This window comes from Prevotella marseillensis (assembly GCF_900625065.1).
Classification (GTDB): Bacteria; Bacteroidota; Bacteroidia; order Bacteroidales; family Bacteroidaceae; genus Prevotella; species Prevotella rara.
Map to the genome: position 1 here is coordinate 173,015 of NZ_UYXY01000001.1, position 57,671 is coordinate 230,685.

Consider the following 57,671-nt stretch of genomic DNA (forward strand, 5'->3'; position numbering starts at 1 on the left):
CGCGGCAGTGCAACGCTTTTCAAGAAATTTACCGACAGCCATACGGCTTTCTTCCGCGCCTGGTTTGGCTCCACGTCCAATCAGGTAAGCTATTTCGGCACATCTCCTTATGACAATGATTTTTCTGATACCTATTCAGGTGCTGCCATCGGCTATAAGTTTCTGAATAAGGTGTGGAATATAAGTGCTGACGCAGCCTTTCAGTGGGAAAGGAATAAAATAAACGACCTTTCGGTTGCTGAAATTTATCCGTTAATCAATCTGTCAGTAGGATTCTCTCCCTCGCGTAAACACTCGTTCCGCACATATTTTCATTTCGGTGCAAACTATCCGGGCGCAAGTGAAAAGACACCTAATGTGCTTCAGCAAAACGAGCTGATGTATTATACTGGAAATCCCAATCTCGGACTTTCTAGGCAGGTTACATTCAATCTGTCGTACAACTGGATGCCGGTCAATGCTTTTTCGGCTTCGGCGTTTGTGCAGTATTTCGGCGAGTTCAATCTTTATGTACCTGTTTATAAGCCATATAATGGCGGCACGGCCCTGCTGAGAACCTTTGAGACAGATTGCAACTATAACCGTACACAGATAGGCATGTCGTTTAATTATAAACTGCTTAACGGCAACCTTCAGTTGGCTGCCTCTCCTTCTGTGTCGTTATATCGCATGTCAGGACTATTCGACATCAGGCGTTCGCCGTTTTATTGCAGTGCCTCTGCAACATATTATCTTGGCAACTTCTATTTTCAGGCATCTTATCAGACAAAGAACCTCACTGTGCAGGGAAACCGGGGCGTGATATACGAAGACCGTGATTTTTATCAAATGCTTGCCGGATGGAGCCGTTCGGGTTGGAATATACGCGTCAGTGCGATGAATATGTTTCGCAACGACTGGCTGTGCTCAACCAGCAAACTGGCGACTCCTCTTTATTCAGAGACGCAGTTCGTTAATGGCAACAATTTTCACCGGCGTCTAAACCTGTCTGTTACATATACGTTTGGATATGGCAAGAAGGTAAACCGTGGAAATGAGGTGGGCGAGCAATATGGAGCAGCATCTGCTATCATGAAATAATGTGCATACATTGTGAAGATGGAGCTATCCGTAGGTAAATCTGCTCGCATATATGTTACAAGCACAAATTTTACGTGAAATTATAGCCGTGTGATGAGTTTAAACCGCAACTCATCACGCCTTAATATGTTGTCTTTCAGGAAGTTAAGACCTGATGTGACGAGTGATGAGTTTCTGATAAAATTATTTTTAGTTTGATCTTTCGCAATATCCTTTTGCAAAAGGTATCCTTTTATGCTGCAAAAGGACACATATTGCATTGTAAAAGATGCCCTTTTGCACCGCAATATGTGGCATATTATATTTAGGTATAAGTTACTTGCCCTTACGCTTCATTTTCAGTGCAATCTCCCTTGCCATGTGCTTTATGGCGTCTGCCGGATAATATAAGAGCATGCGCGGACCGGCATAGCGCATCACTTGGCGTATATGCTCGCGCTTTTCGGGCTTGTAGCAGTGCACCTTGCACAGGCGGCATGTCGGCTTGTTGTCCTGAAACGGACAACGGGCAAGGCGCGACGAGGCATATTCAAGCAGTTCGCGGCATTGAGGACACAGCTCCCTGTTGCCCTCCTTATGGCGGCAATACAGGCGTATCATCAGTTCCACGGTGTGCAGCTCGTGGGCTGTTCGAGGGGTGAGTGGCATTGTTGGGGGATGGGGATTATGGGAGTAGTGGGAGTGATTGTAGTAATGGGACAAATGGAATAATTATGGCGGCGGCACAACTGTGAGCCGCCGCCATGATGCTTCTATGTATATTTCTTTTTTGGTGTTATCTTATCTTTATCTCGCAGTTGTCAAGGCTGTCAATTATTGCCAGCGACTCAACTCTCACGCCGGCGTTGCGCAGATATTCGCCGCCGTGCTGAAAGGCTTTTTCTATGATGAAACCCATGCCTGCAAGCGTGGCTCCGGCTTGGTTTACGAGGTCTATTATGCCTTTGGCAGCATTGCCGTTGGCCAGAAAGTCGTCAATGAACAATACGTGGTCGCCTTTGCGCAGAAAGTCCTTGCTCACGCAGATGTCATAGTTGCGGTTCTTGGTGAACGAGTAGACCGTCGTGGTGAGCATGTTTTCCATCGTTACCGGCTTTTTCTTCTTGGCAAACACCACCGGCAGCTCAAGCAGATAGCCCGTCATTATGGCCGGAGCTATGCCGCTGGCTTCAATGGTTATAATCTTGTTGATGTCGGTAGAGGCAAACCTTCTGACAAACTCCACTGCTATAGACTTCATCAGGATAGGGTCCATCTGATGGTTGATAAAGCTGTCAACCTTCAGGATGCCGCCCTCAAAACATTTTCCGTCGCGCATTATGCGCTCTTTCAGTTGCTTCATGTCCCCTTGCTGTAGTTATTTGTCAGGCTGTTGCCTCGTTAAACTTCTGCATCAGCCATGCCTTCTGTTCGGCTATGGTCATGTTGCTGTTGTCCAGCTCTATGGCGTCGTCGGCCTTGCGCAGCGGCGACACCTCGCGGTGAGAGTCGATATAGTCGCGCTCCTTGACGTTCTTCAGTATGTCGTCAAAGTTGGCCGGCATGCCTTTGGCCTTCAGTTCGTCGTAGCGTCTCTGCGCCCTCACTTCGGCCGATGCCGTTACGAATATCTTGAGTTCGGCGTCGGGGAATACCACGGTGCCTATGTCTCTTCCGTCCATTATTATGCCTTTCTCCTTGCCCATGGCCTGCTGCCGGGCAACGAGGGCCTCTCTTACAAACGGCAGTGCGGCTATAGGGCTTACGCGGGCAGATACCTCCATTGTGCGTATGTCTTTCTCAACAAGTTCGCCGTTGAGGTAAGTGTCCGGCCGGCCGGTCTCGCTGTTCAGCCTGAACGAAATGTTTATCTCGCCCATCTTCTGTTCGAGTTCGCCGGTGTTGATGCTCCCGTCGGCGTTAAACAGGCCGTTGCGCATGGCATAGAGCGTGACAGAGCGGTACATCGCGCCCGTGTCGACATAGATATATCCCACCTCACGTGCCAGGTCTTTGGCCATAGTGCTTTTGCCGCATGACGAATAACCGTCGATGGCTATTGTTATTTTCTTCATGTCTTGTTTATTTTGTTCTTGATATTTTTTCTTTTATTGATGTCTGCCGCATGCAGCCTCTGTGCGGCCCTTTACAGCGAATAGCTGACGTTTACGAGCAGCGAGTTTGACGACACGTGATATTTGCCGTAGCCCAGCTGCAGCTTGAAGCGCTCGAGCTGCAGGCCCGCTCCGAACGACCATCCCGCTCCGTGGCTGCTCTCGTCGTCGGTGCCGCTGCCTATCGTCATCTCGTCGGCACGCCTGAAGTTATATCCGGCAGCCAGGTATATCTGCTGCGACAGGATGATGTCGGCGCCAATCACGAGGTGATTTATCAGTCCATAGTCCCAGTCGGTAAGTCCAACCAGCGTTGCCGACAGCCTGAACGGCAGCGACGCAAACCTTTTGCTAACTCCTGCCTGCAGGTCGAACGGCATTTTCTCGTACTCCTCGTCATAGGCCTTTATCTGTCCGCCCAGGTTCTTTGCCACGAGCGACACCGACCATTCGCGGTCTGGGTCATAATAGTTGAGTCCGAGGTCTATGCCCACGGCCAGCGAACTGTAGTCGCCGATGTAAGAATTTATGAACTTAGCCGTTATGCCGCCCACCAGTTTGTCGGTCAGTATATAGCTGAACACTCCGCTTATGGCAATGTCCTTGGCCGAAAACTCGCCTTTTATGACGTTGTTCTCGTCAGTCTCCTTCATCTTTCCGTAGTCCATATACTGAGCCATGACGGCCACGGAGGCCTTGTCCTTTATGATGCGGTTGAACGATGCACTGGCTGTGGTTGCACCCGCCATGTAGGTCATGAAGTTGAGGTTAATGCTTTTGTCGCTCACCGATGCAAGCAGTGCAGGGTTGCTGAACATCAGCGAAGGGTCGTCTTCTATTATGGTGATGTTTTCGCCGCCGAGAGCTGCAGCGTGGGCACTTACCGGAATACGCAGAAAGTTGTATCCGGTCTGGCTGTCCTGCGCGCCGGCAGTAACGGCAAAAAGCGTCAGCAAAAACAAAAAAACGGTTTTTTTCATCGATTTCTGTTATTTTTACGGCAAAGATACACCTTTTTTCAAATATCTACGTTACTTTTGTAGAGTGAAAATAAGGTGTCATGCACATTTGTTCTTGATAATAACGCCAAAAAAGTCAGATTAGTATGTGCAGGCCCTAAGGTATTAATCATCATTGGTCAGGTGGAACTTAAGAAATCATATAAGGCCGACTTGGAACATCAGCGCGCATCAGGCTTCTTGTTAGGTCTGATAGTAGTGCTGTCGCTGTTTCTGGTTTGTCTTGAATTTACCACGTCAAGCCCGTCGACTGACGTAGCTGACGATATTCTTGACGATGTTTCGCAAGACATTGAGATGATGCCTGTGCTGCAGCAGAAGAACATGATTGCCGCCCCTCAGGTTGCTCCCAAGGCTGCCGTGCCAGAGAAAATGAAGGTAGTGGACGAGCAGGTTGCCGACGTGGTGGAACAGCATGACGGCACAGACACCGATAATGACGCGCAGGCCGGAGCTGCCGGAAGCAGCGAGGCTGCAGAGAGCCAGACAGCGGCACTGTCGCCTGTGGCTGTTGACGAAGACGACAATCCTCTCAACTTTCAGGTTATAGAGCGCCTGCCGGAGTTTCCCGGTGGCATGGTGGAGTTTATGAAGTGGCTCACCAAGAATCTCTCATATCCTGTCATTGCACAGCAACAGAAGATACAGGGCAAGGTCCTTGTGTCGTTCATAATAAATAAAGACGGAACGATAAGCAGTCCGAAGGTGGTTAAATCGGTCAGCCCCGAGCTCGACCGCGAGGCATTGCGCGTGATACGCATAATGCCGAAATGGAAACCGGGCGAGGACCACGGTAAGCCATGCCGCACGTACTTCTGCATTCCCGTCGTGTTTAAGTTGTAATAATTATTCTGCAATCTTAAAAACCTTTATCACTATGTTAACGGCAAACGAAATACTACAAAAGATTAACTCGTATCTTGACAACATGCCTTACGAACGTAAGCCGCAGAGCCTTTATGACCCCATTAAGTATGTGCTGTCGATGGGCGGCAAGCGCATACGCCCGTCGCTGGTACTGATGGCCTACAATTTATATAAGGATGACCCAGAGAGCATATTGTCTCAGGCCTGCGGCCTTGAGATTTATCATAACTACACGCTGCTGCACGACGACCTTATGGACAACGCTGCCATGAGGCGCGGCCACCAGACCGTACACGTTAAATGGAACGCCAATACGGCCGTGCTCTCAGGCGACAGCATGTATGTGCTGGCGTTCAAGCGCATGGCGCAGAGCGCACCCGACAAGGTGAAGCCCGTGCTCGACACTTTTATCGAGACGGCTCTGCAGGTAGGCGAGGGACAGCAGTATGACATGGATTTCGAGAAACGCACCGATGTTACTGAGGAAGAGTATATAGAGATGATACGCCTCAAGACGAGCGTGCTGTTGGCATGCGCCCTGAAGATAGGTGCCGTGCTGGCCGGAGCTTCAGAGAGCGATGCCGACAATCTGTATAAGTTTGGCGAGCAGATAGGTCTGGCCTTCCAGCTGCAGGACGACTATCTCGATGTCTATGGCGACCCGAAGGTTTTCGGCAAGGCCATTGGTGGCGATATCCTGTGCAACAAAAAGACATATATGCTCATCAATGCATATAACAGAGCCGACGAGGCGCGCCGCAATGAACTCGTTAAATGGATTACGGCCACTGACTTTAATCCTGAGGAGAAGATAAAGGCCGTTACTTCGATATATAACGAACTGGGTATCGACCGCCTGGCTGAAGACAGAATAAAATACTATTTTGAGCAAAGCCGCAAATATCTCGATCTCGTCAGTGTTGACGATGAGCGCAAGAGCGTGCTCCGTGCATACACCGATGCCATGATGGGCCGCAAGGCTTAGGCGGCAGTCTGCTTTAGTTCCTTTCCCCGCCATGTCTTTGTGCGGGATGATTATGCGGATGCCGGCCGGGCCTGCAAGAGGCTTTGCCGGCGTGAGATTTATTTAATAATATTTTTATGTGATATAAAAGAAATGCCATACAGACGACTACCGAAGACAGACGCAGCCCGTTTGAGGGCACTGAAGACATTGCTCGACAACAACGATATCTACACCGTGCGCAACCGCTTCATAGACTGGAAAACCCTTAACCGTGCGCAGCCGGCATACGACAGGCTGCTCACAGCCTCTGAGCAGTATAAGGTGAGCTATGCAGCCCAGCTGAGAGGAGCCGGAAAGGGCGACAAGCTGCAGCGCAATGCCACGATGTATGTAAGCCATTTTGTGCAGGTGCTTTTGATGTCGGTAGAGCGCGGAGAGATTAAGAAGTCGAACCTCAAGCTGTATGGACTTGATGAGAGTACAACGTCGCTGCCAAACATTAAGACCATATCAGGTCTGATAAAGTGGGGCACGCAGGTTGTTGAAGGCGAGAAAGCCCGGATAAAGAAAGGCGGACGGCCGATATTTAACCCTACGATAGGCATGGTCAGCACTCATCTTGACATATTCAAGGAGAACAACGATCAGCAAAAGCGTCTGCAAGACCGCACCGCTCAGGCTCTTGAGGCTTTGAAGACAATACGTCCGGAGGTAGACAGTGTGCTGTTGGAACTGTGGAATCAGATAGAGGAAAACTTCAAGAATGAGCCGCCTGAGGTGAGATTTGCCGAATGCCGCAAATACGGCATAATATATTATTACCGCAGAAAAGAAGAGCATTTATATTGATTTGAAGCTTTGGTGCTATTCTGCTGAATGTTCTTTCATTGCCGTTTGCCGGCTTGCTGATGCCTGCTGTTCTTTGCACTACAGCCGTAACGGACAATGATGTCTTAATTGAAAAAATGTTTGGAGAATGAATTTTATAGACACACATACACATCTCGACGGCGAAGAGTTTGATGCCGACCGTGATGAGACAATACAGAGAGCAAAGGATGCCGGTGTGAGCAAGGTGTTTATACCGGCTATCGACATGCCGTCGGTAAGCAGGGTGCTTGCCGTGTGCGACCGTTATCCCGGCTATGCTTATCCGATGATAGGGCTGCATCCTGAAGAAGTAAGAGCCGACTGGCAGGATGTATTGAAAGAAATGAAGCCTGTGCTTGATGCCAACCGCGACAAGGTTATTGCTGTAGGCGAGGTGGGACTCGACTATTATTGGAGCCGTGAGTTTGAGCAGGAGCAGCTGTTGGCGTTTGAGGAGCAGGTCAGATGGTCGATAGAGTATCGGCTGCCGCTGATGATACATTGCCGGAAGGGACAGAACGAAATGGTGCGTCTGTTGCGCCGTTATGAGAAGGAACTGCCGGGAGGTGTTTTCCACTGCTTTACAGGCAACGAGAAGGAGGCTGCCGAACTGCTGTCGTTCGACAGGTTTGTACTCGGCATCGGTGGAGTGCTGACTTTCAAGAAGTCTCATTTGCCGGAGGTGTTGCCCACGGTTCCGCTCGACAGAATTGTGCTTGAAACCGACTCGCCGTACATGGCTCCGGTTCCGATGCGCGGAAAACGTAATGAGAGTGCCTATGTGGCTTATGTGCTGAAGCGTATGGCAGAATGTTACGGAGTGAGCGAGGAACAGGTGGCTGAGGCTACAAATGCCAACGTAAAGCGCGTGTTTTCAGTGTGATAGATGCTGTTGACATAAATGCGAATGACGCTTGGTGCGTTCTTTCTTTCCGCTTATTCTCATTGGGCGTCTGAATATGTCATGCGTGGCAGTATTACATGTGGAAGCCGGTAAAAACTAAAAATATCAAAAATGCCGGCGTAAAGCTAAAAAAGATGTGATTTTATGATGAAAATAGATGGAAAAAAGATAATTTTGCATCCCGTAAACTAAATGAAGTTCAGGTAAGGAAAGGTGCTCGAGTGGCTGAAGAGGCACGCCTGGAAAGCGTGTAAACGTTAAAAGCGTTTCGGGGGTTCGAATCCCCCTCTTTCCGCGTAATGTTTTTCTAATTCATAACAGATATGAGTAATCTGATTGCAAAGATTGCAATAACAACGATCCTCGCATTTTCTATCGGCCATTCGGCGTTTGCTCAGAATGGTGAAATAACCGGGCAGATGAAGTCGAAAGCCGTGTCTACTCTTGCAGCCGATCAGCCCAAGTCGCACAAAACACAAACTCCTGCAGGGAAAGCTGTGGAAGATAACACTGCAAAAGAACAGCAAGACACTGCTGCGCAGTCAGCACCTGCCGACTCGCTAGACCTTGACATGGCTGAAGTGCCTGACTCTACGATGATGCCGGTGGAGAGTGAAGGTTTTCATAAAACACTGAAGGTAAAGTATATTGAAGGCAACGCCGGATTCATGTCGTTTGTGGCACTGGTGCTGGTGCTTGGTCTTGCGTTCTGCATTGAGCGCATAATTTATCTTACATTATCCGAGATAAACGCCAAAAAGCTTATGATCGACCTGGAGTCTCTCATTATGAAAGGCGACATTGAAGGGGCAAAGACCATCTGCCGCAACACACGCGGCCCGGTGGCTTCAATCTGTTATCAGGGTCTTATGCGCATAGACGAGTCGATGGATGACGTTGAGCGCAGCATAACTTCTTATGGTTCGGTACAGGCTGCTAACCTTGAGAAGGGATGTTCGTGGATAACGCTGTTCATAGCCATGGCTCCGTCGCTCGGATTTCTCGGTACGGTTATCGGTATGGTCATGTCGTTTGAGCAGATACAGATGGCAGGCGACATCAGTCCAACTATCGTTGCTGCCGGTATGAAGGTGGCGCTGATAACCACAATATTCGGACTTATTGCCGCCCTGATCATGCAGGTGTTCTACAATTACATACTTTCAAAGATAGAGCACATAACGAGTCAGATGGAAGAGTCGGCTATAACGCTGCTCGACATCATAATGAAATATAAACTTACACGATGATGCGCATCTCATTAAAAAGCATTAGACAACTTTCGGCAGAGCAGATATCCACACGTGTGCTGTATGTTCTGCTTGCCGTCATTGTGCTTCTGTTCGGCGCGTTCTTTCTGATAGGATACGACATTCCGTATGATGAAGATCCGACGTTTAATGCTCCTATGTTTACTGATGCCGTGCTTGTGTTTATTTATATGCTTGTTCTGGCTACGGTGGGCATTACGGCTTATGCCGTGTACAGAAGCATCAAGGGACGCGACAAGACATCTGACACAATCAACAATATTCCGGCGGCTAAGATTGTCTGGCTTACAACAGGACTTACGGCAGCAAGTCTGTTGCTTACATTCCTGCTTGGTTCGTCAGAGCCAGTCATGGTCAACGGAGTGAAATATGCTGATGTGTTCTGGCTTAAAGCTACCGACATGTTCATCAATACGGCGTTGATATTGCTGTTTGTTGCCGTCTGCGGCGTAGTGTTCGGACTTTCGGGATACAACAGAAAAGTAAATCTGAATAAATAAAGTGCACAGTCGTACTGAATATCGCCTTATCAGACATATACGTTAAGACAAACGGCATGACATCAAATGTGTGCGATATGGCGTACATGCACTTGCATAAAGAAGAATATAACATCGGTCAAAGAAAATGATTCTGAGGCATAACAAACGTGAAGTACCTTTGCTGAACACCACGTCAACGGCTGACATATCTTTCATCCTGTTGGTGTTTTTCCTTATCATGACGTCTATGGATGTGGATAAGGGACTGCAACGCCAGTTGCCTCCGCCTGACCGTGACAAGACAGAAGAGGTGGCTGACATAAGCAAAGGCAACATGCTCGACCTGCAACTTACGTCGTCCAACAAGCTTATTGCTGACGGCAAGCCGCTTGATGTTGCGCAGCTGCGTTCGCGTGTGATGACGTTTGTCGGCAAGACGGCCGACCGCCAGCGTCACATTATATCGGTAACGGTAGACCGCAAGACCAGTTATGACCTTTATTTCAACGTACAGAATGAGATAATGGCGGCGTATAAAACACTCAGAAACAGATATGCACTGAAGACATACGGGCGGGAGTACGAACGCTGTACGGCCGCGCAGCGTGAAAAAGTAAGAGAATATTATCCTCAGCGTATAGCTGAGACAACGGTGGCTGAAGCCGAAGGAGGTGAGATATGACAATGTTCAGACGCAGCAGGCGTACCGTGCCGATGCTAAACACGGCTGCATTGCCCGACCTTATATTTACGGTGCTGTTCTTTTTTATCACCGTTACACACATGCGCCAGGTAACTCTGAAGGTGAAATACAGAGTGCCGGAGGGAACAGAACTTACTAAACTTACAAAGAAATCTGCCATTACACATATTTATATCGGCAAGCCTACAAAAGAGATGAGGCCGCAGGCTGGAAACAATACGCGCATACAGATTAACGACAAGTATGCAGACATTCCTGCCGTAGTGGACTTTGTTACTGAAGAACGCCGCCGCATGTCGCCTGAAGACGCAAAAATAATGAGCGTGTCGGTCAAGGCTGACCGCGAGACAGAGATGGGAGTTATGAGCGATTTGCGTCAGGCTCTGCGTGAGGCTGGTGCCCTGCGCGTGAATTATTCAGCCGTTGAAAAAAGCAAAAAGTAATTTTTGTTATTGTAAAGATGTTATAATCTGTTATCAAGAAGTAAAATTTTGCTTTAAATCTATTGCAGAAATGATAAATTTATCATATCTTTGCACAAATTAATCGGTCAGTTGGATTTTGATAACAGCATGTTCTTGCGTCACAGATGCCGGCGTTTGCCGTGGCGGACGTATGGCATAAAAACAAAAGCACTCTTTATCCATGGCTGTATTTATGTTTGTTTTAATCTAAAACTTAGAAAATGGCGCATCACAATTTAGATTCATTAGACAAGAAAATCCTTAGGCTTATTGCTGAGGACGCTCGTATTCCTTTCCTTGAGGTGGCTCGTTCGTGCAACGTAAGCGGCGCTGCCATTCATCAGCGTATACAGAAACTCAATAGTCTCGGAGTGTTGAAAGGTTCACAATTTATAATCGACCCTGAGAAAATTGGTTACGAAACATGTGCTTATATAGGTCTGAACCTCAGGAATCCTGAAGATTTTGACAAGGCTGTTGAGGCTTTGAGAAACATACCTGAAGTCGTTGAATGTCATTATACAACGGGCGACTACGATATGTTTATTAAGATTTACGCATTCAACAATCACCATTTGCTCAACATCATTCACGACCGTCTGCAGCCGCTGGGATTGTCACGAAGCGAGACTATCATATCATTCAATTCGGCATTCGACCGACAGTTGCCTATTGTGGACATACCGGTTGACGATGAGGACGAAGATGATGTAATCGAATAAAAATTTAAACCAAGGCGTAATTGCCTTGGTTAATTTGTTATTATGAGGAAACAAGTCTTATTTATTTTATCTTTATTCTTGGCCATTAACCTTCATGCCGAGAATAAGTTTGTTATTGAAGGAAGAGTAGCCAATGTGCCCGACGGCCTTATCGTTGAACTTCTGCGTAATGAAGACAATGTAGGAATGCTTGTGGCTTCTGACACCTTGCGGAACGGCAAGTTCCGTTTTGAGGAAGAAACTTCAGGCAACGGCACCGACTGGATGTTCCTGACGGCAAGAACGGAAAACTATTACAGCATGATTTTGTATCTTTGGGTACGGCCGGGAAGTTCGATAAGAATCTCTGCCGACAATCTTCTTGTGTATACATGGAACGTTGAAAGCGATGTGCCAGAGCAGCAGACAAGGAGCAAGATACTTGCAAGTTCGCGCGATCTCTGGAACGAATATCAGATTTTAGATGGAGATTATGACTCTCTGCGCAGCAGGATAAAATCGGGCAAGTATTCCGGTGAGGAAAAGAAAAGGCAGAAAGCGAGACTCGACAGCATGAAGCAGGCGAAAAGCATGCTGCAGGACCGCATCTCAGCCGTAGAACTTGAGGCTATGGCGAAGCTTGATGTCGACCAGGCCTGGATGCTGAATTATGTTAACACGGCATACATGGTGAATATCTCCAAGAACAAGGATAATCTGGAAAAGGCTAAGGCTCTCTATGCCTATATACCTGATGTGTGGCGTGATTCCTACTCTGGCCGTGAAGCCAAGAATGTTCTTTTCCCCCAACATGTCGTTGAGGTAGGAGAGGAGGCTGCTGATGCCGACCTCTATGATATTGACGGAAAATTGTGGCATTTGTCTGACTTCAGGGGCAGATACGTGCTTATCGACTTCTGGAGCCGTGGCTGCGGTCCGTGCAAGATGGCCATTCCTGAGATAAAGGAAGCAGCCGACAAGTATAAGGACAGACTTGTGGCGGTGAGCATTTCGGTAGACAATGAGAAGGTGTGGAAGGAGCATTCGGCCACTGAAGGCATTACATGGATGAACCTCAGCGACAAAAATCTCAATACGGGCATTGCCGCTAAATATGGCGTTCGCGGAATACCTTCCTTCGTACTTTTGTCGCCAGACGGGAAAGTTGTCAAGAAGTGGTCGGGCTACAGTAAGGGAGTGATAGAGAAATATATATCCGAACATATCGCCACGGCTGACGTGCCTTCAGGCAAATAGTGTTAGGACGGATTTAACCCAATTCGGTAATTAAACCGCATATTACTTTATCAGTTTTGTGCATTGATGCTTTCAGCCTGTCTTTTTGTTTCTATTGGCGTCTTTTTGTCAGATTTTTCTTGACATAGCCCGCTATGCCTGCGAAAAATCTAACGAAAATCCGCTCAATATAAAGCAAAAATACCGACCGAATCATAATGACAGATTGGGCTTAAATGACTATTGGGGCTTATCTTAAAATTGTCGCCAAAGAGAACCAACCGGTTGTCTTTGGCGACAAATTTTATTATCTCACATAGTCTACAAAAGCGTATCTGTAGGCATGTTTCTCGTCTATGTCGTGGTCTTCACGCTTTTCTTCTCTCCATCCGTCAAACTCAGGAAAGAATGTGTCGGCATCTTCCGGCGTGTCATCTATCTCCGTAAGACACAGCCTGTCGGCACGTTTTATGGCCTGTTCGTAGATGCTTGCCCCACCTATTATATATATGTCCTCGTCGGCAGAGCAGTTGGCCAGGGCTTCGTCGAGCGATGTGTAGCAGTCGCATCCGGCGAAGTCGCGCTTGCTGCGGCTCAGAACGATGTTGCGTCTGTTGGGCAGTGCCCCTTTCGGCAGCGACTCAAAGGTCTTTCGTCCCATTATTATTGTGTGTCCTGTGGTAAGGGCCTTAAACCGTTTAAGGTCGTTAGGCAGCCAGTAAATCAGTTTGTTGTCTTTTCCTATCGCCCGGTTTTGTGCCACGGCGGCAATGATGGTTATTTGCATGATATGTCAGTAGTTAAAGAAGTTATAGTAGTTAAAGTAGTTAAAGCCATTACCTTTGTTGCTGCATTCTGCTGTTGTTATTGTCAATATTCTTGTTGTCGGATGTTTTTCCGGTAAGACTAATGACTTTAACTACTTGGCGAACAACGTGAGCAGTAACTTCTTTAACTACTTTAACTACAGAAATTTATACACTCACCTTTCCTGCAATATGCGGCCAGGGATTATAGTTCTCGAGAGTGAAGTCTTCGTATTTGAAGTCGAAGAGGTCTTTTACGTCGGGGTTGAGCTTCATTACAGGCAGAGGGCGCGGGGTGCGCGTGAGCTGCAGGTCAACCTGCTCAAGATGGTTAAGATATATGTGTGTGTCGCCGGTGGTGTGGATAAACTCGCTCGGCTTTAGTCCCGTCACCTGTGCAACCATCATCAGAAGCAGTGCGTAGGATGCAATGTTGAACGGCACGCCGAGGAATGTGTCGGCGCTGCGCTGATAAAGCTGAAGACTTAGGCGGCCTTCTGCCACGTAAAACTGGAACAGACAGTGGCACGGCGGCAGGTGCATCTGCTCAATGTCGGCCACGTTCCATGCGCTTACTATTATGCGCCTTGAGTCAGGAGTGTTCTTTATCTGGTTGATGATGTTCTTTATCTGGTCTATGTGTCCGCCGTTGTGGTCGGGCCATGAGCGCCACTGATGGCCGTAGACCGGACCGAGTTCGCCGTTCTCGTCGGCCCATTCGTTCCATATCCTTACGCCGTGTTCCTGAAGATATTTAACGTTGGTGTCGCCCTTAAGGAACCACAGAAGCTCGTAGATGATAGACTTCAGATGCAGTTTCTTGGTCGTAAGAAGCGGAAAACCGTCGTCAAGATTAAAGCGCATCTGATTGCCGAAGATGCTTATGGTGCCCGTCCCCGTGCGGTCGTGCTTCATAACGCCTTCGGTTTTGATGCGTCTTAGCAGGTCGAGATATTGTTTCATCGTTGTTTATTTTGTTCTGATTATTTCATTGTATTCGTCAGGCACATGACTGCTCTTTACCTTCCATTCTGCCGGGTAAAGGTTGTTTGCCCTGTTGCCTATGTTCTTTTCGAATCCGAGCGGCACGCCGTTGAACTCTACCAGCACATAGCCGCGCGGCGTATCGGCCGGTAAGGTTACAGCCTCTTTGCGCAGAAAGCTCATTGCCTGTGCGTAGTTGAGTTCTGCCTGCGCAAAAGTTTCTTTGTTGAGTGCCCTCGACAGGGCGAGCGCCTGTGCCGGAATGATGTCCTTGCCCTTGCTTTCGCCGATGGTTATTCCCGCCGACAAAATCTTAAGCGACTTTGCAGCAGCGTCATACACGTCGCGCCACGCCTTAGGTATGGCTGCCGTGATGTTGTCAGAGGTTACAAAGTCGAATCTGTCAGGGTCCTTAATCCAGTCGCGGTTGCAGCTTGCCGTCTCTTTCTTGCTGTTGCGCTGCTTGTCTTTTTTAGCCTTCTTGTCCTTACGTGGCGTGTCGTTGGCGTCTCGTTCGCCGTTCTTGCGCATTACGGCCATGAATATTCCTTCGCCGCGAGTAAGTCCGGGCAGGAAACGGTACACAGGCTTGTCGAATCCGCTTAGCAGCGAGCCGGTTATCTTCCAGCTTTCGTCAATGTCAACGGGCAGCAGCTCTGCGCCCAGCTCTTCGGTTATATATCTTATGTTTTCTTCGTCTTCTTTGGTGTTGAACGTGCATGTTGAGTAAATCAGCAGGCCGCCAGGCTTCAGGCACTGCCACACGTCGCTCACAATCTCGCGCTGTAGCCGCCAGCATTTCTCCACGTTCTGCACGCTCCATTCGCTTATCGCCGTGTCGTCTTTTCTGAACATTCCCTCGCCCGAACATGGCACGTCGGTGAGAATTACGTCGAACATAAGACGGCTTTTGCCGAAGTCGCGCGGATAGTTGTTGGTAACAATCACGTCCTCATGACCGAATTTCTGCATGTTCTCAGCCAGAATCTGCGCGCGCGTCCTCATCGGTTCGTTGCTTATCAGCAGGCTGCCTTCGGGCAGGGCTGCCCTCGCCACGGTCGACTTTCCGCCCGGGGCGGCACATAGGTCGAGCATGGTCAGCGGTCCGTCGGACGCATACTGCCTCATGACACGGTCGAGAAACATCGACGATGCTTCCTGAACATAATACAGTCCGGCATGGAGCAGGGGGTCGAACGTGAAGTTTGGCCGTGAGTTAAGATAATATCCGCTGTCGCACCAGCCAACCTTTCCGTCAGAAAGACTTTCGGCAGGTGAGCCGCAGGCACACTTAAACGGATTGAGCCTTATGCTCACGGGCGGCTCGTCGGCCAGTCCGCGGCTTATGATGCTCCACAACTCGTTGCCTGTAAGCGCTTTAGTGTAATTTATAAAATCTTCCGGCAGTGTCATTTAAATATGCAGTGTGATTAGTGCTGGCAAAGTTACAAATAATTTTAATGTGCGCAACCAAAAAGGTGTCTTGATTTTTTTGTGCCGGCCCTTATATGCATGCCTTCGTGCGTATGTGCCGTGCCGCAACGCATTTTTGTGTCATGGCGCGACTCTCTTGCGGCGCTTTGAAATGTCAGAGTTTTGCGCTGCGTAACACATTGATATTCAGCGTGTTTGCAAAAGGTATGCTTTTGCCTTCTAAAAGGTGCCCTTTTAGCGTGCAATTTGTGGCCTTTTGGAAGGTAAAAGCATACCTTTTGCAAAACCGCCGTTCACGGGCTGTTTTATTGAAGGCGTTTGGTGGCGTTATTCTTGCATGACGGAAGAAATGAGATAAAAATGCATTTTTTTGAAAATTTCTTGTTTTCCGTGCAACCTTTTCACCCTTTCATACGTCTAACGGATAGAACAAAAAATAAAATTAAGATATGAAAAAGTTATTTATCATTTTAGCCATGGCAGCCACGCTGGCCGCTCCTGTTCAGGCTCAGAAGTCGCTCTACAGGCACAATCCGCAGGTGGTGAACAGCCAGGCGGCTGCCGACACGGGCGAGGTGGTGGCCTATTCAGACACAACGGGCGCAGCCCGCGACACAAGTGCGGCTCAGACAACAGCCTCAGACGAAGACGAGGCAGTAAGCGTAAAGCAGTTTGACGACGTGTCCGACCCGTTTACGCTCATTGCATATCTGGCCGATTTGGGCGGCCCGGGCAGCGTATTGGTGGCCATTGCCTTTGTGCTGCTGTGCATCCTGGTGGTGCTTTCGCCGTTCCTTTTTGTCGCACTCATCATCTATCTGGTGCTGAAAAACCGCAACCAGCGCTACCGTCTGGCGGAGAAGGCTATGGAGAGCGGGCGCCCTATACCCGATAATCTGCTGAAGAAAGACGACTTCAGCAATGAGGCTCTATGGAAGAAAGGCGTAAAGAACGGCTGCCTCGGCATCGGTCTTGTGGTCTGCTTCTACATCATCGGCGCCAATCCGCTCACCGGCATAGGCTGGCTCGTGTTCTTCTATGGTCTCGGTCAGTGTATCATAGCCCGCACCACAGGCCGCAGAAAGCGCAATGACGAAAGCGATTTCTTCATGGACGACATAAAAGACGAGCCGGACGGCGATAAGGAAAAGTAATATTACGGGGTTGAAGGTGAAACAGCTTAATGACATATCGTTGGTTACGAGGGTGGCCGTTTTTCACGACAAGAAGGCGTTCGACGCGCTTGTCGTGAAATATCAGGCGGCCGTCAGGAGGTTCTTCCTCAGCCAGACGCTGGGCGATGCGCAGCTCAGCGACGACCTGGCGCAGGACACCTTCATCAAGGCCTACACCAACATAGGGCGTTTCAGGGGGCTGTCAGGTTTTTCCACGTGGCTTTATCGCATAGCCTACAATGTGCTTTATGACTACAGGCGGTCGCATAAGGTGACAGACGACGTAAGCTCTGTGCCGGCAGACCGCAGTGTGGCGCAGGCTGACAAGGGCCTGAGCATCGACATCTACTCGGCACTGAAACTGCTGAAAGACGACGAGAGGCTCTGTCTGACGCTGCAGATAATCGACGGACTGTCCGTCGACAAGATATCAGAGATAACCTCACTGCCGCTGGGTACGGTGAAGTCGCATCTCTCAAGGAGTAAACACAAACTTGCAAATTATTTAAAGGATAATGGATATGACAGATAACAATGACGATGTTCTGGTAAAAAAGTTCTTCAGCGAAAACCGCATTGACGTGCCCGACGATGGATTTTCAAGGCGTGTCATGCGCCGTCTGCCCGACCGCACACGGCGCATCAGCCGTCTGTGGACAGCGGTGTGTGTCGTTATTGGACTGCTGATTTTCTTCAGAAACAAGGGCTTCTCGGTTCTTGTGTCGTGCTTCGACGGCATATTCTCAGATGTCCTTGCCCGCCATGAGCAGCTCAACAATCCTCATCTGCTGTTGCCTGTGGCAATGGTGCTGATACTTTTGTGGGGCGTAGGCTTTGCCGTCCGCGAGCGGTGAGCGGCGTGCCTGGCGTTTATCTGCGGCTTCATGATATGATGTTGCGCCTTGCCGGCATGGCGGATTATGTGTCCGTGCCTGCCGCCAAGGCGCATATAGCTTTATCAGATACAATAATCCCCGGAACTGCACATGCCGTTCCAGGGATTATCGTGTTACATATCTATCACGAAGCCGTCGTCTTCAGAGCCTCCGTTATCCTGTTCCTTAGCCTTTGGAGGGTTCTTCAGGTTGCCGTTTTCGTCAAACATTCCGTATGTTATCCTCAGCACTATGAACTCGGTGCGGCGGTTCAGCTGGTTGCATATCTCCTGTTTGTCCTTGTCAAGTTTCTTTATAAACTCTTCTGTCAGCACGTCGCCTTCCTTCAGCCACGGATATTTCTCCGTCAGCTTCTTGCGTATTGTCTTCGGCTTCTCCTTGCCGTAGCCCACCGGCGACAGGCGGTCTTTGGCTATTCCGTGCTCTATCAGATAGTTTACCACGGCCTCGGCTCTCTTCTGCGACAGCGTCTTGTTATATTCCGCACTGCCCTTATAGTCGCAGTGTGCGCTCAACTCTATGGTAACGTTGGGGTTTTCGTTCAGCAGCTTGATAAGTTCGTCGAGCGCCTTGGTCGACTCCGGGCGCAGCGAATACTTGTCAAAGTCGTAGAAGATGTTGTCTATCAGCACCGGCACGCGTATCGAGGCGAGCGGAAACTGCAGCACATATTCTTCTGATTCTGTCACCGGTTTCACCCTCAGTTCTTCCTTATGGTTGAGGAAGCCCTTGCATGTGGCAAGCATCATGTAGTCAACATTCGGGTTTATCACCTGTGTGAAAGAGCCGTCGCCCTTCACGTTCAGCTTCAGGTTGGTGCCGTCGCTGCCTATCATATACACCAGGGCATCGGGCAGTTCGTAGCCGTCCATCTCGTATACCCAGCCCTTCACGGTCTGTATTACCTCAGGTTTCTCAAAGCTGTATATGTGGTCCCAGCCTCTGCCGTCGCCTCTGTTCGACGAGAAGTAGCCGCGGTTATGCGGACCTTCGAAGGTCATTCCAAAGTCGTCTCCATACGAGTTGAGCGGATATCCCGGGTGTTCAAGCACAAATTTCTTTGTCTTTTTGTCCACCTTGGCTATGTATATGTCGAGTCCGCCGAGACCTTTGTGGCCGTCAGACGAGAAGTAAAGGTCGCCGTTCGGCCTGAATGTAGGGAACATCTCGTTGCCCGGCGTGTTGACAGGTTCGCCCAGATTTTCCACGCCTCCAAGCCCGTTGCTCGTAAGTCTCACTCTCCATATGTCGTATCCGCCTTTTCCTCCCGGCATGTCCGATGTGAAGTAGAGCCATTGTCCGTCGGGCGATACGGCAGGATGGGCATAGCTCGACAGCGTGTCGCGTGTTATCTCGAGGGCCGAAGCCTTGCCCCATGCTGCGTCAGAGCGGTTAGATGTTACAATGGTTGCATATCTCGGATAGTTCGGGTCGGTGGTGCATTGTGTGAGATACATCTGACTCTGGTCCGGCGTAAAGCAGCATGCGCCCTCGTCAAACTCAGTGTTGAGGCCCGAAACAATGGCTTCCGGCTTGCCCCATTTGCCCTTGTCGTCCTTCTGCGACACAAATATGTCGCCGGCTTTGGTGCCCGTTATGCCGCTAAGTTCGTCGCCTTCGGCCTCGTTTCTCGTTGATGTGAAGTACAGTTGGTCGTATTCGTCACCGAAGAGCATGGGCGAATAGTCGGCCCGGCGCGAGTTGAACACGTCCATCTTCTTTACTATATATCTCGAGCCGGCTTCCTTTTCGGCCTGTGCTGTCTGTGCCGACAGCAGTCCTGTCTTGGCTAGTTCGTTGTCGGGAAGTGAGTCGAGCACGAGCTGAAACTCCTTTGCAGCCTCCTTGTAGCTGCCGTTTTTCATCAGCACACGTGCAAAGGAAAGGTGCGTTTCTATGTCGGCCTTGTTGTATCTTATCGTGTTCCGGTATGCCGCAATAGCCTTTTGTGTTGAGTTTATGCGGTCGTAGCATCCGGCAAGTTTCTTTGCCCGTTCGCCTCTTTTGTCCTTGTCTTTAGGCGAAGTCTTGTTGTATGCCGTCTTAAATTCGGCCGCAGCGTCGTAATATTCACCCAAGGCGAGATATTTCTCGCCTTTTTTCATGTAGTGATCGGCGCCGCACGACGCTGTAAGCAGCATCGTAAAGCATATTATTATGAGTGTGTAAAGCTTTTCTTTCATCACGAAACCTTAGTTGTTATATATAAAACCAATGTACAAGAGCTGTAAAGCCCTTCGTTATTATATAATAACACAAAAAGGCCTGATTTATTGTTTAAAAGGCAGTCTGAATGTGCATCCTTCTTTCCAGCGGCTGCATCCGTAGGCCGTTTTGCCTTTTATGATATGTCCCTGGCCGCATATTGGGCATGCAGAGCCTACTATCGAGTCGTCGGCCTGCATCGTCTGCTGTGCCGGTTCGGGCTTGGCTGTCTGTGCCGCATCGGCATTCTGCGTTGCGTCAGGCTGTTTTTCGGCAGTCTTTACGGTCTTGCTTTCCGGCTTCTTTCTTGGTTTCGACGCCTTCTTCTGCGTCTTTTTCTTCATGTCTTCGTCACTCATTATTGTTACGTGACGGTTGCTGTTGTCGGCCAGAACGTCGTTGACTATCGTGGTGATCTGCTCTTTCAGTTCGTTGATAAACTGTCCGGCGTCATATTTCTTGTGCTCAATGTCGCGCAGTTTCTTCTCCCATATACCCGTGAGTTCGCAGCTCTTGAGCAGTTCTTCCTTAATGGTGTCAATGAGTTCTATGCCCGTAGGAGTGGCAACTATGTTTTTTCTTTCGCGCTTGATGTAGCGTCTCTTGAACAGAGTCTCGATAATGTTGGCTCTCGAAGACGGTCTTCCGATGCCGTTCTCCTTCAAGGCGGCACGCAACTCCTCGTCGTCGACAAACTTTCCAGCCGTTTCCATCGCCCTGAGCAGTGTTGCCTCGGTGTAATATTTGGGCGGAGTGGTCCATTTCTCGGTGAGTGTCGGCGTATGGGGGCCGCTCTCTCCCTTTGTGAATGCCGGCAATGTGCGCTCCTCGTCGGAGTTGTTTGCAGCATCGTTGTCTGCGTTTTGCGCTTCCTTGTCATACAGAACGCGCCATCCCGGGTCGTTTATCTGCTTGCCGCTGACCTTAAAGTCAACGTCCTCAACCTTGCCCATGACGGTGGTTGTGGAGAACTTGCAGTCGGGGTAGAACACGCTGATGAAGCGGCGGGCTATCAGGTCGTAGACGTTACGCTCGAGGTCGGTGAGGTTAGAAGCCGGAACGCCGGTGGGGATGATGGCGTGGTGGTCGGTTACCTTAGACGAGTCGAACACCTTCTTGCTCTTTGGCAGCTTGGCGTTTGCAAGCGGAAGCGTGAAGGCTTCATAGCCCCTGAGTCCCTTGAGGGTGGCGGGACACTTGGGATAGATGTCGTCGCTGAGATACTGAGTGTCCACACGGGGATATGTGGTGAGCTTCTTCTCGTAGAGCGACTGTATGGTGTTGAGCGTCAGTTCGGCGCTCATGGAGAACTTCTTGTTGCAGTCTACCTGCAGCGACGTAAGGTCGTAGAGATGCGGGGGAGCCTCTTTGCCGGCTTTCTTCTGCACGTCGGTTACGACAAAGGGCTTGCCTGCTATCTTGTCGAACGACTGCTCGCCTTCTTCCTTGCTGGTAAACTTGCCCGAAGTGGCCGTGAACAGCGTGTCGCGGTATATCGTTGACAACACCCAGTAAGGCTCCGGCTTGAAGTTGTCTATCTCCTTCTGCCGGTTCACTATCAGTGCGAGGGTGGGCGTTTGCACGCGTCCGATGGACAACACCTGCCTGTATTGTCCGTATTTTAGCGTGTAAAGCCTTGTGGCATTCATGCCGAGAATCCAGTCGCCTATGGCGCGGCTCAGTCCGGCGAGATACAGAGGCTGATATTCGTTCTGGTCTTTCAGCGACTGAAATCCCTCGCGTATGGCCTCGTCGGTCATCGACGATATCCACAGACGCTTGACGGGGCATTTGGCCTGAGCCTTCTGCATGACCCATCGCTGTATCAGTTCACCCTCCTGTCCGGCGTCGCCGCAGTTTATTATGCTGTCTGCTGCCTGCATGAGCTTCTCTATCACCGAGAACTGCTTGCGGATGCCGGCATCGTCTATCAGCTTTATGCCAAACCGCTGAGGCAGCATCGGCAGTGCGCTCAGGCTCCACCTCTTCCATAGGGGCGTATAGTCGTCGGGCTCTTTCAGGGTGCATAGATGACCGAAGGTCCATGTAACCTGATAGCCGTTGCCCTCCATGAATCCGTCGCACGGCTTTGTTGCGCCCAGGATTCGTGCTATGTCTTTTGCTACACTTGGTTTCTCTGCAATGCAGACAATCATATATTATGCTTTTATAAGATGTATTTTTTGTTTTATGTGAGATGATGCTGTCGCACAGGTTGGGCAGTATGGCCGTTGCCTGCGGCGGCAGAAGTGCATCAGTAGCCCAGGTCTTCGCCGACGAGAACCACGGTGTGGCGTCCTGCCGGATGAGAGTTGCGTGTGAAGTGGATATAGTTGCAGATGCTCTCGGGCGAGTTGCAGTTATGGCATACGCCGTCTGTCAGACACGGAGTCTTGATGTCGAAGCGTGCCGCATTAATCGGACTTGCCGTAGAGCGTGCCCTTGCCAGTGCGCTCTGGACATCCTGTGCCACCTTGTTGAGTCCCACGACGAATATCACGTGCTTGGGTCCGAAGGTTATCGCTGCCACGCGGTTGCCGTTGCCGTCGATGTTCACTATCACTCCGTCTTCGCTTATGGCGTTGACGCTCGACAGATAGTAGTCGCACGAAAAAGCCTCTCGGTAAATCTGCTGCGCCTCGTCGCGCGTCTTGGCCTCGTCGCGGTCGAGCACCTTCAGGCCTCTTTCGTGCAGGGCCTTTGTCAGTCCCATGTCCCTTATGGTCATCGAGCCGCCCCACGTAACGCTGCTTCCGTCGGGAATCATGGCCGACACAGCCTTTACGGCCTCGGCCGCCGTGGCGCAGTAACAAGCCTCAAAATTGCGGCGTTTCAGGTTCTTAATCATCTTTGCAGCGAGCTTCTCGTTGCGTATCTCTTTAGGTGTCATAATGTTTCTGTAATTATATGTTTGGTGTGAAACAGGAGTGCAAAATTAATAAAATTGCTTCATACATCGTTGACTTTTAAGCATTGTTTATAAAAAAACTTTCCACCTATTATATATAAAGCCGCCGTCGGCGCGACGTCAGGACAGCTGAAACACTCCTGCCGTACGCATGTTACGGGCAGGTTCACGCCGGTCGGAAACGGATAAAATATGCCTTTGTAAGTGATTGATAATCAGATGGTTTCTAAAAGGTGCCGTTTTACGTTGCAAAAGGGCACCTTTTGCAGCGTAAAACATGGCCTTTTGCAGTCTGAAAGGCCACCTTTTGCAAACCGTCCGTCCGGCGTGCCATATCTGCCCGGTGCCGTCATGCCTGCGAGGGCGTGGTCTGCAGTGAAGGCTCTGGATGCGTCGTGTCGGTGCTAGTCTGCAATGTCGGTTTTGCAGTCTGGAGCATTGTGCTGCCAAAGTGATTTTCTTTGCGCAAGAGAGGCTCAGTTTGTCGTCCCGTTGTGCTTGTCGTTCGCTTTAAAATTATTACCTTTGCGGTGGGCATGCAGCCTCCGCACAATGACTGAAATGTTTTTTGCCGGCGGTTAAGATGGTTGCGCCCGAATGCGTGGCAGGCTCTTGGCATGTAGTTTTGCAGTCGCCGCGTGCGGACAAGAAAAATACAAAAGATATGAAAACAGGACTTTTTATTCCCTGCTATGTCGATGCGCTGTATCCTGAGGTGGCGGTGGCTTGCTACAAGCTGCTGAAGCATCTTCAGGTAGACGTAACGTATCCGCTAAAGCAGACATGCTGCGGCCAGCCTATGGCAAACGCCGGCTTTGAGAGCAAGGCTGTGCCCTTGGCCGAGCATTTTGAGGACATCTTCAAGGGTTTCGATTATGTGGTGGCCCCTTCGGCCAGTTGTGCGGCTTTTGTAAAGCTCAACTATCCCAGACTGCTTCAGGGCAAGCATTTCTGCGAGACGTCAGACAAGATAATGGACATCTGCGAGTTTCTGCACGACGTACTGAAGGTAAAGTCGCTGCCCGGCAAGTTTTATCATAAGGTAAGTCTGCACAACTCTTGCCACGGAGTGCGCGAGCTTGGCCTTTCGTCGCCCAGCGAGCGCAATATCCCTAAATATTCAAAGCTCAAGGACCTGCTGTCTCTCGTGGAAGGCGTAACCGTCTGCGAGCCGGAGCGCGTTGACGAGTGCTGCGGATTCGGCGGCATGTTCTCGGTTGAGGAGCCTGAGGTGTCTACACAGATGGGCATCGACAAGCTGGAACGCCACATGGCCACGGGCGCTGAGTATATAACAGGCCCCGACAGCTCGTGCCTGATGCATCTGCAGGGCGTGGCAAAGCGGCAGCAGAAGGACATAAAGTTTATTCACATCGTACAAATTTTAGCGGCAGGACTATGAGCACACTACACAGAAAAGCAGCACAGACGTTCCTGAAGAACGGAGAGAACGCCAAGTGGCACGACGCCACGTTCTGGGCACTGCGCGACAAGCGCGACAACATGGCCATGGGACTAGACGAGTGGGAACGCCTGCGCGACACGGCCAGCGCCATAAAGCGCCACACCGTAACGCATCTTGACAAATATCTTGAGCAGTTTGCTACAAATGCCGAGAAGAACGGAGTGAAGGTTCACTGGGCAAAAGACGCAGAAGAGTTTAACAACATTGTGCTTGAAATACTCACGTCCCACAACGTGAAGAAGCTCGTGAAGAGCAAGTCGATGCTGACGGAGGAGTGCGAGATGAACCCCTTTCTCGAGCAGCACGGCATAGACGTCGTTGAGACAGACCTCGGCGAGCGCATCCTTCAGCTTATGAAGCAGAAGCCGAGCCACATCGTAGTGCCGGCCATACATATCACGCAGGAAGAGGTGGGACATCTCTTTGAGCGCGTGCTCGGAAGCGAGAAGGGCAACTATGACCCCACATATCTTACATACCAGGCACGCATAAGCCTGCGCAACGAGTTTATGACGGCCGACGCAGGCATGACGGGCGCCAACTTCGGCGTTGCCGCCACGGGCGACATCGTGGTGTGCACCAACGAGGGAAATGCCGACATGTCTACCTCTGTGCCTAAGCTGCATATAGCTGCAATGGGCCTCGAGAAGGTGATACCCGACTACCGTTCGCTGGCAGTGTTCCAGCGTCTGCTCTGCCGCGCGGCTACAGGTCAGCCTACAACAGCCTTCACATCACACTTCCGCAAGGCGCGTCCGGACGGCGAGATGCACATAATATTGGTGGACAACGGACGCAGCGACATCATAGCGAACACGGAACACTGGGAGACGCTGAAGTGCATACGCTGCGGCTCTTGCATGAACACGTGCCCCGTCTACCGCCGCAGCGGAGGCTATTCATACACATACTTCATTCCGGGACCTATCGGAATAAACCTCGGAATGCTGAAAAGCCCGGTTAAATATTCCGACAACGTGAGCGCATGCTCGCTCTGCTGTTCGTGCGACAATGTGTGCCCCGTTAAGGTGAACCTGTCGGAACAGATATACAGATGGCGTCAGAACCTCGACTCGCTAGGCAAGGCAGACCCGATGAAGAAAGCCATGTCGGCAGGCATGGAGTATCTCTTCGGTCATCCGGGCCTCTACAGCACGTCGCTCAGATTTGCGCCGCTGGCCAACCATCTGCCGCGACTGCTGATGTATAACAAACTTAACGGGTGGGGCATAGGGCATGAGATGCCTGAGTTCCCGCGCGAATCGTTCCAGACAATGTGGAAGAAAGGAGAAGTGAAATGAGCACGAAGGAAGAAATACTTTCAAGATACCGCCGCAACATGAAGGTTACGGGGCAGTATGACATGCCCGACTTCGGCACTCTGAAGGGTGTTGAGTACGACAATCCTCTGGCGCAGTTTGTAGCCATGAGCGAGAATGTGGGCAGCCATGTGGTAGACCTGTCCGCCGGCGACGACATAAATAGTGTTATCAAGGGCCTGTATCCCGAGGCAAAGGTGTTTGCGAGCAGTCTGCCCGAAATAACCATTGCCGACCGCAATCCCGACACCGTTGATAGGGCGCAGGACCTCAACGGAACCGACGTTGGCATTGTAAGGGGCGAAATAGGAGTGGCAGAGAACGGCTGTGTGTGGATTCCGCAGACCATGAAAGAGAAGGCCGTATGCTTTATCTCTGAATATCTTGTCATACTGCTCAGCCGCAAGAGCATCGTGAGCAACATGCATCAGGCATACGAGCGCATACAGTTTACCGACTATGGCTACGGCTCGTTCATATCAGGACCGTCCAAGACGGCCGACATCGCGCAGGCTCTTGTCATGGGAGCGCAGGCTGCGCGAGGCGTAACCGTGATACTTACAGACTGAAATTTTGTAGTCTACAATACATAAATTAGGCCCAAACCGGTTGTTATATTACATCTTTCAGAAAGAGTAATAACCGGTTTGGGCTTTACTTTTTTGCTTGTTATGATTATCGTAGGCGTCAGAGTTCGAAGAAGAGCTTCTGCGTTACAGAGCATCCTATGGCCTCCTTAAAGTCGCAGAGACCGTTGTTGGGCACCCCGTCTTCGGTCGACGGGCCGATGTCGAGAATCCTGAAGCCTTTTTGATAGTAGTATTCGAAGACCTTGTATGCAAGAAAATTCATCGTCCTTAGGTTGGCGTATTGCCTCAAGTCGCCCCAGTAAATCACCTGTGCCACGTCGTCCGTTACCTTAAACACTTGTGCGGCAGCCACGTCGGTGCCGTTGTGCGACACCACAAAGAAGTCGGCATCAATTATTTTCACCGTGTCGGCAACATTCTGCAGGCTCATTCTTAGCGGATAGCCGTGTTCCTTCCGGTTGATGCTTATCACGCCGTATGCCCTCGATATGTCGTCGGCATTACTGCTGTCGAGATGAGATATTACGAAATCTTCGGCCATGGCTTTGTGCAGGTTCTTGCGTGCGCTGCGGTCTATGAAGTCTTCATAATGCGGAAATCTCGACAGGTCGAAGTGATAGTTGAGGTCAATGTTGGTCAGCCGGCCGTTTCTGAACATCACGTTTGCCCATTTCGATAGTTGCGTATTGTCGTAGACCGACGGCTGCAGCGTTATCTTTATCTTCTTGTCATGGCTTCTGCCCCAGTCTTTCAGCAGGGCGGCGGCCTCGTCCATGTAGGCAATGCGCTGCGGCGTCTTCATGTTGAAACCGCCGTATGGGGCAGAGAACGGACTGCACATGCTGTCGCCTTTCTCGCCGAGAACAATCGAGAATCTGGTCTTGTTGTCCTTAATCAGAATGTAGTGAAGGCCGCTGGTCTTGGCCTTGTTAAGCTCTGAAAACTCCGGCGTGTTGTAGACATGGGCATAAAATCCTGCCTGAGCATATTCTTCGGCTGTAACTTCGTATAGTTGCATACGGCTTTTCTGCTTAAAAGTTGTTGAGAAGTTCTATCACGTAGTCCTGTTCCTTCTCGTCGAGTGCAGGGCTCATGGGCAGGCTCAGTTCCTGTCTGTGTATCTGTTCTGTTACCGGCAGCTGCATCCCGGCCCAGCTTTCGTAGCATTTCTGCCTGTGAGGTGCTATGGGGTAGTGCACTTCTGTCTGCACTCCGTGCCCGCTCAGATAGGCTTTCAGTTCGTCGCGCTTTTCACAAAGAATGGGGAAAATATGGAAAACACTGTTCTCCCAATATCCTTCTGACGGCACTTTTATGCTCTTGTTGTCGATGCCATTTATGTAGCGCAGCGCCTTTATTCTTCTCATTTCGTTGTCTTCGTCAAGATATTTCAGCTTGACGTCAAGCACGGCAGCCTGCAGTTCGTCTATGCGGCTGTTGCGTCCTATGTGGTCGAATACATATTTTCTGGCTGAACCATAGTTGCCAAGCGAGCGCACCATGTCGGCAAGTTTGCTGTCGTTTGTGGTCACGGCGCCTGCGTCTCCCAGTGCGCCGAGGTTCTTTGTCGGGTAGAAGCTGTGTCCTGCGGCATCTCCCAGTGCGCCGGTGCGTATGCCGTTGTGCATGCATCCGTGTGCCTGTGCGTTGTCTTCAATGAGTTTCAGGTTATATTTTCTGCACAGTTCGCCTATCTTCTCGGTGTATGCGCAGCGTCCGTAAAGATGCACAATCATTATGGCTTTGGTGCGTTCGGTTATGGCCTGCTCTATGAGTCTGTCGTCTATTTGCAGTGTCTCGATGTCCGGTTCAACCAGTACAGGCACCAGTTTGTTTTCCGTAACGGCCAGTATCGATGCTATATAGGTGTTTGCCGGAACGATAACCTCGTCGCCTTCCGTCATTACGCCCATCTCTATGTAGGCTCTCAGAATGAGCGTGAGCGCGTCGAGTCCGTTGCCGCAGCCCACGCAGTGAGCCGTGCCTATGTATGACGCAAAGTCGTGTTCAAAGCGTTCTGTTTCCTTGCCGCGCAGATACCATCCGCTGTTTACCACCCTCTTGACGGCTTCTTCAATTTCAGATGAGTATCTTTCGGTGTTTTTTGTCAGGTCAGAATATTTTATAATCTTGTTCATCTTTACATTTTTTGCTTGCATGTTATAGCTCTTGCGACTTGTCCTTGACGTATTCCAGATAGTCGTTATAGTCGCGTATGTAGTCTTCTTCCTCAAATCTTTCAGAAGCAAGCACAAGGCATACAGCTCCGGATGAGAAGTCGTCGAGCGTTCGCCAGATGTTCACGTCGATGAAAAGTCCCTGATATGGGTGGTTAAGAAGAAATGTCTTCTTCTCCTTTCCGTTGTCAAGCGTAACGCTGAAGCTTCCGCTTATGGCTACAAGAAACTCTTTGCATTCCTTGTGTGCATGCCCTCCGCGGCTTTCTCCTGCCGGTACGTCATACACCCAGTAAGTGCGTTTAATGGCAAATGGTATATGGTTTTCGCCCTCAGTAACGGTGAGGTTGCCTCTCGGGTCGATTATTTTCGGAAGGTCAATTATTTTGTTCATGGCTTAAATATTTTTCTTTTCAGGTAATTGCTCGTATGTCTTACAAAATATTTTTCTGTCAGATAAGCTGTAGCAACCGTTACGCCTATGCATAAAAGGCAGGTTGCTGTATAGCCGGGATCTGCGCCAATTTTTATCAGGATGTATTTAATTACGTCTATGACAATCTTGTGCGTCATGAAAATCTCCATTGTCAGTCGGCTCAGCCATAATGCTGTTCTGCTTTTAAGAATGTCTGCCACGAATCCGCCTGTTGCGTTTGCAGTTGCCATTATGTAAATAAATACAGGCATGGTCAGCCAGAACAGACTTGCGCAGCGCCATCTTTCTTCGGTCGTCTGATATACGGCATAGGTGGCAATCATCATTATTATAGCCGCACATTCAATTAGCCCGGCTTGCAGCTTGCCGCCTGCTTTTATTCTTCTGACAGCAGATTTCGTGAAATCTGACGTGTAGAGCCGGTATAGAATAATGCCGATTGCAAAGTCGATGATTCTCAGTGCAGGCGAGACATACAGCAGACTGTTTGTCTTTTCCTCTGGTACGGCGGTCTGAACACATATGTATGCAGCTGCAACAGCTGCGATTCTGAATGTAAGATGACGTTTCTTAGCCTTCATCGTGCATCTTACGAGCGACGGAAACATAAGGTAGAAGAACATGATGTCTGACAGAAACCACGACACACTGTTGAAACCGAAATGTATGTCGGGGTCTGGTATCCAGCTCTGAAGCAACGTTACATTTAGTGCAAGATTGCCTATGCCGGGATATATGCCGGCCTTTATTCCTATTAATATTGTAGCCAGCAGTGTGGCAATGTGCAGCGGATATATCTTGGATAATTGTCTGAGGATAAACCTTTTATGGCCAAATCTGCTGTCTGTTACCTCTTTCCCGTGTGCATGGCACAGCACAAAGCCGCTTAACATAAAGAAGAAAGAGACTCCACAATCGCCTCCAAAACAAAATTCTTCTGAGTTCATCCATGTAAAATGTGACATGAATATCAGAAACATGAATATTATTCTGCAGCCTTGTAATGTCTCTATCATTCTTTTTGTTGTGTCTCCGTTATCTTATTACGGTTTCTGCCAGTCGCTTGGCCTTGTCTCTCAGTGCTGTTGTGTCAGCATCAGCATCGCCGTAACAGAGCACTACGCCCATGCGTCTGTTCACGTGCTGTTCCTGCTTTCCGAAGATGCGCAGGCGTGTATAGTCCTCTTTCAGCACGTCGAGCATGTTGTATTCTGGTTCGTGGTTTGCCTCCTCCTTTGCCAGAACGACGGCGCTTGCGCCTGCATGCTCAAGATGTATGGCCGGAATAGGCAGTCCCATTACGGCACGGAAGTGCAGTTCAAACTCGTTGAGGTTGAGTGTGTGTCCGAGCGTTACCATGCCTGTGTCGTGCGGACGGGGTGAAAGTTCTGAGAATACAACGCCCTTGTCGCGGCTAAGGAAAAATTCCACGCCCCATATTCCGGCTCCTGTCAGCGCCTTTGTAACGGCTTCTGCCATGTGCTGCGCTTCCTTAAGGTCGGCTTCGCTCAGTGCAAACGGCTGCCAGCTTTCGCGGTAGTCGCCGCTCTTCTGTACGTGTCCTATCGGTGGACAAAAGAGAGTAGGGCCGTCTTTCTGTGTAACTGTAAGGAGCGTAAATTCGCTGTCGAAGTGTATAAACTCTTCGATTATTATTTCCTTGACGTCTCCGCGGCTGCCTTCCATGGCTGCATTGAAGGCTGTCTCGAGTTCATCTGCCGACTTTACGATGCTCTGACCGTGGCCTGATGACGACATGAGCGGCTTGATTACGCACGGGAAACCAATCTCTTTTGAGTGCTCCTTCAGTTCGTCGAGCGTCTTTGCATAAAAATATTTGGCAGTTTTCAGTCCGAGTTCCTTTGCTGCCAGGTCGCGTATAGCTTTGCGGTTCATGGTGAAGTTCACGGCACGTGCGCTCGGAACTACCTGTATTCCTTCTTTCTCAAAGTCGAAAAGGCGCTCTGTGCGTATGGCTTCTATTTCCGGAACGATGATGTCAGGCTGGTGTTTTTTCACCACTTTGTCGAGCGCATCGCCGTCGAGCATGCTGAACACCTCGCTTTCGTCTGCCACCTGCATGGCCGGAGCGTTGGCATAGCGGTCGCATGCTATAACATATTGTCCGGCACGTTTTGCCGCAATTACAAACTCCTTGCCCAGTTCTCCCGAGCCTAAAAGCAATATTTTCTTCATTGTTTATTCTTTAATTAGTTGTTTTACCATTTGCCATTCAGGCGACACGGCCATTCTTCTTACATTTGCCTCTATGATTTTTCTCATTGTTTCGGGGCTTACGCCATGTTCCTTTGCTATGTCTTCGAGCGGTTTGACGTCGTTGCCGAACAGTCCGTAATACTGCTGAAGCACGGCTTCGTCGTCGGCGTAGATAAGGTGCATGATGTGCTTAATGTAGTGTTCCACCTTCTCACTCACGCAGTGAGGCTCTTTACCGAGCCTTATCAGAAAATCCTGAAGCTCTTGTGACAGTGCGTCCATCTTGATAAATGAAAAGTTGTTGTTATTATGTTTGATTTGTAAGATGTCAGGAAACGCAGTTCGTTTTCACGTTTTCTGACATCGTTTTTGGGTTATCTGTTTGAATACATCTGTTCGTAATACTTCTGATAGTCGCCGCTCGTAACCTCCTTCACCCATTCCTGGTTGTCAAGGTTCCATTTAATCGTCTTCACAATTCCTTCGGCAAACATCGTCTCAGGATACCATCCCAGGTCGTTCTTTATCTTTGTCGGGTCGATGGCATAGCGCTGGTCGTGGCCCAGGCGGTCTTTGACGAATGTGATAAGGCTGTCGTTAATCCAGTCGATGGCTATCTCGCCGTCAGCGTCTTTCACCTGTTTCTTCAGTATCTTGCGCAGCTCCTTGTCTTCGGCCATCATGTCGTGTATGGTCTTTATGGTCAGTTTAACGATGTCGATGTTTGTCATCTCGTTGTGGCCTCCGACATTATACACTTCGCCTTCCTTGCCTTCGCGCACCACGAGGTCGATTGCTTTGCAGTGGTCTTCAACGTAGAGCCAGTCTCTTACGTTATCTCCCTTGCCGTATACGGGCAGCTGCTTGCCTTCGAGTATGTTGTTGATTATCAGCGGAATAAGCTTCTCTGGGAAGTGGTAAGGGCCATAGTTGTTAGAGCATCTTGTGATAGACACGGGCATGTGGTATGTGTCATGATAGGCCATCACGATCATGTCGGCACTTGTCTTTGACGCACTGTAAGGGCTGTGGGGGCAGAGCGGCGTGTTCTCTGTGAAGAAACCGTCCTTGCCCAGCGAGCCGTACACTTCGTCGGTGCTGACCTGATGGAATCGCTTGCCGGCTTTCCATACAGGATATCCTGTTTCGTCCTTGCCCGTAACCCATGCCCTTCTTGCAGCGTCGAGCAGGTTCTGCGTGCCGAGTATGTTGGTCTCGAGGAACAGCTGCGGATTCTCTATGCTGCGGTCAACGTGGCTTTCAGCAGCAAAGTTTACGACATAGTCGATGTCATTTTCTGAAAACAGCTTGTCTGCCAGTTCTCTGTCGCGGATGTCTCCGTGCACAAACACGCATCTCTTTCCGTCGATGTCGTCTTTTATCGTGCCATAGTTGCCGGCATATGTCAGCAGGTCGAGCACTATAATCTTAATCTCCTCTTTCTTATATTTTTTGTAAAGAAGATATTTAATAAAGTTTGAGCCGATGAATCCGGCAGCTCCGGTAACAAGATAAGTTTTCATATTATTGATTTTAATTGTTAGTATTCTTATTTAAGATAACTCAGTTTTCGCCTAAAAATTGTGTACGTCTGCTTTTCTTGGGTCAGACAGTGTTACCACTTCAAGGTCTTTAAACGTGCTTCCGTCTATGGTGAGCCTTATCAGTGTGCGGTCTTTATGCCATCCCTGCAGGCCTGCTGCACCGGGATTGATGTGCAGCAGATTGAGCGTCTTGTCGAATTTAACTTTAAGTATGTGCGAGTGTCCGCTGATGAAGAGTTGTGGCGGCATGGCATATATCGAGCCTCTTATGCTTGCGTCATAGTTGCCCGGGTAGCCTCCGATGTGCTTCATGAGCACTTCGGTGTCCTCACATTTCCATCGCAGAGTCTCCCTGAACATGCGTCGCAGGTCGCCCCCGTCGCAGTTGCCGTAGACGGCTCTGAGAGTGCGGAATTCTGCCAGCTTCTGTGCCACCTCAAGCGACCCGATGTCGCCTGCGTGCCATATCTCGTCGCACGGCTCGAAGTATTTCAGGTATTTGTCGTCCCAGTAGGCGTGTGTGTCGCTTATTATTCCTATGCGTTTCATTCTTTGTCTGTGACTTGTTTGTGCAGTGTGCAGCCGGCACATTCTGCTGTGGTCATGCCGTGCTGCATAAGTTTTATTTCAGGTCGAGGCTTTTTGTGATAAACTCTTTAATGAATCCGGCCGTGCCTTCGATGCCGAGCAGACTTGAGTTTATGCACAGGTCGTATGATGTGCTGTGCCCCCATTTCTTGCCCGTGTAATAGTTGTAGTAAGACGAGCGGCTGTCTTCCTTGTTCTCTATAATCTTCTTGGCCTCTTCCCTGTTGCAGTTGTGTCTCTTGCATATGCGCTCTATGCGTTCGTCGATGTCGGCTGTGATGAACACGCTTACCATGTTGTCGAAGTCGCGCAGCACATAGTCGGCACACCTGCCCACGAACACGCACGAGTTGGCTTCTGCGGCCTTGCGTATGGCGTCGCTCTGAAACTGGAACAGACTTTCCTGCGACAGTTTGTTGTTATAAAAGCAGTTGTCTGAAATATAAGGTACGTGCATGTGGAAAAGCGACTTGAAAAATCCTTTTTTCTCATCGTTCTGCTCGAAAAACTTCTCGCTGAATCCACTTTCCTTTGCGGCTAGATTCAGCAGCTCGCGGTCGTAAAACTTACATCCGAATTCGTCTGCGAGCATCTTGGCGATAATCATTCCGCCGCTTCCGAGCTGTCTTCCTACGTTAATTATTATTTTCTTCTTGGTTTCCATAAGCTATGGCGTTATGTTGTTTTTTGAATTTTCTCATATATTTTGTCATCATCACGGCAGCCATGAGCGAGGCTATTGTGTCGGCTGTTGGCAGCGACATCCACACGCCGTCGAGCTTGAAGAACTGCGGAAGGATGATAAGCAGCGGCAGCAGGAACAGCATCTGTCGTGACAGCGACAGGAATATGCTTATCTTGGCTTTGCCGATGCTTTGGAAGAAGTTGGTTACAACCATTTGATATCCCACGAACGGGAATGCTGCCATGTTGATCTTTATGGCCCTCATGGCCTTGTCTATCAGTTCGGCGTCTGTCGTAAACAGGCGTGCGCATTCGTAAGGGAAGATGTGCACAATGAGGAATCCCGTTGTTGTAATGACGGTTCCTGCTATTATTGCGCATTTAAGCACCTTCATAAGTCTGTCAAAGCGCTGTGCTCCGTAGTTGTAGCCTGCTATGGGGAGCATGCCCTGGTTGAGGCCCATCGTGACCATTATGAACACGAAGGCCACCTTGTTGGCTATGCCGTAGGCGCCTACTGCCATGTCGCCGCCGTATTTATACAGGCTGGTGTTGATGAATATCACCACGATGCATGCGCATACGTTCATGGCGAAGGGCGACATACCTATGCCTATGATGTTTTTCAGGATGTTGCTCCTTAGCTTGTAGATGCCTTTCTTGAAGTGTACTATCTCGCCTGACTTGCTGAACAGCCATAGCTGCCATGCAAGTGCCGTTACCTGAGATATCACGGTGGCAAGTGCGGCGCCCTGTATGCCCATCTTCAGCGGCCAGATGAATATAGGCGCAAGGACGGTGTTGAGCACTACGGACGACATCGTGGCAAACATGGCATGGCGCGGTTTGCCCACGGCGCGCAGTATGGCGTTCATGCCGAAGAATGTTTGCGAAAACACGTTTCCTGCCAGCACCACCAGCATATATTCGCGTGCGTAGGGTATTGTGTTCTCGCTCGCGCCGAAGAAATAGAGTATCGGGTCGAGAAACATCAGCGATATTATGCCGAATGCCACTCCGACGATGATGTTCAGCACGATGCTGTTGCCGAATATAAGCTCAGCCTTGCGGTAGTCTTTCTGGCCAAGCTTGACGGAGATACATGTAGACGAACCTATGCCCACGGCTGCTCCGAACGCTGCCGAAAGGTTCATCAGCGGAAAGGTGATGGCCAGTCCGGATATGGCCAGCGGACCCACGCCCTGGCCGATAAAGATGCTGTCGATCATGTTGTACAGCGAGGCTGCCGTCATCGCTATGATGGCAGGAAGGGCATACTGCATAAGCAGTTTGCCGACCGGTTTCGTTCCCAGTTCAAGTGTTGCTTGTTTATTATCCATAATGTTTACCAATCTTATTCTGTGCAAAGTTACTGCATGTTGGCCTAAATACAAAGCAAAAAGTTGTAAAAAGCTGTTTTATTTTGTTTCGCGGCGCATGATTTTGTCATTATTTTATAATATGTGTGTCATTTCCTGAGTTGATAATTGTTAACTAAATTGCCTGTTTTGCCCTGCAGCAGTTTCGTTGTCAGAAAATCTGCGGCAGTCTGTTTCCTGCTGCTTTTTGTGTGATTTGGCCATGGCCGTTTACGGCTTGTTTATGTGCAGAATGTTCTTTCTGTCATATTTTATGTCCTTTCCGTGAACTTCTGGCCTTCTGTCTTGATTCATGATGTATGAAACTGCCTGCCGTTTAACCTTGTCCTGTCTTGCAAAAGGCCGTCTTTTGGCTTCCGAAAGGCCATGTTTTGCATCGTGATACACTGCTTTTCGTGCTTAAAACTTGTGCTTTTTGTGTATATACTTGTCGCCATACGCAGGTAAGCATGCCGTAAAGGCCCTGTTAAGTGTTAATATTTAACATTCTTCTGTTGCCGTTTTAACATTTTCGGCACGTGCCGTCGTGGTCTTAACATGGCTTAAGGGGCATCGGCTGGTCTTGCCGGTGCTGTAGGGAAAACGCGAAAATAAACCCTGCATAGTCTTTGCGTTTACGCTTAAAAAAGCTAACTTTGCATCTGCTTAAATTTATGTAGGCAGATGAAAAAACTTATAACACTTTTGATGCTTTTATCCCTTGTCATGCCTTCGTCGGCTTATGGCACAGACGGGGCACGCAAGAAAAAATATCCCGGGGGCAAGACATACATGTACCGCGTTGAGCTTAAGGACAAGACAGGCACGCCTTACAGCCTTGCTCGTCCTGAAGATTACCTATCGGTGAAGTCGCTCGACCGCCGCAGACGCCAGGGACTGCAGGTTGACTCAACCGACCTGCCCATAAATCCTGCATACATATCAGCCGTAAGTACCGACGGAGTTGAGGTGGTTAGCCGCAGCAAGTGGAACAACACTCTGCTCGTGCGCTGCAAGCAGCCCGAGCGTGTCAGGCAGCTGTTGTCGCTGCCTTTTGTCAGAAACGTAAGGAAAGTATGGACGTCGCCTGATTCTGTCAGCGAGGTTTCGTCGAGAATGAAATACCACACCGAGTTTAACCGCTGGGACACTGTGGAGCAAAACTACTATGGCGTTACGCGTGAGCAAGTTGAAATGATAGGCGGTGTGCGCATGCATAATCACGGATTTACGGGCAAGGGCATCACCATTGCCGTTCTTGACGGAGGATTCATGAACACCGATCTGATACCTTGTCTGCAGAATGTAAACATCCTCGGGTGGGAAGATTTCGTCGTGCCGAAGTCCAAGAGCGTTTTCAAGGAGATGGAGCATGGCACAAAAGTGCTGTCGGTAATGGCCGTAAAGGTGCCTTACACCTTTGTGGGCACGTCGCCCGATGCGGCTTACTGGCTTCTGAGATGTGAGGACGAGACAGGCGAGAGCCTTGCCGAGGAAGACTACTGGGCTGCAGCTGCCGAGTTTGCCGACAGCGTCGGCGTTGACATTATTAGCAGCTCCTTAGGATTTCATGATTTCGACGACAGCTCGTTCAATTATAAATATGCTCAGCTCGACGGCCATACGGCACTGATATCCGCCACAGCTTCGATGCTGGCGTCAAAGGGAATAGTGCTTGTAAACAGCGCCGGAAACGACGGCATGTCTTCATGGAAGAAAATCAATGTGCCTGCCGATGCACACGACATACTGACCGTAGGCGCCGTGAGTCCCAACATGCGCAATGCCGCTTTCAGCAGCGTAGGCCCTACAGCCGACAACCGTGTCAAGCCCGACATAATGGCCCTTGGCAGTCCGGCGTCGGTTATCACGGGGCGAGGCACCATCATCAAGGATATGGGCACTTCGTTTTCAACGCCTGTGGTGTCGGGCATGGTGGCCTGTCTTTGGCAGGCGCTGCGCGACAAGACGGCATTGGAGATTATCGACCTTGTGAGGCGTTGTTCCGACAATTATTCTACTCCTGACAACATTTACGGCTATGGCGTGCCCGACTTCTGGCGTGCCTACGTCATGGGCCGGCAGCAAAACCGCTCGAAATGACACACACCGTATCGCTTCTTGAACTCAACCGGCTCGTAAGAGATGCGCTCGAGCTAAGCATGCTCGGCGACTATTGGGTTGAGGCTGAGCTGGCAGACGTGCGCGAGTCGGCCGGTCACTGCTATATGGAGCTGGTGCAGAAAGACGAGTTCGGCAGCACTCCCGTTGCCCGTGCCTCGGCTAAGTGCTGGCGCAGCACGTGGATGCTTGCCCGTCCGCATTTCGAGCGCGTAACGGGCGAACGCATACATGCCGGCATGAAGGTGCTTTTGCAGGTTCATGCACAGTTTCATGAGAACTACGGCTTTTCGTGGATCGTAACCGACATCGACCCCACTTTCACGCTTGGCGACATGGCACGCAAGCGCATGGAGATAGTGCGCACACTGAAAGAGGAAGGAGTGTTCGACCTTAACCGCGAACTGTCAATACCGCTCTTCGCCCAGCGCATTGCCGTTATATCCAGTGCCACGGCGGCAGGCTATGGCGACTTCTGCAGTCAGCTGAGCAACAATGCCTATGGCTTCGACTTTATCGTTGAGCTGTTTCAGGCTGTCATGCAGGGCGAACAGGTTGAGCAGAGCGTCATTGCTGCCCTCAACCGCATCAACGAGTGTGCCGACTTGTTCGACTGTGTTGTCATCATCCGTGGTGGAGGAGCCACGAGCGACCTGTCGGGATTCGACACTCTTGCCCTTGCCGAGAATGTGGCAAACTTTCCGCTTCCGGTCATCACCGGCATTGGTCATGAGCGCGACGAGTCGGTGCTCGACATGGTGGCCAACACAAAGGTAAAGACGCCTACGGCAGCCGCTGCATTCCTTATTGAAAATCTTAAGCGTGTTTCCGACCGCATCATGTCTGCCGGCGACCGCATCACTACGGCTGTGCGCCGCCGTCTCGACTATGAGTCGATGCGCCTTGGGCGTCTTGCTGCCGGCATACCTTCCTTGTCGTCGCTTGTCATCACCAGGCGTCAGGCCTCACTCGCCTCGCTCTACGGCCGTCTTTGCGCTGCAGCATCGTCGGGTCTGGCTGTTCGCCGCTCGCATATCGAGTCTGTCGGTGCGTCGCTCGCACCGCTTGCCTCGCGCCGCCTGCTTGTGGAGAGCCATCGTGTGCAGCTTCTTGCCCAGCGTGTGGCCGCCTCCGACCCCTCGCTGCTTCTGCGCCGGGGCTATTCAGTTACGCTTCACAACGGCCGCGCCGTTACCGACGCCTCCGCGCTTGCCGAGGGCGATGTCATCGAGACACGCTTTGCCCATGGCTCAGCCTTGTCTGTGGTGCAGGCAGCTGATAAGCCGTCAAAAGATAAAGGTGTGGCTGCCGGCGGAAAACATCCGTAACATTGAAAGAAAAAAATAAACATATCATTATACGAAATACTATGCCTAAAGAAATGAAATATGAAGAGGCCGTAAGACAGCTTGAAGAGATTGTCGCCAAGATGGAGAGCAACGAGCTTGACGTAGACAGCCTGAGCCAGCAGCTGAAGACTGCCCAGAAGCTTATAAAGCTGTGTAAGGACAAGCTCAGCCGGGCTGACAGCGACATAAAGAAAATACTTCAGGACGACAACAACGGCTGAACATGCCCGCAGGCAGGCGGCAAAACAGCATAAAAATGACATTTTTAATAAATTATGTCATAAAAATTGCTGATTAGTAATATTATTATTATTTTTGCCGTTGGTAAGTCCGGGGCTGACATTACATATAGTTAACCCCAGTGGCTTTGTTGATTGAGTAAAATTTGTTGTATACTTTAAAAATAATATGAATATGAAAAATCTGGATTGGTCAAAATTGCCTTTCGGTTACATTCCGACAGACTATAACGTACGTTGCTACTATCGCGACGGCAAGTGGGGCGAAGTTGAAGTTTGCTCTGACGAATATATAAAGATGCACATGGCTGCTACGTGTCTTCACTACGGCCAGGAGGCATTCGAAGGTCTAAAGGCTTACCGCTGCCCTGACGGCAAGGTTCGCGTTTTCCGTATGGATGAGAATGCGGCACGTCTGCAGAGCACATGCCGCGGCATACTGATGCCTGAGGTTCCTACAGAACTGTTTGAGGAAATGGTTACCAAGGTAGTGCGCCTGAACCAGGATTACATACCTACATACGAGAGCGGTGCAACTCTTTACATCCGTCCGCTGCTCGTCGGCATGTCAGCACAGGTTGGTGTTCATCCTGCCAGCGAGTATCTCTTCATGATATTCGTTACTCCGGTAGGTCCTTACTTCAAGGGCGGATTCTCAACTAATCCTTATGTCATCATCCGCGAGTTCGACCGTTCTGCTCCTCTCGGTACAGGTATATATAAGGTGGGCGGTAACTATGCTGCTTCTCTGCGTGCCAACAAGATGGCTCACGACCTCGGATATGCATGCGAGTTCTATCTCGATGCAAAGGAGAAGAAATATATGGACGAGTGTGGTGCTGCCAACTTCTTCGGTATCAAGGACAACACTTACGTTACTCCTAAGTCTACCAGCATTCTGCCGAGTATTACCAACAAGAGCCTCATGCAGCTGGCTGAAGACATGGGCATGAAGGTTGAGCGCCGTCAGATTCCTGAAGACGAGCTGGCTACATTCGAGGAGGCAGGTGCATGCGGTACAGCTGCCGTTATCAGTCCTATCTCTAAGATTGACGACCTCGAGAACAAGAAGAGCTATGTTATCAGCAAGGACGGCAAGCCCGGACCTATCAGCACTAAGCTCTACAACAAGTTGCGCGGCATACAGTATGGCACAGAACCTGACATCCATAACTGGACAAAGGTTGTAATTGAATAATTGATAATTTACAATTCATAATTTATAAATTACTGATCCATAATTCATAGTTCATAATTCATAATTGGCTATTTCTTTGATTACCGATAGCCTGTCTTTTGACAAATAATTATGATTTATGAATTATGAATTATGATTTATTTTAAGATGAGCAAAGGAAAATTGGCTAAGTTCGCCGACATGGCGAGATACGAGAACGTGTTTCAATACCCTTATTCGGTCGTTGAGAATGTGCCTTTTGAAATGAAAGGCCACTGGCGCGACATGTATTTCCACAATGACAACCCCATTGTGCTTGAGCTGGGATGCGGCAAGGGCGAATACACCGTTGAGCTGGCAAGGCTATATCCGGATGTCAACTTCATCGGTGTAGACATCAAGGGCGCACGTATGTGGACAGGTGCAACGCAGGCTCTTAACGACGGACTTAAGAATGTGGCATTCCTTCGCACCAACATCGAGATCATCGACCGCTTCTTCGGTCCTGACGAGGTGCAGGAGATTTGGCTCACGTTCAGCGATCCTCAGATGAAGAATGTGCGCAAGCGTCTCACCAGTACATACTTCATGGAGCGTTATCGCCGTTTCCTTGTCGACGGAGGCATCGTGCATGTCAAGACCGACAGCAATTTCCTTTTCACCTACACCACATACATGACAGAGCGCAACGCCTTCCCGGTGTTGTTCTCAACCACAGACCTTTATCATGCCGAGGGACTTGATGCCGACACCATGCGCATACTTTCAATTCAGACGTATTATGAAAGTCAGTGGATTGAGCGCGGACTCAACATCAAGTACATGAAGTTCCGTCTTCCGTCGGCATGCGACATGGCAGAGCCCGACGTAGAAATTCCTGTTGACGACTACCGCAGCTATAAGCGCACCCGCCGCAGCGGCGTAGACATGCGCAAGTAGAGAGCCACGGCAGTTGTCTTGGCGGCAGTTGACTTTTGGCGCATACACGAATGTGCTAAAGTCAGGTGTGCGTTTACGCGGCAGTGTATCGACATTGCTGTCATGGCATGGACATGTGTTTGTGCCTTGTCTTTTGCAGACATCTTTTCGGTCATGTCTGCCTCTTTTCATATTATATCAATGATATGCCTGTAAGAATGTTTTACATGCACATAACTTTTTGTAACGAAGATGACAGTAGAACTTAAAGAGAACGGCGGTCTTCCTGCCCGAATTTTGTGGACACTTGCCATTGTTGCAGGTGTGTCAGTTGCCAATATATATTACAATCAGCCGCTGCTCAACGTGATAGGCCGCGACCTGGGCGTGAGCGAGTTCAGTTCCAACCTCATAGCCATGATCACTCAGGTGGGATATGCCGTCGGACTGCTTTTCATTGTCCCCCTTGGCGATCTCTGCCGCCGCAAGAACATAGTGCTCGTAAACTTCAGCGTGCTCGTGTTCTCGCTCCTTGCCATAGCCTGCTCAACCAGCATTTATGTTATATGGGCAGCATCGTTTCTTACCGGTGTAGGCTCAATGATACCGCAGATATTTGTTCCCATAGCTTCGCAGTTCTCACGTCCGGAGCATAAGGGGCGCAACGTGGGCATTGTCATCTCCGGACTGCTCACCGGCATTCTTGCCTCGCGTGTGGTCAGTGGCGTGGTGGGCGATGTGCTCGGCTGGCGCGCCATGTATTTCATTGCGTCGGGGCTGATGCTCGTATGCGCCTTTGTCGTAATGAAGGTATTGCCCGACATACGGCCTACGTTCAAGGGCTCTTATGCCAAGCTCATGGCGTCGCTCTTCTCGCTGCTGCGCGATTATCCTGCCCTGCGCGTATATTCCGTAAGAGCCGGACTGGCTTTCGGTTCGTTTCTTTCGCTTTGGGCCTGTCTGTCGTTCAAGATGGCACAGGCACCGTTCTATGCCGACAGCGACGTGGTGGGCTTTCTCGGCTTGTGCGGCATTGCCGGGGCTCTGACAGCCTCGTCGGTAGGCAAGCACGTCAGGACCGTAGGCGTGCGCCGCTTCAACTTCATTGGCTGTGCGCTTATGCTGCTTGCATGGGCATCAGTCCTGTTTCTTGGTGACACCTATGTTGGTCTGATAGCAGGCGTGATAATCATCGACATAGGCATGCAGTGCATACAGCTCAGCAATCAGGCAAGCATGTTCGAGGTATGCCCCGGAGCATCAAACAGAGTGAACACCATATTCATGACAACATACTTTGCCGGAGGTTCTCTCGGCACATTCCTTGCCGGCACGGGCTGGCATGCCGCCTCTTGGACGGGTGTGGTGGCCGTAGGCGTATGCCTCACGCTGGCCTCACTTGCCGTAACGCTGTTCACCAGGCGATGAGCTATGGGGCAGGAGAGTGTTGTCTGAAATGTAAAAGGCCGCAAGTCATATTGTGAAAGACCACATATCAGAGTGTAATATGTGGCATATTGCAGCATGAAAGGTATGCTTTTGCTTTATGGATATTACTGAAAAATATTTTTTAAAAGAAACTCATCACTCGTCACATGCGCTTGTAACCTGTTGGCTGATAGCGAGTTGATGTGTGACGAGTTTCTTTTTCAACTCGTCACAACGCTCTGTCCTGTGCCGTTTTTGAGCCGTAACGTGGCTCTGTGAATATGGAATTTCAGCTAAAAATATGTTATATGCTGCTCTGTGATGAGTTGAAAATGCAACTCGTCACACGGTAAATGGTTGGCTTGCAGTGAGTTAAAGCCTGTTGTGACGAGTGATGAGTTTTTAAAAAAAACTTTTTTTTGCTGTTTTACTTCTTGCCATTTACTGATTTCGGTTGACTTCAAGCAGGGCTTTGTCTGATTTTAGTTGACTTATGTAAACGTTGGTGTCTGTTATCGGCTGGTGCCATTATTTTGATTAAACGGGATGCAGCCTATAGCCCGGTTAGTGTTTAAAATAATTCCTGACGTTCTGCGTCATTATGTGTAAATTTTATGTTTACAGATTAGATTGCTGTCGGAATTTTTTAATATTGTTAAAACTATCGGACACTAGTTAATAAGATTTAATATATATAAGTGGAATAGATTATTCAATTTAAAAAGGTTTAACTTTGCAGAACTTACTAGATTATTAATAAGAATGTCAAGATTTTTAAAATTAGCTTTAGTGTTGGGCATGCTGTTTTTGACCGATACAATGACTATAACTGCTCAAAATTTGGCAGTTAAGACAAATGTCCTTTCCTAAAATTGGTTGACTTCTAACAAGCCATTCCCTGATTAAAGTTGACTCTGGTTAAACTTATAACTGTTATTGGTTGACTCTACTTTTAATTACTGATTAAAGTTGACTTTTACCGGGACAGAATCCCTGTTCATGGTGTCCTTGGAGGGCGTAGCCCGGAAAGGACACCATGAACAGAAGGCAAAGATAGTCCATCTTCTCCAATATCGGAGCATTCCTGTCTGTTTTTTATGGCCTTTGTCCTAAAACTGCTCCAACGCTTAGATATCTCACCCTGACATGAAGCAGCCTGTGCCGGTGTCATCATGTTGATGCTCATGTGCGGCCTTTCGTTGTTGTAGAAGTCCACGGCCGTTGCCACGGCTTCCCTGACCTGGCCGATGTCGGTGAACCTCATACCCTTAAGGAGTTCGTTCTTTATGGTACCATTAATACGCTCTGCCTGTGCATTGTCCTTCGGATCCCCGGTCTCCGTCATACTGATACTTATACCATTTTTATTAAGCAGCCTGACATATTCGGAACTTGCGTATTGTACGCCGCGGTCTGAATGATGTATAAGGCTGATGCCGTCCATGCCCTTCAGCCTTCCCAAAGCCATGCACAGTGCTTCAATGGGATAAGCCGTCTCAAGCGTCGGACCGACACAGTATCCTACAATCTCTTCTGTATATGCATCAAGTACAATTGAAAGGTAGCAGAAACGGTAGTGTATGTCGTCTGTCCAAATAATTATGTACGTTATGTCACTGACCCATAGCTGGTTAGGTCTGAGTGGCAACATTTCCTTTATAAGATTGGGATATGTCGGAAGACCGTGCCTTGAGTCAGTGGTACGTGGACGGCGCAACCTTTTACGGCGAATCATGCCGTTACATGACATTATTTCTATAAAACGGTCACGGCCGACGGGACTGTTGCCGCTGAAATCACGCCGGTACATGTGCCAGAGCTTCAATGCGCCTATTCCGGGGTCTATACGGCGCACCTTGCGGACATACTCAATCACAAAGGCATCACGGGCGGCCCTCATCATTGACTTTGACTCATCATACTTGTAATAGGCCTGCTTGCTTACGCCAAACAGCGCACAAAGATGTCTCACCCTGTATCGGACAGGGTTCTTCGTGTGCAGGAATGTTACTGTTTGGCGCCAGATTTTTTTCTTATGCTGATGCCTAACTCGGATTCGGCCACATTTATCATCTCGTCATAAGCCTCGGCCTTTATCTCGGCCTTGGTCAGTTCGGACTTAAGACGGAGTATCTCGGCCTGAAGGGCCTCTATGTCTGACGGGAGGCTGACTGAGTCACGAACATGCTTCTCTCTTAGTGTCTTTTTCTTTGTCATAAAATCGACATAATACAATTCAGGTGCAAATTTAGCACACCAGCGGCGAACTGTAGCCTCTGATACGGGAATTATTTTTGATATTCCCAAAAAACTTACACCTGAAGAGCGAAGATCTATCACTTTTTGAAGATATTGACCCTTTTGTGATTTATTTTTCCTCATAATTATTTTATTTATGAGTCAACTTTTTTCAGGGTAAGACAAAATGTTTTGTATTGGACAACAGCAACGTTTAATGCATCTGTAGAAACACGTCTGTCGTCAAAGTGGACTCTTGATGTTTCGGCGGGTTACAATCCGTTCACATTTTCTGATAACAAAAAGTTGAAGCATTTTGCCATTCAGCCTGAGGCACGCTATTGGCTCTGTTCTCCTTTTTCGGGGCATTTTGTAGGTGCCAACCTGCTTTATTCCCATTATAATGCCGGCGGAGTGAAGATGCCTTTCGGCATTTTTTCAGACCTTGAGAAGTACAGGTTCCAGGGTGACCTTGGTGCCGTAGGCCTTGTCTATGGTTACAGCTGGATGTTGCCCGGAAAGCGATGGAGCATAGAGGGCGTTGTCGGCCTTGGATATGGCATAACCCGTTATGACAAATATGCATGTGCTGTGTGCGGAAGCAAAATTGGTGAAGACACAAAGGGTGTTTTCATGCCTACTAAACTTGCAATCTCTGTTATATATTACATTAAGTAAGTCGCATTGATGATTTCTGTCGGTGTGATTTTATTTTGCATACTCGACTAATTTAATACAATCTCAAGATACAACAATGATGAGATCTTTAAGTTCAATTCTTTTACTGGCATTGGGCTCATCTGTCTGTAATGCGTCCGCATTGCGCGGCAACGGCGTTGATGCTCAGTGGATAGACTCTACGGCTCTCAGGCTGTCGTTCGTGTTGACTGAAGGCGATTCGGTAGGCAGCAATTATGCCGTTATAGCCACGCCCCGTCTTGTAACTGCTAAGGGCGACACCCTGATGCTGAAGCCGACAGTGTTCAGAGGCAAGCGCAACATGCGCTACACGGAGCGTGCACGATTTTATGATAATGCTCAGCAGGCCACGGCAGATGAGGTGGCTTTAGGCTCAGAAGTTAGGTATGACGTCATGCTCAGGCGTGCCGAAAGTCCCTGGATATGGGAGGATAAAGTATACCTCGACGTGGCACGCGAGAAAGAAGGGTGCTGCAATGTTGAGGATATGGCCGGAAGGCGTATGGGCGATATGGTGTATGTGCCGCAGTTTGTGCCCGCACTTGCCGTTGTCGAGGACAATGCAGGCAAGGCTGGTGAGCTGCAGAAGGATAATCCGGTGCTGATGCACGTATCGCAGTATAAGCCCTACGACAACACGCGCATACTGCGCAAGGAGAAAGGAGCTCTGTATGTTCATTATCCGCTGAACAGTTCGGAGCTTAAACGTGACTTCCGCGACAACGCACAGACGCTCGACCGTATTGTTGACATTACGCGCAGCATAATGGCCGACTCTACATCGTCGGTTAAGATCATACAGATTGTTGGTCTGGCTTCTGTTGAAGGTTCACAGAAAAACAATGTCAGTCTGGCAGGGCGGCGTGCCGATGCCCTGAAGGCGTATATACAGAAAAGGGTGAAAATATCAGACAAGCTGTTTGACTGCGCCAATGGCGGCGAGGCTTGGACCGAGCTGCGCGACCAGATAGCCGACGGCAGCTTTGATGGGCGCGACGAGCTTCTGCACATAATAGATACGGAGAAAAATCCGGATAAGCGCGAACAGATGATAAGACAGCTAGACGGTGGACGTCCGTATGCGTATCTGCGCGACAACGTGTTGAGCGACCAGCGCAATTCGGGCTATCTGCGGATATATTATGACTATGTGCCAGACACGGCTGCCAAGACCATAAACGAGGCTACAGAACTGATGCAGGAGGAGAAATATGACGAAGCTCTCAGAAAACTGCTTACAGTTAAGGACGACAAGAGAGCCTTCAGTCCGCTTGGAGTGGCTTACTACATGACAGGCAACAGGCAGAAAGGTCTGGAGTATATGAAGCGTGCCGCAGCCGACGGAAACGTACAGGCTAAGCGAAACCTTGAGCAGTATGAAGCTATAATGAAGGCGGAACAGCTGAAAGAGAAATAAACAACAAAATATTATAACTTAATTAAATTAATTATTCTTTATGAAAAAGTTTTATAACAGAAATTTTGCCTATGGAGCAGCAGCGCTGCTTATTGGCGCAGTGAGTTTCACTGCATGCTCTTCTGAGGATGAGTTGTCTAACACAAATCCAACCTATGATGGAGAGAGCGTAAAAACACAGTTTGCAATTAATATTCCTGCAGCAGCTAAGACGAGGATGACAGGAGAGTACACCCAGCAGGATGGAAACTTCCTCGGTATGAAAGATATAAAGCTGATACCTTTTGCCTCAATGCCTGCATCAGGAACAGAGTCGAATCTTGGTTCTGTTATTACTTTGGGTAATATCAGTGACAATCTGTCTGCAACTTCTAATGCTAAGGTTTATAATGATGTAGCCATTCCTGTAGGTACAGGTGCTGTAATTCTTTATGGTCAGGCAAATAAAGAGGCAGGAACTAATTTTGATAAAGGTGCAGTAACAATGCCGAGCGATTATTCTGTTTTGTCAAATATTAAATTTTCTCCTGTAAATATAACAACCAACGAGACAGACGCAAAGGCTACGGCATTGGCTGCATGGATGACATCTGTAGCAAATGCTGAAGGTTGGGATGCTGCCGGAGAAGGTACGTTGAAAGATTTGCGTGATGAGTTTCTGAAAACGACTGTAGGTTCTTCTAACAGTGTATTGTGCCTGATGCAGTATCTTTATAATGCTTTGGCAAAAGAAGATGGTGCTGAGGCTACTGCTATTAAGGCTGCTATTAAGGCCGGTAATGGTGTCGTAGAGTCTGATGGAAAACTGAGCTATGGAGAAGGCTCTTCATTGGCCGGTTATCCTGAAAATATAAATTTGCCTGATGGTGCAGCCCAGGTTGTATGGAACTCGGATAAATTTGATGTTGTTGCAGCTTCAGGAAATACAGGAATTAATGTTGCATCATTAGACAGCTATGTTTATCCTGCAGCTTTATGTTATTACGTGAATAGCAATGTGAAGACTGCTGATACAGAAGTTGATATGGACGCCGCTTCTGATTGGACAGCGATTGTTGGATCAATGACAGGCAGCTCTGTGGCTCCGACAACTCGTTCGATAGCAATTGAACAGCCCATTAATTATGGAGTTGGCCGTCTTTCAACTCAGGTTAAGTTTGGCGCACAGCGTGTTCCTGACTCAAAGGATGATGGTCATAATAGTTCTGTTGTTGAAATTCCCGGTGAAGGATTTAAGATTACAGGTATATTGATTGGCGGACAGGGCGAAGTTGGCTGGAATTATATACCGACAGCAACTGGCAGCAAAACAATATATGATAAGTCTATGACAGAAGGAATGTGTGCAAAATATTCTTCTGATTTTACAGGTGCAATAACCAACTATACTTTGGCTTTTGAAACAGAGTCAAAAAAGGATGTCAATGTGGCTATAGAACTTGTGAACGGTGATAAAGATTTTTATGGCAAAGACGGTATGATAATTCCTGCTGGCGGTAAATTTTATTTAGTTGGACAATTGAAGTCAAGCGCAGCTACAGAAACTGGCGAAAAAATCTTTAAACAAGACTATAATACTATTGCCAAATTTAATATTACAAATCTGAAGTCAGCTTATAATGGTCTGCCTGATCTTCGCACACCGTCATTACAGCTCGGTATGTCTGTTGATTTGAATTGGGAAGAAGGCCATACGTTTGACGTAGATATTCAATAATACAAATGATCTTTTTGTCCTGAAAGGATTTTTTGTATAAAATGCTAACCAGGCGGCAGCCTTTCGTAGGGCTTCCGCCTACAACCGGAAAACGCTTGCGGATAACCGTTAATCTTCCGTGAGTGCGGTGATTTAGAAAAAGAAGAAATAATAATGGTGTTAAGAATGATGACGAAGCGTAAAAATAAGAATTATTGTTCAAAGTTTTGTGCAGGATTGTCGGCATTGCTGTTGTCAGCGTTTCCGTTGTCCTTTGTTTCGTGTATAGATGAAGATTTGTCGCGTTGCGGTGTAAACTATTCCGTTGATTATCGTTTGGAATTATCCGCATCACTTCGTCAGACGCTCGACCTGCAGCTTACCACACCGGCAGAACGGCAACTGGCTGCGGCGTTGCGTTCTGATATGACTGACATTATGAGCGAGCGTGCCGCTGTGATGGATCTTTCGTTCTTTACATTAGAAGACGGCAACTTGGCTCAGCATCAGACCATTGAGCCTGATGCCAACAGCCTGTCAATGACCATCTATATGAATCGTGGCGACTACCACAATATAGCCCTTGCAGCTACTCATTCTGTCAGTGAGGTAACTATCAGCGGCGCATCAACCTACACAGGCATCAGTCTGCGCCAGGCACAGGCCGATACGCTCGACTCACACAGTGCTGCTATCTATATGGGATATGGCCGTATGCTTATGGACAATGTTTCGGGACATTTCTATGTGCCCTTATATATGGTCAACTCAGTACCTGTGTTGGTTGTAAGTCCAAACAATTCACCGGCAAATGTACTTGTGGCGTATACACGCCGCACGTCGTCAGGTCTGCATTGTTCAGACAGCACTTTTGTATACGACAACGAGGCCGTAATCAGGACACACCGCACGGAAGGCGGCGGGCTGCTTGCGTTCCATTCTGTATGTTTCCCGTCGGCAAATACTGCAAAATCACGTGCAACAGACGACCCCACAGTGGCTGAGGGAAGTATATGGGAAATGGATCTGATAACACAGATGCCCGACGGAAAATATGTCAAAAACACACTGTATATGAAAAATCCGCTTAAGGCAGGCGAGATGCAGATCATAAAAGTGAAGCTGAATGATGAAGGCGGTGTTGTGACAGAAAATCCCGAAGTCGGTGTATCGGTTGAGTTGGATTGGAAGCCCGGAGGCGATTTTGATATTGAAATTTGATGATGTTACAGCAGAACCTTCCGGAATAATTTATGTAAGTAAAATAAAGAAAATACACGTTCAGACATGAGGTATATCTCTAAAATACATGTTCTTTTATGTGCCGCAGCTTTAGCCATAACGGCATGCCAAAGCGAAGACTCTATTTCGCCGGAGACTGATATGGAAACGGTCAAACTTCTTGTGACAGTTCCTGCTACGTCAGGGCTGACGCGTATAGGCGATCCGGGGACGGGCGTGGAAGAAGGAGCTGACTGGGACAGGCTGGCGGTGATATTGGCGTATAAAGACGGACCGTATGTGCAAAAAACAATTATAACAAAAGATGATTTTGACAAACTTCCTAATTATGACGGCCGTGAAGGAGTAAAACTTCTTACTATCGATGCACAAATTGGTTCTGCATATATTTACGGCGTAACATACAGCAGTGATGCTCTGTATAACCCGGAACAAAGCATAAGTGACTGTAAAGATAATGAGCAGGTGAAAGCCTTGACAATATCTAATGATTATGCCGGAACAGACGATAATGCTTCAGCTAAGTTTGTCAGCGTAGCCACCGGGTATTATAAAACTGCTGTTAGCGGCGACCAGCCGGCTCTGTTTGAAATACAAGTTGGCGGTACGGGTGAGATAGGCAGCATACCGACAATGACGCTTACCCGTCTTGCCTCTAAAATAGACATACAGTGGGATGCTGCTGATGCATACGATCAAGGATATACAGATGTGAAGGTTACAGATTTTACATATAAAGGAAAGGAATATGGCCGATTGTTCCCGGAGATTACAGGTGTGACACCGGATAATCAAGATAAGTCATGGACATTCTATAACACCTCAGAGATAAGTCAGCGCAACGGTCGCGTGTATCATTATACGTTCACTGATGGTGCAACGACACCGAGTGTGACATTTAATATTTCTGCAAGAAAAGACGGCAATGATATTACCGGAAGCGGATATACAATGAATTTCAGTTATGTCTTGCAGCAGGCCGCCTGGTATAAGGTTAACGCAACGATAAAGGGCGTAACCGGCAGTGGAAGTATCACGCTGAGCATGAATTGAGCCGGCAGACATGAATAAAAACTGACACACTGAGAAATTGATAATATCAGTAAAGACAACAAAAAATATTAATGTAGCAGTATCTGCAAAGATAATCGTAAAAGAATAATGAAATGATAAAGATGCGGACTTTATTCAGATTTTATATGTTGCTTTTATTCCTGGGTTCTTATTTAGGAATTATGGCACAAACAAAGATTTATTACGTCAGCCCGACAGGTGTTGGCGACGGCACGTCGTGGGAAACTACTACGACATTGCAAACAGCATTGCAGAATGCCGTTGCCGGCGACCAGATATGGGTGCAGGGCTTTGAACAGATAACGAGCGCCGACCAGCTGTATATAGCTCCTGCAGATGGGTTCAGCTTGAAGTCAGGCGTTCAGCTTTACGGCGGTTTTAAGGGCGATGAAACTAACGTCAACAGCCGTGAGACGCTCGGAAAGCCATATCAGATGAAATATCGTTCCGTGCTTTCGGGTGATATCAAGAGAGATGATGTTGTTGACAATACAAACTTGATCTTCCCTGCCAATACAACACGTTCAGACAATGCCACACATGTGCTGAATGTTAATATGGCACCTGCCTCAGGAAACAATAAAAATACTTCGCCCACTATAATAAATGGATTCTCAATAGGCAACGGCCATGCTGACGGCTCTGGCGAGAAGGGCGGCGGTATATATATACATGGCGATAATACGGGCGGCGGCATCTTCCGCATAGAACGCTGCTTCTTGTTGAACAACTATGCCACACAAGGTGGTGCCATATATGTTGATGTTGAAGTAAAGAATGTCAACAACAGCACATCACTTGTAAATCAGTGTGTTGTTTATAACAATGCAGCCGGAGAGCGTGCTGCAGTAGAGAACGCCGGTGGCGGTCTGTATCTGGCAGGCGAGGCCACCGTGGTTAACTCGTCAATATTCAATAATGAGAATGGAGGACTGCGCCTTGCTGACGGTGCGAAAGTTGTGAACAGTACTGTGTCGAGAAATTCAAGTGGTGGCATCGATATGATAGACGATAAGGCCGAAGGATATAATGTTGCAAATACTATTATTTGGGGAAATTCAACTCTTTCGACGCAATACAGACCGAAATTCAAAAATTCCGCATTCCATGAAGTTGAGGCCGGTGACTCAGACGGAAACATATATGTTACTGCAGAAAACCGCGGTGACACTAATGCTCCAATGTTTGACGCACCGTCGCTGAAGACAAGTTATGACCGTGATTTCAACTGGCGTCAGACAGCTTATCCGCTTTGGTCGTGGAATGTGCTTGAAGGGTCAGTAATGTTAAGTAAGGGTGATCAGCAGTCTTACGACCAGTCTGCATACGGCAGTGAGGATATGGCCGGCAATCCGCGTTTTAACGGCTCTACGATAGATATCGGAGCATATGAGTTTCAGCAGATGTTGTCGACACGTATACGTTACGTCAAACCTGTTGCAACCGGAACAGGCGATGGCTCTTCTTGGGAAAATGCTTCTGGTAACTTGCAGAATATGATAGACGAACTGGCCAAGAACAATCCGCAGAATCTTCCTGGAGAAGTGTGGGTGGCTGCCGGAACTTATGTACCACAGGTACAGGTTATCAGTGGAACAACTTATTCTGCATCGTTCCTTATGCGTGACGGAATTAGTGTTTATGGAGGCTTTGCTGGCGATGAAAGCAGTAAGCAGGAACGTGAAGTGGGCAAAATGCCGTGGAATTTTGTTAATAAGACCATTCTCGAAGGTTCTTATTATGAACACAGCAAGACATCTTGGAATGAGTCAAATCATAAATGGACTTTGACGAGCGACTCACGTCATGTTGTTTTCTTTTCACCGCTACCTTCAGAAGGCAAAAGCGGTTTCGACAAATCAACCATACTTAATGGAGTAACCATACGTGGAGGTTATGCTCAGGGAGGTGAAGGCGTGGCAGACTTCATGACAGACCGTGGAGCCGGTGTTTACATGGGTATTAATGCAACACTGGAGAAGTGTATTGTTACAGAAAACTCGTCTACGGGCAATGGCGGTGCTGTCTATATGTACGGCGGACGTGTTATGAATTCGCTGATATATAATAACAATGCCGACGGTGACGGTGGAGCTGTATATGTTGACAATGCCGGTATAGTGTTGGCCTCGATGCTTACTAACAATTCTGCCAACAATGGCTCGGGCGCTTATCTTGCACACACCGGCAATTGGACAGACGGCAAACCGCATCCTGAATATCTCATCCTTTCAACATCTGTTGTGTCAAATAATACAAGTCGTCTTAATGGTGCTGTTTATTGTGCAAAAGGCGGAGTGTTGATGCAGAATACTATAACTAACAACGATTGTCCTACGGCAACAGACAATACTTCTGCCAATGCATCACAGAGTGGTGGATTGTATGTTGATTCATATGGACTTGTAATCAATTCTGTTTTGTGGAACAACACTATCCAGAAACGTAATATACCGATGTATGCAAAGAATCCAACACCGTCTAATGTACGTTTCTTGTATACAGCATTGTCTGGTATAAACAATGCTGTTTGGAATAATGTGCTTCAGCAGGAAGTAATCTCGTTGGCAGAGAGCAATAATATTGCTGAAGAAGGCGTGCTCAGTCCTGACTTTGTTGCCGAAGGCCTGCCTGAGTCTACAGGTGTAACAGGTTTATTGGAAGATGTTAATTATTTCTGGCAACCTGTAACGGGAGCAAATCTGCGTGCTCGTGGTATGACGTTAGGTACATTCCCAGATGATGTGCTGGTTGCTCCTGAAATAGATATTGCCGGGACACGATTTGCTCAGAAACCGGCTGTGGGTGCTTATTCGGTTGAGGCTACCAATATTAATCCTGAAGATACAGGAGATGCCTTGAAAGTATATGTTGATGTTGAATGTGCTGTGGCTACTCATGACGGCAGTTCATGGGCAAATGGCTATCGCTCACTTAATGAGGCTATTGCCTATTTGTCAGGTCTAGATAAGGAAACGGTTGGAAACAAACGCCTTGAGGTGCATGTGATGGAGGGTGATATATGGCCGCGTTATGCTTTTACGAACCTTGATCCGCAAACTGCAACTATAGACATTCCTGCAGCGGCAAGTGGGGCAACTTTGTATATTTATGGAGGCTATCATAGATCAGACGACAAGATTTCGGTTGAACGTAATCCGCTGACTTATCGTTCTGTTATAAACGGTAACCATGAAGGTAAGAATATTGAAGATGGATTGTATCATTGTATAACTGTTGCTAAAGGAGCTGCAGTTTGTCTTGACGGATTTCATATTATTAACGGTTACGCTGCAGGTGAGGCAAGCCGTCAATATGGCGCAGGTCTGCTTGTGCATGATGGAGCAAATGTTACGGTGAACAACTGTATCTTTGAGAACAATACGGCTCAAGAAGGTTCGGCTATTGATGCACGTAATGCATCTTTGACGATGAATAACTGTGTCGTAAATAACAATACGAATATAACTGAAGCTGCAGCTGTGGTAAACGGTGATGGAGCAAATTTGAAGATGAACTTTGTTACTATAGTTAATAATAATGGCAAGGCTTATTCTGACAATGCTTCCTTGATTTCTTCATTCTCAACGGCAAACACATCAGCAAATACTCACACCATAGAAATTTCTACAGCTCAGTTCTCTAACCCTACAAAGACATCTGGTGCTTCGTTGGGTTTTGACACATATTTAGGCGGCTACTCGTCGTTCCAGCCTACCAATCAGAACCCGATAGTTAATGTTGGAAAAACTATTGGTGGAATAACAACGGACATTACGTTGTCAGCCCGTAGTCGTGGAGGTGCACCCGATTTAGGTGCCTATGAGGCACAGCTCCCTGTGGACGGAACTGTAATTTATGTACGTAGTGAAAATGGTGATGATAAGAATGATGGCTTGTCTTGGAGTAGTGCAAAGAAAACAATTACTGCGGCACTGAATACGGCTTCAACTGCCACTGAAGCTATATGGGTAGCTGCAGGAACATACAATGAGCGTGTAACAATGAAGGATGGTGTCAATGTGCTTGGTGGTTTTGCCAAGACAGGCAATCCTGACAATAAGCTAGATGGTGTAAACCGCGACATATCTAATGCCAACAGCAACTTTATGACTGTTATAGATGGACAGAGTGGTGGACGAGTCTTGACACAGCCTGCAAACTTTAATAAACTTACTACTTGGGAAGGGTTTGTTATTCAGAATGGAGCTACAAAAGGAGACAATGCTGACAGTAACGGAGCTGGTGTTAAGTTGATGAGCAACGGTAAGTTAAAAAATAGTCTTGTTCAAAATAATACGCATACAAATACATATAGTTCATGGGGAAGTGATACAAAATCTATAGGTGGCGGTGGTATTAGTATGTCATCTGGTTCTATTGTTGATGGCTGTATCATAAAAGCGAATAAAACGAATAAAGAAAATAATGACAGATATACCTGTGGTGCGGGTATTCACATGAATGGAGGCACGCTCATTAATTCTATTGTTGTGGATAATGTTGCGACAAGTACAAATGGCGCAGAGTGGTATAATTGGGGCTCAAATATACTTGGAGCTGCTGTATTTATAAATAGTGCAGGAACTTTTTATAATTGCACATTCGCATATAATTATGGTAATACAAATGGTAAATCCGCTGTTGTAGGTGGCGTTTGGGATGATTCGAAGAATTCAAAGTTTTATAATTGTATATTTTGGGGAAATGCAGGCAATGGAACCGGTGGTGAGAATACTATTCAGGTGGGAGGACCTGGATATTCTGATGGTGGAACAGAGGCTGCAGCAAACAAAAATTTGATCAACTGTTATGCTTCTATTGCCGAAAGCTCTCAAACTACATCTGAATTATGGAATAATCCTGATGCTACATTCCAAATGAATATCGGTAGCAATGATTATAATCAGATGATTTCAAAGGCAAAGGCTAATCAGCCATTTGATGATAATTATAAACTATTGAATAATACGACCGGTTTACATTGTATTAATAAAGGAAACAATATTTATGTTGAAGATAACGACATTTATGTCGATGCAGCCGGTGTCACACGTATTCAGTATTGTACTGTTGACAAAGGTGCTTATGAAAGTGCAGATGCCATACAGATTGAGCCGGATGAAAATGGAGTTTATTATGTTACGCAGAATGGAGCCGGAACATCAGATGGATCTTCTTTAGAAAATGCGTCTTGTGCAATGGAACTGCAGCGTGTGCTTAATGCTGCAGGTGAGCGTGCAAAGACAGGAATGGATGCAATTGTGAAATTAGCCGGTTATGAAAGCGCTTCTTTTGTTTATAACGCAAATACACTAAGTAATCAGGACGATCCGCAGAGCTACACTTACGTAATTCCTTATGGCGTTACAGTGATGGGCGGGTTCAGCGATAAGGATGGCAACTGGGATGAAGACAACGACGGATATAAGCGCGATCCGATTACATATAAAACTGTTTTGTCGGCTATAAATAATAGTAGTTCGTTGGAACAGAAGGTTAACGGATATCATACCGTTACGTTCGGCGAGAAGCCTTCTGACTGGAACGGCAACGATAAGAAGAGTATCATAGACGGTATCTATCTTATTGACGGCAAGGCAACATCTATGGCCGGTAACGGCAATCATAATACGCGTGGAGGCGGTGCTGTAGTACCATCTTGGGCACATGTGCGCAACTGTGTTGTGGCCCGTTGCGAGGCTATTGAAGGAGGTGGACTTTATGTCTTGCCCGGAGGTATTGTGTCAGGCTCGCTTATTATGGATAATACGGCAGAAAATGGAGCAGGGGTATATGCAGATAATACAAATGCCGGTAAAGACAGCAGAGCTCACATGGTGTCATGTACAGTGACTGACAATACTGCTTCATCTATAGGTGGAGGCTTGTTCCTCGAGGATGGTGCTATGATGGTGACCAATTCAATATTGTGGGGTAATACGGCACCTTCTGACAAAAATATCAGTGGTGTCTTGACAGAAGCTTTAGAGGATGATGTGTGGTCTTCTGTTGAGCATGGCATTTCCGCATTTTATCCTGTCAACCATTCTTTTGTTGAGACATATGAGATGCCTTCTAATTTTGAAAATACGACAATGGAAAGCAATGAAGATCTTTACTTTGCATCGTCTTCTCGATTGTTGAAGGCCTATTCGCCACTGATAAAGCATGGCATGGATACAGAATATCAGGACGCTATGGCCAGTCGGTTAGGTATCTCTTCTGTTGATATGCAGGGCATACCCCGTATTCAGGCTGATATGCCTCGTATTGATGCCGGAGCGTTCGCGTTTGAAGGCGGAACCATACCTACAGACGTCCTGCTTACCCGCATCTTCGTGTCACAAGGTGCAAATGTGCAGTTGCCCGAAGGTGAGGATATGGACAAATATATAGGGCGTTCTTTCTATACATCGCTGACATGGCTTGATGATGCGTTGGAGTATATCAAGGCTGTTCGTGAAAATGGTGTTGCAAAAGAAACAGACAGGTTTGAAATCCTTTTGGCCGGCGGCACATATAAACCAAGTTATCGTCGTATGGATGCAAGCACTGAGACTGTAGACCAGCGACAGAACTCTTATGTTATTCCGCAAGGTGTGAGCATCTATGGAGGATTTAACGGAA

51 protein-coding genes and 1 tRNA gene (2 of these 52 running past the window's edge) are annotated in these 57,671 nt (G+C 48.4%); 30 read left to right on the plus strand and 22 right to left on the minus strand.

Going from position 1 to position 57,671, the window contains the following annotated elements; translation table 11 throughout:
• Positions 1 to 1,080, plus strand: the 3' portion of a protein-coding gene (locus EJL04_RS00740; protein WP_125103830.1) for a TonB-dependent receptor. It extends 1,053 nt beyond the left edge of the window; the window shows 1,080 of its 2,133 coding nt (coding positions 1,054–2,133); the start codon falls outside the window, past its left edge; it ends in the stop codon at positions 1,078 to 1,080.
• A 315-nt stretch (positions 1,081 to 1,395) separates the two neighbouring features.
• On the opposite strand, the gene EJL04_RS00745 is transcribed toward EJL04_RS00740, so the two are convergent.
• The 4 genes from EJL04_RS00745 to porQ form a co-directional block, all read right to left on the minus strand.
• Positions 1,396 to 1,728: a nitrous oxide-stimulated promoter family protein gene (locus EJL04_RS00745; protein ID WP_125103831.1), complete on the minus strand. Its 333-nt coding sequence runs from the start codon at positions 1,726 to 1,728 to the stop codon at positions 1,396 to 1,398.
• A 127-nt stretch (positions 1,729 to 1,855) separates the two neighbouring features.
• A complete protein-coding gene (xpt, locus tag EJL04_RS00750; protein ID WP_125103832.1) occupies positions 1,856 to 2,422 on the minus strand; it encodes a xanthine phosphoribosyltransferase in 567 nt (188 codons plus the stop codon).
• Positions 2,423 to 2,444: 22 nt separating this feature from the next.
• Positions 2,445 to 3,134 (minus strand): (d)CMP kinase, encoded by a 690-nt coding sequence (cmk, locus tag EJL04_RS00755; protein WP_125103833.1) that lies wholly within the window; start codon positions 3,132 to 3,134, stop codon positions 2,445 to 2,447.
• A gap of 71 nt (positions 3,135 to 3,205) precedes the next feature.
• The gene (gene porQ / locus EJL04_RS00760; RefSeq protein WP_021853892.1) at positions 3,206 to 4,153 is read right to left on the minus strand and encodes a type IX secretion system protein PorQ; all 948 of its coding nucleotides are present in this window, start codon (positions 4,151 to 4,153) and stop codon (positions 3,206 to 3,208) included.
• 162 nt (positions 4,154 to 4,315) lie between these two features.
• On the opposite strand from porQ, the gene EJL04_RS00765 reads away from it, so the two are divergent.
• The 11 genes from EJL04_RS00765 (at position 4,316) to EJL04_RS00815 (ending at position 12,678) form a co-directional block, all read left to right on the plus strand.
• On the plus strand, positions 4,316 to 5,035 hold the full coding sequence (locus EJL04_RS00765; protein ID WP_053397462.1) for an energy transducer TonB: 720 nt from the start codon (positions 4,316 to 4,318) through the stop codon (positions 5,033 to 5,035).
• A gap of 34 nt (positions 5,036 to 5,069) precedes the next feature.
• Positions 5,070 to 6,044: a polyprenyl synthetase family protein gene (locus EJL04_RS00770; RefSeq protein ID WP_021853890.1), complete on the plus strand. Its 975-nt coding sequence runs from the start codon at positions 5,070 to 5,072 to the stop codon at positions 6,042 to 6,044.
• A gap of 132 nt (positions 6,045 to 6,176) precedes the next feature.
• Positions 6,177 to 6,875, plus strand: coding sequence for a hypothetical protein (locus tag EJL04_RS00775; protein WP_021853889.1), 699 nt, complete (start codon positions 6,177 to 6,179; stop codon positions 6,873 to 6,875).
• Positions 6,876 to 7,002: 127 nt separating this feature from the next.
• Positions 7,003 to 7,779: a TatD family hydrolase gene (locus tag EJL04_RS00780; RefSeq protein ID WP_053397463.1), complete on the plus strand. Its 777-nt coding sequence runs from the start codon at positions 7,003 to 7,005 to the stop codon at positions 7,777 to 7,779.
• Positions 7,780 to 8,007: 228 nt separating this feature from the next.
• Positions 8,008 to 8,095 (plus strand) — tRNA-Ser (locus tag EJL04_RS00785).
• Between the two features lie 28 nt (positions 8,096 to 8,123).
• Positions 8,124 to 9,050 carry a MotA/TolQ/ExbB proton channel family protein gene (locus EJL04_RS00790; protein WP_338142703.1) on the plus strand — a complete coding sequence of 309 codons (927 nt, stop codon included), beginning with the start codon at positions 8,124 to 8,126 and terminating at the stop codon, positions 9,048 to 9,050.
• Complete coding sequence (locus EJL04_RS00795; protein WP_239684850.1) at positions 9,047 to 9,571, plus strand: hypothetical protein; 525 nt, start codon at positions 9,047 to 9,049, stop codon at positions 9,569 to 9,571. The genes EJL04_RS00790 and EJL04_RS00795 overlap by 4 nt, the downstream gene beginning before the upstream one ends.
• 127 nt (positions 9,572 to 9,698) lie before the next feature.
• Complete coding sequence (locus EJL04_RS00800; RefSeq protein WP_021853885.1) at positions 9,699 to 10,235, plus strand: ExbD/TolR family protein; 537 nt, start codon at positions 9,699 to 9,701, stop codon at positions 10,233 to 10,235.
• Positions 10,232 to 10,699 carry an ExbD/TolR family protein gene (locus EJL04_RS00805; protein ID WP_125103834.1) on the plus strand — a complete coding sequence of 156 codons (468 nt, stop codon included), beginning with the start codon at positions 10,232 to 10,234 and terminating at the stop codon, positions 10,697 to 10,699. The genes EJL04_RS00800 and EJL04_RS00805 overlap by 4 nt, the downstream gene beginning before the upstream one ends.
• Positions 10,700 to 10,941: 242 nt before the next feature.
• Entirely contained in the window at positions 10,942 to 11,442 is a 501-nt protein-coding gene (locus tag EJL04_RS00810) for an Lrp/AsnC family transcriptional regulator (protein ID WP_021853883.1), read from the plus strand.
• 42 nt (positions 11,443 to 11,484) lie between these two features.
• Positions 11,485 to 12,678, plus strand: coding sequence for a TlpA family protein disulfide reductase (locus EJL04_RS00815; RefSeq protein ID WP_125103835.1), 1,194 nt, complete (start codon positions 11,485 to 11,487; stop codon positions 12,676 to 12,678).
• Between the two features lie 286 nt (positions 12,679 to 12,964).
• On the opposite strand, the gene EJL04_RS00820 is transcribed toward EJL04_RS00815, so the two are convergent.
• From EJL04_RS00820 to EJL04_RS00830, 3 genes are all read right to left on the minus strand, one after another.
• Positions 12,965 to 13,444, minus strand: a complete 480-nt coding sequence (locus tag EJL04_RS00820; RefSeq protein WP_053397467.1) for a dihydrofolate reductase — start codon at positions 13,442 to 13,444, stop codon at positions 12,965 to 12,967.
• A gap of 187 nt (positions 13,445 to 13,631) precedes the next feature.
• Positions 13,632 to 14,426: a thymidylate synthase gene (locus EJL04_RS00825; protein WP_125103836.1), complete on the minus strand. Its 795-nt coding sequence runs from the start codon at positions 14,424 to 14,426 to the stop codon at positions 13,632 to 13,634.
• A 6-nt stretch (positions 14,427 to 14,432) separates the two neighbouring features.
• Positions 14,433 to 15,860: a methyltransferase RsmF C-terminal domain-like protein gene (locus tag EJL04_RS00830; protein ID WP_125103837.1), complete on the minus strand. Its 1,428-nt coding sequence runs from the start codon at positions 15,858 to 15,860 to the stop codon at positions 14,433 to 14,435.
• Between the two features lie 470 nt (positions 15,861 to 16,330).
• On the opposite strand from EJL04_RS00830, the gene EJL04_RS00835 reads away from it, so the two are divergent.
• The 3 genes from EJL04_RS00835 to EJL04_RS00845 are packed head-to-tail and all read left to right on the plus strand — an operon-like array spanning position 16,331 to position 17,910.
• Positions 16,331 to 17,035, plus strand: coding sequence for a DUF6249 domain-containing protein (locus tag EJL04_RS00835; RefSeq protein WP_125103838.1), 705 nt, complete (start codon positions 16,331 to 16,333; stop codon positions 17,033 to 17,035).
• A 16-nt stretch (positions 17,036 to 17,051) separates the two neighbouring features.
• Positions 17,052 to 17,588, plus strand: a complete 537-nt coding sequence (locus EJL04_RS00840; RefSeq protein WP_053397521.1) for an RNA polymerase sigma factor — start codon at positions 17,052 to 17,054, stop codon at positions 17,586 to 17,588.
• The gene (locus tag EJL04_RS00845; protein ID WP_053397471.1) at positions 17,578 to 17,910 is read left to right on the plus strand and encodes a DUF5056 domain-containing protein; all 333 of its coding nucleotides are present in this window, start codon (positions 17,578 to 17,580) and stop codon (positions 17,908 to 17,910) included. The genes EJL04_RS00840 and EJL04_RS00845 overlap by 11 nt, the downstream gene beginning before the upstream one ends.
• Positions 17,911 to 18,065: 155 nt before the next feature.
• Here EJL04_RS00845 and porE read toward each other — a convergent pair whose 3' ends face one another.
• From porE to EJL04_RS00860, 3 genes are all read right to left on the minus strand, one after another.
• Complete coding sequence (gene porE, locus EJL04_RS00850) at positions 18,066 to 20,135, minus strand: PorE family type IX secretion system protein (RefSeq protein ID WP_125103839.1); 2,070 nt, start codon at positions 20,133 to 20,135, stop codon at positions 18,066 to 18,068.
• A gap of 87 nt (positions 20,136 to 20,222) precedes the next feature.
• Positions 20,223 to 22,313, minus strand: a complete 2,091-nt coding sequence (locus EJL04_RS00855; RefSeq protein WP_125103840.1) for a DNA topoisomerase 3 — start codon at positions 22,311 to 22,313, stop codon at positions 20,223 to 20,225.
• Between the two features lie 98 nt (positions 22,314 to 22,411).
• Entirely contained in the window at positions 22,412 to 23,047 is a 636-nt protein-coding gene (locus EJL04_RS00860; RefSeq protein WP_125103841.1) for a lactate utilization protein, read from the minus strand.
• 682 nt (positions 23,048 to 23,729) lie between these two features.
• Between EJL04_RS00860 and EJL04_RS00865 the strand changes: the two genes are divergently transcribed.
• From EJL04_RS00865 to EJL04_RS00875, 3 genes are read left to right on the plus strand one after another with little or no spacing between them, the layout of a single operon-like run.
• Positions 23,730 to 24,467 carry a (Fe-S)-binding protein gene (locus EJL04_RS00865; protein WP_021853870.1) on the plus strand — a complete coding sequence of 246 codons (738 nt, stop codon included), beginning with the start codon at positions 23,730 to 23,732 and terminating at the stop codon, positions 24,465 to 24,467.
• On the plus strand, positions 24,464 to 25,831 hold the full coding sequence (locus tag EJL04_RS00870) for a lactate utilization protein B (protein WP_053397476.1): 1,368 nt from the start codon (positions 24,464 to 24,466) through the stop codon (positions 25,829 to 25,831). Before EJL04_RS00865 ends, EJL04_RS00870 begins: the two co-directional genes overlap by 4 nt.
• Complete coding sequence (locus tag EJL04_RS00875) at positions 25,828 to 26,418, plus strand: LutC/YkgG family protein (protein WP_125103842.1); 591 nt, start codon at positions 25,828 to 25,830, stop codon at positions 26,416 to 26,418. The genes EJL04_RS00870 and EJL04_RS00875 overlap by 4 nt, the downstream gene beginning before the upstream one ends.
• Positions 26,419 to 26,536: 118 nt before the next feature.
• Here EJL04_RS00875 and EJL04_RS00880 read toward each other — a convergent pair whose 3' ends face one another.
• The 10 genes from EJL04_RS00880 to EJL04_RS00925 form a co-directional block, all read right to left on the minus strand.
• Positions 26,537 to 27,457, minus strand: coding sequence for a hypothetical protein (locus EJL04_RS00880; protein WP_125103843.1), 921 nt, complete (start codon positions 27,455 to 27,457; stop codon positions 26,537 to 26,539).
• Between the two features lie 13 nt (positions 27,458 to 27,470).
• On the minus strand, positions 27,471 to 28,568 hold the full coding sequence (locus EJL04_RS00885) for a DegT/DnrJ/EryC1/StrS family aminotransferase (RefSeq protein ID WP_125105272.1): 1,098 nt from the start codon (positions 28,566 to 28,568) through the stop codon (positions 27,471 to 27,473).
• 31 nt (positions 28,569 to 28,599) lie between these two features.
• Positions 28,600 to 29,010 carry a sugar 3,4-ketoisomerase gene (locus tag EJL04_RS00890; RefSeq protein ID WP_021853865.1) on the minus strand — a complete coding sequence of 137 codons (411 nt, stop codon included), beginning with the start codon at positions 29,008 to 29,010 and terminating at the stop codon, positions 28,600 to 28,602.
• The gene (locus EJL04_RS00895; RefSeq protein ID WP_125103844.1) at positions 29,007 to 30,068 is read right to left on the minus strand and encodes an acyltransferase family protein; all 1,062 of its coding nucleotides are present in this window, start codon (positions 30,066 to 30,068) and stop codon (positions 29,007 to 29,009) included. The genes EJL04_RS00890 and EJL04_RS00895 overlap by 4 nt, the downstream gene beginning before the upstream one ends.
• A 19-nt stretch (positions 30,069 to 30,087) precedes the next feature.
• The gene (gene purT, locus EJL04_RS00900; protein WP_125103845.1) at positions 30,088 to 31,248 is read right to left on the minus strand and encodes a formate-dependent phosphoribosylglycinamide formyltransferase; all 1,161 of its coding nucleotides are present in this window, start codon (positions 31,246 to 31,248) and stop codon (positions 30,088 to 30,090) included.
• A gap of 3 nt (positions 31,249 to 31,251) precedes the next feature.
• Positions 31,252 to 31,551: a hypothetical protein gene (locus EJL04_RS00905; RefSeq protein ID WP_021853862.1), complete on the minus strand. Its 300-nt coding sequence runs from the start codon at positions 31,549 to 31,551 to the stop codon at positions 31,252 to 31,254.
• A 92-nt stretch (positions 31,552 to 31,643) separates the two neighbouring features.
• A complete protein-coding gene (gene rfbB, locus EJL04_RS00910) occupies positions 31,644 to 32,792 on the minus strand; it encodes a dTDP-glucose 4,6-dehydratase (protein WP_125103846.1) in 1,149 nt (382 codons plus the stop codon).
• 51 nt (positions 32,793 to 32,843) lie between these two features.
• Positions 32,844 to 33,362, minus strand: a complete 519-nt coding sequence (locus EJL04_RS00915; protein WP_021853860.1) for a metallophosphoesterase family protein — start codon at positions 33,360 to 33,362, stop codon at positions 32,844 to 32,846.
• A gap of 73 nt (positions 33,363 to 33,435) precedes the next feature.
• Positions 33,436 to 34,065, minus strand: a complete 630-nt coding sequence (locus EJL04_RS00920) for a cytidylate kinase-like family protein (RefSeq protein WP_125103847.1) — start codon at positions 34,063 to 34,065, stop codon at positions 33,436 to 33,438.
• Positions 34,037 to 35,425, minus strand: coding sequence for an MATE family efflux transporter (locus EJL04_RS00925; RefSeq protein WP_125103848.1), 1,389 nt, complete (start codon positions 35,423 to 35,425; stop codon positions 34,037 to 34,039). The genes EJL04_RS00920 and EJL04_RS00925 overlap by 29 nt, the downstream gene beginning before the upstream one ends.
• 702 nt (positions 35,426 to 36,127) lie before the next feature.
• Between EJL04_RS00925 and EJL04_RS00930 the strand changes: the two genes are divergently transcribed.
• The 6 genes from EJL04_RS00930 (at position 36,128) to EJL04_RS00955 (ending at position 42,675) form a co-directional block, all read left to right on the plus strand.
• Entirely contained in the window at positions 36,128 to 37,546 is a 1,419-nt protein-coding gene (locus EJL04_RS00930) for a S8 family serine peptidase (protein WP_125103849.1), read from the plus strand.
• Positions 37,543 to 38,892: an exodeoxyribonuclease VII large subunit gene (gene xseA / locus EJL04_RS00935; RefSeq protein ID WP_125103850.1), complete on the plus strand. Its 1,350-nt coding sequence runs from the start codon at positions 37,543 to 37,545 to the stop codon at positions 38,890 to 38,892. The genes EJL04_RS00930 and xseA overlap by 4 nt, the downstream gene beginning before the upstream one ends.
• A 41-nt stretch (positions 38,893 to 38,933) precedes the next feature.
• Positions 38,934 to 39,134, plus strand: a complete 201-nt coding sequence (gene xseB / locus EJL04_RS00940; protein ID WP_125103851.1) for an exodeoxyribonuclease VII small subunit — start codon at positions 38,934 to 38,936, stop codon at positions 39,132 to 39,134.
• Positions 39,135 to 39,327: 193 nt separating this feature from the next.
• Positions 39,328 to 40,350, plus strand: a complete 1,023-nt coding sequence (locus EJL04_RS00945; RefSeq protein ID WP_021853854.1) for a branched-chain amino acid aminotransferase — start codon at positions 39,328 to 39,330, stop codon at positions 40,348 to 40,350.
• A 147-nt stretch (positions 40,351 to 40,497) separates the two neighbouring features.
• Positions 40,498 to 41,268 (plus strand): tRNA (guanosine(46)-N7)-methyltransferase TrmB, encoded by a 771-nt coding sequence (gene trmB, locus EJL04_RS00950; RefSeq protein WP_125105273.1) that lies wholly within the window; start codon positions 40,498 to 40,500, stop codon positions 41,266 to 41,268.
• A gap of 231 nt (positions 41,269 to 41,499) precedes the next feature.
• Positions 41,500 to 42,675: an MFS transporter gene (locus EJL04_RS00955; RefSeq protein WP_021853852.1), complete on the plus strand. Its 1,176-nt coding sequence runs from the start codon at positions 41,500 to 41,502 to the stop codon at positions 42,673 to 42,675.
• 997 nt (positions 42,676 to 43,672) lie between these two features.
• Here the strand turns inward: EJL04_RS00955 and EJL04_RS00960 are convergent.
• Complete coding sequence (locus EJL04_RS00960) at positions 43,673 to 44,647, minus strand: IS3 family transposase (RefSeq protein WP_241209923.1); 975 nt, start codon at positions 44,645 to 44,647, stop codon at positions 43,673 to 43,675.
• 35 nt (positions 44,648 to 44,682) lie between these two features.
• Positions 44,683 to 45,057 (minus strand): transposase, encoded by a 375-nt coding sequence (locus tag EJL04_RS00965; protein ID WP_125103787.1) that lies wholly within the window; start codon positions 45,055 to 45,057, stop codon positions 44,683 to 44,685.
• Between the two features lie 9 nt (positions 45,058 to 45,066).
• Here EJL04_RS00965 and EJL04_RS00970 point away from each other — a divergent pair, with 9 nt between their 5' ends.
• From EJL04_RS00970 to EJL04_RS00995, 6 genes are all read left to right on the plus strand, one after another.
• Positions 45,067 to 45,591 (plus strand): DUF3575 domain-containing protein, encoded by a 525-nt coding sequence (locus EJL04_RS00970; protein WP_420899305.1) that lies wholly within the window; start codon positions 45,067 to 45,069, stop codon positions 45,589 to 45,591.
• A gap of 76 nt (positions 45,592 to 45,667) precedes the next feature.
• Positions 45,668 to 47,029 carry an OmpA family protein gene (locus EJL04_RS00975; protein ID WP_125103852.1) on the plus strand — a complete coding sequence of 454 codons (1,362 nt, stop codon included), beginning with the start codon at positions 45,668 to 45,670 and terminating at the stop codon, positions 47,027 to 47,029.
• A 40-nt stretch (positions 47,030 to 47,069) separates the two neighbouring features.
• A complete protein-coding gene (locus EJL04_RS00980; protein WP_125103853.1) occupies positions 47,070 to 48,746 on the plus strand; it encodes a hypothetical protein in 1,677 nt (558 codons plus the stop codon).
• 153 nt (positions 48,747 to 48,899) lie between these two features.
• A complete protein-coding gene (locus EJL04_RS00985; protein WP_125103854.1) occupies positions 48,900 to 49,946 on the plus strand; it encodes a hypothetical protein in 1,047 nt (348 codons plus the stop codon).
• Between the two features lie 162 nt (positions 49,947 to 50,108).
• Positions 50,109 to 51,020: a hypothetical protein gene (locus EJL04_RS00990; protein ID WP_164511705.1), complete on the plus strand. Its 912-nt coding sequence runs from the start codon at positions 50,109 to 50,111 to the stop codon at positions 51,018 to 51,020.
• A gap of 182 nt (positions 51,021 to 51,202) precedes the next feature.
• On the plus strand, positions 51,203 to 57,671 hold the 5' portion of the coding sequence (locus EJL04_RS00995; protein ID WP_125103856.1) for a hypothetical protein. It continues 4,466 nt past the right edge of the window; only the first 6,469 of its 10,935 coding nucleotides appear in the window; it begins with the start codon at positions 51,203 to 51,205; its stop codon lies off the right edge, out of view.

Coding starts and splice junctions, on each gene's coding strand:
- EJL04_RS00905 (WP_021853862.1), bottom strand. CDS start 31,551: ATGGACGCACTGTCACAAGAGCTTCAGGATTTTCTGATAAGGCTCGGT.
- EJL04_RS00945 (WP_021853854.1), top strand. CDS start 39,328: ATGAAAAATCTGGATTGGTCAAAATTGCCTTTCGGTTACATTCCGACA.
- EJL04_RS00820 (WP_053397467.1), bottom strand. CDS start 13,444: ATGCAAATAACCATCATTGCCGCCGTGGCACAAAACCGGGCGATAGGA.
- EJL04_RS00915 (WP_021853860.1), bottom strand. CDS start 33,362: ATGAAACGCATAGGAATAATAAGCGACACACACGCCTACTGGGACGAC.
- EJL04_RS00780 (WP_053397463.1), top strand. CDS start 7,003: ATGAATTTTATAGACACACATACACATCTCGACGGCGAAGAGTTTGAT.
- purT (WP_125103845.1), bottom strand. CDS start 31,248: ATGAAGAAAATATTGCTTTTAGGCTCGGGAGAACTGGGCAAGGAGTTT.
- EJL04_RS00985 (WP_125103854.1), top strand. CDS start 48,900: ATGGTGTTAAGAATGATGACGAAGCGTAAAAATAAGAATTATTGTTCA.
- EJL04_RS00795 (WP_239684850.1), top strand. CDS start 9,047: ATGATGCGCATCTCATTAAAAAGCATTAGACAACTTTCGGCAGAGCAG.
- EJL04_RS00890 (WP_021853865.1), bottom strand. CDS start 29,010: ATGAACAAAATAATTGACCTTCCGAAAATAATCGACCCGAGAGGCAAC.
- porE (WP_125103839.1), bottom strand. CDS start 20,135: ATGAAAGAAAAGCTTTACACACTCATAATAATATGCTTTACGATGCTG.
- EJL04_RS00975 (WP_125103852.1), top strand. CDS start 45,668: ATGATGAGATCTTTAAGTTCAATTCTTTTACTGGCATTGGGCTCATCT.
- EJL04_RS00775 (WP_021853889.1), top strand. CDS start 6,177: ATGCCATACAGACGACTACCGAAGACAGACGCAGCCCGTTTGAGGGCA.
- xseA (WP_125103850.1), top strand. CDS start 37,543: ATGACACACACCGTATCGCTTCTTGAACTCAACCGGCTCGTAAGAGAT.
- EJL04_RS00770 (WP_021853890.1), top strand. CDS start 5,070: ATGTTAACGGCAAACGAAATACTACAAAAGATTAACTCGTATCTTGAC.
- EJL04_RS00920 (WP_125103847.1), bottom strand. CDS start 34,065: ATGGAAACCAAGAAGAAAATAATAATTAACGTAGGAAGACAGCTCGGA.
- EJL04_RS00825 (WP_125103836.1), bottom strand. CDS start 14,426: ATGAAACAATATCTCGACCTGCTAAGACGCATCAAAACCGAAGGCGTT.
- rfbB (WP_125103846.1), bottom strand. CDS start 32,792: ATGAAAACTTATCTTGTTACCGGAGCTGCCGGATTCATCGGCTCAAAC.
- EJL04_RS00845 (WP_053397471.1), top strand. CDS start 17,578: ATGACAGATAACAATGACGATGTTCTGGTAAAAAAGTTCTTCAGCGAA.
- EJL04_RS00930 (WP_125103849.1), top strand. CDS start 36,128: ATGAAAAAACTTATAACACTTTTGATGCTTTTATCCCTTGTCATGCCT.
- EJL04_RS00800 (WP_021853885.1), top strand. CDS start 9,699: ATGATTCTGAGGCATAACAAACGTGAAGTACCTTTGCTGAACACCACG.
- xpt (WP_125103832.1), bottom strand. CDS start 2,422: ATGAAGCAACTGAAAGAGCGCATAATGCGCGACGGAAAATGTTTTGAG.
- EJL04_RS00805 (WP_125103834.1), top strand. CDS start 10,232: ATGACAATGTTCAGACGCAGCAGGCGTACCGTGCCGATGCTAAACACG.
- EJL04_RS00815 (WP_125103835.1), top strand. CDS start 11,485: ATGAGGAAACAAGTCTTATTTATTTTATCTTTATTCTTGGCCATTAAC.
- porQ (WP_021853892.1), bottom strand. CDS start 4,153: ATGAAAAAAACCGTTTTTTTGTTTTTGCTGACGCTTTTTGCCGTTACT.
- EJL04_RS00830 (WP_125103837.1), bottom strand. CDS start 15,860: ATGACACTGCCGGAAGATTTTATAAATTACACTAAAGCGCTTACAGGC.
- EJL04_RS00955 (WP_021853852.1), top strand. CDS start 41,500: ATGACAGTAGAACTTAAAGAGAACGGCGGTCTTCCTGCCCGAATTTTG.
- EJL04_RS00965 (WP_125103787.1), bottom strand. CDS start 45,057: ATGAGGAAAAATAAATCACAAAAGGGTCAATATCTTCAAAAAGTGATA.
- EJL04_RS00895 (WP_125103844.1), bottom strand. CDS start 30,068: ATGATAGAGACATTACAAGGCTGCAGAATAATATTCATGTTTCTGATA.
- xseB (WP_125103851.1), top strand. CDS start 38,934: ATGCCTAAAGAAATGAAATATGAAGAGGCCGTAAGACAGCTTGAAGAG.
- EJL04_RS00860 (WP_125103841.1), bottom strand. CDS start 23,047: ATGACACCTAAAGAGATACGCAACGAGAAGCTCGCTGCAAAGATGATT.
- EJL04_RS00835 (WP_125103838.1), top strand. CDS start 16,331: ATGAAAAAGTTATTTATCATTTTAGCCATGGCAGCCACGCTGGCCGCT.
- EJL04_RS00865 (WP_021853870.1), top strand. CDS start 23,730: ATGAAAACAGGACTTTTTATTCCCTGCTATGTCGATGCGCTGTATCCT.
- EJL04_RS00875 (WP_125103842.1), top strand. CDS start 25,828: ATGAGCACGAAGGAAGAAATACTTTCAAGATACCGCCGCAACATGAAG.
- EJL04_RS00990 (WP_164511705.1), top strand. CDS start 50,109: ATGGAAACGGTCAAACTTCTTGTGACAGTTCCTGCTACGTCAGGGCTG.
- EJL04_RS00745 (WP_125103831.1), bottom strand. CDS start 1,728: ATGCCACTCACCCCTCGAACAGCCCACGAGCTGCACACCGTGGAACTG.
- EJL04_RS00790 (WP_338142703.1), top strand. CDS start 8,124: ATGAGTAATCTGATTGCAAAGATTGCAATAACAACGATCCTCGCATTT.
- EJL04_RS00810 (WP_021853883.1), top strand. CDS start 10,942: ATGGCGCATCACAATTTAGATTCATTAGACAAGAAAATCCTTAGGCTT.
- EJL04_RS00980 (WP_125103853.1), top strand. CDS start 47,070: ATGAAAAAGTTTTATAACAGAAATTTTGCCTATGGAGCAGCAGCGCTG.
- trmB (WP_125105273.1), top strand. CDS start 40,498: ATGAGCAAAGGAAAATTGGCTAAGTTCGCCGACATGGCGAGATACGAG.
- cmk (WP_125103833.1), bottom strand. CDS start 3,134: ATGAAGAAAATAACAATAGCCATCGACGGTTATTCGTCATGCGGCAAA.
- EJL04_RS00880 (WP_125103843.1), bottom strand. CDS start 27,457: ATGCAACTATACGAAGTTACAGCCGAAGAATATGCTCAGGCAGGATTT.
- EJL04_RS00855 (WP_125103840.1), bottom strand. CDS start 22,313: ATGATTGTCTGCATTGCAGAGAAACCAAGTGTAGCAAAAGACATAGCA.
- EJL04_RS00925 (WP_125103848.1), bottom strand. CDS start 35,425: ATGGATAATAAACAAGCAACACTTGAACTGGGAACGAAACCGGTCGGC.
- EJL04_RS00870 (WP_053397476.1), top strand. CDS start 24,464: ATGAGCACACTACACAGAAAAGCAGCACAGACGTTCCTGAAGAACGGA.